Consider the following 57,671-nt stretch of genomic DNA (forward strand, 5'->3'; position numbering starts at 1 on the left):
ATAAATTAATGTAACCGTCTAATAATTTAACATTCTAACAATTCCTTCGTTATGCTTTGCATAGCCGTAAAATTTGTTTTGAATTGATGAATAAATCATCAATGACATTTAAAATAATCAAAAGGTTCCAGACAGTCTAAACACTGATAAGACGCCTTACACAAGGTAGATCCAAATCTGCTGATCTGCTTAGTATGTACAGAACCGCAACGTGGACATTTTTTCGGTTTCCCGATGTGATGTTCGTCTGCACCTTTTTCCGGAGGTGTAATTCCGTACACACGGAGCTTTTCTCTCGCTTCATCCGTTAACCAGTCTGTTGTCCAGATCGGAAACATTTTGGTTACTACTTTTGCATCCCATCCATTTTCCTTCATCATTTTGATAATGTCCTCCTCAATAGTAAACATGGCAGGACAGGCAGAATAGGTAGGTGTAATGACCACTTCGCAGGTATTTTCTCCTGTGACTTGTGCATCTCTTACAATTCCTAACTCCACGATATCAATGACCGGAATTTCCGGATCGGGAATTGTTTTTAATAAATCTAAAAGCTGATTCATATTTTATTTTTTATCAGAATCAAGAATTACTTTCATTGCATTCTGATAATCCAAATTATCTGTTATTCCGTTGTGATACTGATCTTTTAATACAATCAGGCTATCCTCTTTTTTAAAGTTATTTTTAAGTTTTAAAGAGGCATTATAATTAATAACCTCATCTTTATCACCGTGAAAAATAACAACTGGTGATTTAACGGTTTTTAAATATTTACCAGTCTCAAAATTATATTTCAGTAAAAACTTGGGAAGAAATGAGAATTTCTGGCTCATTTCATCTTCTATACTGTAATAAGGTGCCTGTAAAATCAATAATCTTGCGTGATGCATGGATGCTAATTTTGCAGCTAATCCTGATCCTACAGAATATCCTAAAATAATAATTTTGTTTTCCGGATATCTTTTCAATAGCTCTTTGTAAGCACTTTCAACATCCGAAAAAATCTGATCTTTGCTACTAATTTTGTCTTCACTCTTTCCATAACCCCTATAATCGAGTATCATCGTATCATAATTCATACTTCGATAAAACTGAGCTACTTCTCCCCAGCCTTTTATAGACCCGCCGTTTCCGTGAAGATAAAAGATAACTCCTTTTGAATTTTGAGCTTTAAATAAAACAGAACTTAAATACTTGCCATCCTTTGCCTTGATTTTCATTTCTTCAAAATCACCATCAAATTTAAATTTGTAATTCTCTGGTAATTTTTCAGGATAAAAAATAATTTTCTCCTGATAGAAGTAGATTCCAACACATAGTATCACATATGCCGCAAGAAAAAAAGCCAATATCCCCAGAAGCATCTTCTTCATAGCTTACTACCAGGTACACCCAGGATATGCTCTCTGCATATACTGAAGTTCACAAAGAATATATCCGAAATACTCTGTATGATATCCTGTTCTTGATTTTGGCTGCATGAAAGCATTTTCCGGATATTCTAAACCAAAATCTGCAAAATCTTTCTTGGTAATGGCAATAAATTCTTCGTAAAGAGCATCTGCATTGGGAGCAATATTCAAAGCAACCAGATCGTCTTCTCCTTCTGTTTTAGCAAAAAGACCTTTTGTATATTCCCAGATATCTCCAATAGCCTTTACCAAACGTTCACGGCTTTCTACTGTTCCCTGGGTGAAAATTTTCATCCATGAAGCAGTGTGAGTATAGTGGTATCTTACTTCTTTTAAAGATTTTTGTGCAATTGCAGAAAGTTCTTCATTAGCGGAGTTTGATAATGCCTCATACATCAGTTTCTGATATACAGACAATACGTATACTTTAAGAATAGTCTGTGCGTAATCTTCATTAGGAAGTTCTACCCAATGAGCATTCACGTATTCATGCTCATATCTTAAAAATGCAATATCATCTTCACTTTTTCCGTTGTCAATCACTCTTGAAGCATAAACATAAAAGTTGTTAGCCTGACCAAGTTCATCCAACGCAATATTTGTCAATGCAATATCTTCCTCTAAGTAAGGACCTTCACCACACCATGCAGACAAACGCTGTCCCATAATGAAACTGTCGTCTGCTAGTTTTAATAAATAATTATATAATGGGTTCATTGTTTAATAAATTTAAAGACTGATGGATGATAGATGGATAGAAAATAGACAAGTAAACCTTAAGGTCTTTTATCTATCTGTCTATGATCTTAAATGTCTTATTTTAATTACATATTTTTCACGTCATTAGGAATATCGTAGAAAGTTGGATGACGGTAAAGTTTATCATCAGCCGGATCGAAGAATGCTTCTTTATCCACCCCTTCTGAAGTCACAATATATTTACTTGGAACTACCCAAACAGAAGTTCCTTCTTTTCTTCTTGTATAAACGTCTCTTGCATTCTGCAAAGCCATTTCTGCTGTTGGCGCCTGTACAACTCCAACATGTTTATGAGATAATCCCGGTTTAGTTTGAATAAACACTTCCCATATATCTAAATTTGCCATATTTAAAATTAATTTAACAATGTATCAGTGTACCAGTTTAACAATGAGATGCTTCGGCAAGCTCAGCATGACAATGATTGTTACATTTTTACATTGGTATATTGTTACATTATTATATTACTTCTTTTTGTTGTTTTTCTGCAAAAGCTGCCGCTGCTTCTTTTACCCAAGAATTTTCTCTTTGCGCTTTTCGTTTTGTTTCGATACGCTTTTTGTTGCAAGGTCCATTTCCTTTTAAAATTTCCATGAATTCATCCCAGGGAAGTTCTCCGAAATCATAATGCTGTCTTTCCTCATTCCATTTTAAATCTTTATCCGGAATGGTTAATCCTAAGAATTCAGCCTGAGAAACAGTAACGTCTATAAATCTCTGACGAAGGTTATCGTTACTTTCTCTTTTTACTCTGTAGTTCATAGAGATTTTAGAGTTTGGCGAGCTGTCATCGTTAGGTCCGAACATCATTAGAGCCGGCCACCAGAAACGATTTAATGAAGCCTGAGCCATTTCTTTCTGTTGTTTTGTACCACGGCACAATGCCATCAGAATTTCGTAGCCTTGTCTTTGGTGAAAAGATTCTTCTTTACAGATTTTCACCATTGCTCTTGAATAAGGACCATAAGAATTCCCCATCAGCATTACCTGGTTCATAATGGCGGCACCATCAACTAACCAACCGATTGCACCAATATCTGCCCAGCTTAAGGTAGGATAGTTGAAAATACTTGAATATTTTGCTTTTCCTTCCAGCATATCATCATAAGTAGCGTCTCTGTCTGCTCTGATGCTTCCGTCTCCTAAAGTTTCAGTGGCAGAATAAAGATATAGGCCGTGACCTGCTTCATCCTGAACTTTTGCTAAAAGAGCCATTTTTCTTCTCAATGAAGGCGCTCTGGAAATCCAGTTCGCTTCCGGCAGCATTCCTACAATTTCAGAATGAGCGTGCTGTGAAATCTGACGAACCAATAATTTTCTGTAATCATCTGGCATTACATCTTTTGGTTCTACTTTATTTTCTTCGTGAACGTATTGAACAAATTTTTCTAAGTCCATCTTTTTTGAATTTGAAAATTAAATAATTTGAGAGTTTGAGAATTGGGCAATTTAAATATGTTAATGACATTTTCAAATTAGCACATTTTCTCATTTTCAAATTGTCTTAAACATCATAATTAAGCATCACCACATTGGTTGTAGGGTGACATTGGCAAGTAAGAACGAAGCCTCTGGCTACTTCTTCTTCGGTAAGTGCATAGTTTTTCTCCATAAAAACTTCTCCTTCCAAAACCTGCGCCTTACACGTACAGCAAACGCCTCCTTTACATGCGAAAGGAACCGGAAGCTGATCTTTCAATGCTTTATCTAAGATACTCTCTTTTTTAGAATTAAGGTGGAACGAATATTCATCATCATCAATGATTACCGTTACCATACTTTCAATATTGGCAATTGCCTTGAATTCATCACTCATTTCCTCCGTATTTTCTTCATCCGGAGCAGTGAAATATTCAAATAAAACCTGGATAGCAGGTACTTTTTTATCTTTCTTCAGATAGTCTGCAATTCCCTTAATCATTTCCGAAGGTCCGCAAATGAAATAGGTTGCATCTTTTACATCGATATCTGTATATCTTTCAAACAGTAAATCTAATTTTTCAGGAGAAATTCTTCCTTCAAAAATTGGGTCTTCATGTTTTTCACGGCTTACTAAATAAACAACTTTCAATCTACCATTAAAAGATTCCACCAATTTATCGATTTCACCTTTCTTCATCACATGATTCATGCTTCTGTTGCTGTAGAACAAATATGCATTTGAATTCGGTTCCTGATAAAGGCTTTCTTTAATATTGGATAGAACAGGAGAAATACCGCTTCCTGCAGCCAGACCAACATAAGTTTTTACGTTCGTCGGGTGATATGAAGTATTGAAACCACCCATCGGAGGCATTACTTCCAGCACTTCATCCATGTGAAGATGTTCATTGAAATACCCTGATACTTTTCCGCCTTCAAGCAATTTTACCAATACTTCCAGCGTATTGCCTTTTTCACTTGGAGCGTTGCAGATAGAGTAAGAACGTCTTTCTTCATTTCCGTTGATCATCATTCGGAAATTCAGATACTGCCCTTGTTTGAATCTGAACTTATCTTTCAGTTCTTCAGGGATTTCTACCGCTACATTCACTGCTTCGGAAGTATCTTTCTGAACTTTAACTGTTTTAAGTTTATAAAATGAATTCATTATTTTTTTAGTATTCTATTAATTTTTCCACCTTCGCACTTCGGCAGGCTGTCCTGAGCGTGAACTTTTACTTTCGTAGTAATTCCTACCCTCTTTTTTATTTCGTTTTCTATGTTTTTTCCAAAGTTCCCGACAAAATTAAAATAATCATCGGTATTTGATTCTATTTTTTGAGATTTTACCAATTCATCATCTATTTCAACATCAATATCCAAAGCGATACACATATGTTCTTTCTCTACAGGAGTCAAATAGTAATTAGGAACCACTCCCCTTACATAAGAAAAAGCTTCTTCAATCTGACTTGGATATACATTTACTCCTCTTACAATCAGCATATCATCTGCTCTGCCAACAATGGGCTTCATTTTCACCATTGTTCTTTTGGCATTTTCATCGTAGTAAAGACTTGTAATATCATTCGTCCAATAACGTAAAAGCGGCATTGCTTTTTTGGTTAAAGTGGTAATCACCAATACGCCTTCTTCTCCGAAAGGAACAGGCTGCTTGGTAATCGGATCTAAAATTTCAGGATAGAAATGATCTTCCCAGATATAAGCCCCTCCTTTCTCTTCAAAATCTTCCATGGAAACTCCCGGACCGATAATTTCACTTAAACCATAAATATTGGTTGCATGTACACCTAATTTTTCTTCAATATGACCTCTTATAATCTCCGTCCATGGCTCTGAACCTAGCACTGCATATTTAAGACTGATTTCTTCTGCAGAAATTCCTCTTTTTGCAAACTCATCCGCAATTGTTAAAGCGTATGAAGGTGAGCAGCAAATCACTTCTGGTTTAAAATCAACAATCAGATCTACCTGTCTTGCCGTCATCCCTCCTGAAATAGGAAGAACACTCATTCCTAACTTTTCTGCACCGTAATGGAGTCCTAATCCTCCTGTGAAAATTCCATAACCATACGCATTATGCAATTGCATTCCCGGTCTTGCGCCTGCTGCATGTAAAGATCTCGCCACTACTTCACTGAAAAGATCTACATCTTCTTTGGTATATCCTACCACAGTCGGTTTTCCCGTAGTTCCACTTGAGCAGTGAATTCGCTGAAGCTCATTTTTCGGAACGGTAAATAACCCGAACGGATAATTATCTCTTAAATCCTGTTTGTAAGTAATAGGAAGTTTAGCGATATCCTCAATCGACCTTATATCCTGTGGAGATATTTGTAATTCATCAAATTTCTTTTTATAAAATTCCGACTTCTCTCCCAAATAGCTGATCAGGCTGATCAACCGGTCGGATTGAAGCTGTCTCAACTGACCCAGCTCCAGATATTCAACTGAAAAATCCATAAAACTAACTAACATTTGTTAGGTGTAAATTTAAAAAGATTTTGGAAGCTGGCAAAATTTTTATGACTTTTGTCATATTTTGAATGATTCTAAATAAGAAAGGTAGTTAAAATTATGCCCTATGTCATTCTGAGCGGAACGAAGTGTAGAGAAGAATCTTTTAAAAATCTAACAATCTGTCACGAGATTCTTCCTTCGTCAGAAATCGAAGATTCGACGTAGTCAATGACAAGCGATCTGGTATTATTTCTGGTTTCCCAGCAGACCAAAAAGAATTTTATCTCTTATTTCATCAGTAATTGCATCTGTAGAATCACTGCTTCTTTTGAACCAGAAATAGGAATTATTTAAGGTATGAAGGATAAATCGAGTGGTGAACGATGGTGATTTCAGCTCCCAGTTTTCAGCTTTGTAGATCTCGGAAATCAATTCTTCAACTTCCTGTTGGTAGTTTTTTCTTAATTCTACAAATTCGGGAAGTTTTTCTTCAAGATGTCTCCATTCATTAGAATAAATATGAGTAACATCGCGGTTTTTAAGAACGACAGATAAGTGCTTATCCAATAGGAGATTCAGTTTTTCCCTTGGGGCAATATCTGTATTTTTCACTTCCTGAAGCTCATCGAAAAACTCCTGAGCAATGCCAAAACAAATCCATTCCAGAATTTCTTCCTTTGAACGGATGTGTGCATACAATGATGCTGCCTTGATATTGAGTTTCGTAGCCAGATCTCTTACAGAACTTCCCATATACCCTTTCTCTTTGAAAAGTTCTACTGCTACGTCTAATATTTTTCTCTGTTTTTCTTTTAGTTCCATTTGGTAAAATGCAAAAGTAATTATTCTGAATTAAACTGGTCATTTTTTGATCATAAAAAGAAAAAATACCCTTCCCGTTCAGTCTAAATCTTTAGCTATTTTGCCCTACTGTGACTTTTTGTTCATGGATTTCAAAGAAATAATTACGAAATCGGAAATTTTGTCAAGTTAAATTTCCGTTAAAAATACAATATCCGGAAAATTTGTCCTATTTTTTTGTAAATTTAATAATTGAACAGTTTTTGCGATATAGCCATCGAATAAATGATTAAATAATTGATGGCATTAAGAAACTGAGCCTCAGAATTTGGTTTCTTGATGTTTTTTAAAACTAAACTTTCAACGAATCATTACCAAAAATATATAAAATATGAACTTAAACCAATATACTGTAAAATCACAGGAAGCCATCCAGGCAGCACAACAGGTTGCTATGGAACTGGGCAACCAAAGTATTGAACCTCAACATCTCCTTGAAGGTATCTTTCAGGTGGATGAAAATATATCGCCTTTCCTACTAAAAAAATCTGAAGCAGATGCCAATTTGGTAAGAGAGCGCAACCGTGAAAATTTAGAGAAACTTCCCAAAGTACAGGGAGGAAACATTTATCTTTCACAATCAGCTAACAAAGTATTGCTGGATGCACCCAATATTGCCAAGAAAATGGGTGATGAATATGTAACGATTGAGCATTTATGGTTATCTCTTTTGGAAACCAGTTCAGAAGTTTCCAAAATGCTGAAAGATATGGGCGTGACCAAAAATCTACTGGAAGGCGCTATCAAAGAATTAAGAAAAGGAAGCAAAGCTACTTCTGCAAGTTCGGAAGAAACTTATCAGTCCTTAAATAAATATGCTAAAAACTTTAACGAGTTAGCAGCAGAAGGGAAACTGGATCCTGTCATCGGGCGTGATGAAGAAATCAGAAGGGTTTTACAGATCCTTTCCAGAAGAACCAAAAACAACCCTATCCTTATCGGGGAGCCGGGTGTAGGTAAAACAGCCATTGCTGAAGGAATTGCTCACAGAATCATCAGTGGTGACGTTCCTGAAAACCTGATGGATAAAACGTTATTTTCATTGGATATGGGAGCTTTGATCGCCGGAGCCAAATATAAAGGTGAATTTGAAGAACGTTTAAAATCCGTCGTAAATGAAGTGATCAAATCTGACGGACAGATTATTCTTTTCATTGATGAAATCCACACGTTGGTTGGAGCCGGAGGTGGTGAAGGAGCAATGGATGCAGCGAATATCCTGAAACCTGCTTTGGCAAGAGGAGAATTAAGAGCGATTGGAGCCACTACACTGAACGAATATCAAAAGTATTTTGAAAAAGACAAAGCGTTGGAAAGACGTTTCCAGAAAGTAATGGTGGAAGAACCGGATACTGAATCTGCAATCTCTATTCTTCGTGGAATTAAAGATAAATATGAGGCTCACCATAAGGTAAGAATCAAAGATGAGGCGATTATTGCTGCAGTAGAAATGTCTCAAAGATATATTTCAGACCGTTTTTTACCGGACAAAGCGATTGACCTTATAGATGAAGCTTCTGCAAAACTGAGAATGGAAATCAATTCCAAACCGGAAGAGCTGGATGTTCTGGACAGAAGACTTATGCAGCTGGAAATTGAGCTGGCAGCCATCTCAAGAGAAGGTAATCAGACAAAAATTGATCATCTGAAAGAAGATATTGCTAAAATTTCTGAACAAAGAAATGAGATCAATGCCAAATGGCTGAAAGAAAAACAGAAAAGTGAAGATCTTACCCAGATCAAAAAAGATATTGAATCTCTGAAACACGAAGCAGAAAGAGCTTCCAGAGCCGGAGATTATGCAAAAGTAGCGGAGATCCAATATGGAAAACTTCGTGAAAAAGAAGAAGAGCTCAGCAAAATGGAACTGGAAATGCAGAATCATCAGAATGAGCTGATCAAAGAAGAGGTTACCGCAGAAAATATTTCTGAAGTGATCGGTAAATGGACAGGCATTCCTGTAACCAAATTATTACAGTCCGAAAGAGAAAAATTACTGAATCTTGAATCTGAACTGCACCACAGAGTGGTAGGACAGGATGAAGCGATTCAGGCGGTTGCCGATGCCATCAGAAGAAACAGAGCCGGATTGAGCGATGACAAAAAGCCTATCGGATCTTTCTTATTCCTGGGAACAACCGGAGTGGGTAAAACAGAGCTGGCAAAAGCATTAGCAGAATTCTTATTTGATGATGAAAACAATATGACGAGAATTGATATGAGTGAATATCAGGAACGTCACAGTGTTTCAAGATTGGTAGGAGCGCCTCCGGGATATGTAGGATATGATGAAGGCGGACAATTGACTGAAGCGGTTAGAAGAAGACCTTATTCTGTTGTGCTTTTAGACGAAATTGAAAAAGCGCATCCAGATGTCTTCAATACATTACTTCAGGTTCTGGATGATGGACGTCTGACAGATAATAAAGGAAGAGTGGTGAATTTCAAGAATTCAATCATCATTATGACCTCGAATTTAGGTTCACACCTAATTCAGGAGAATTTTGAAAACCTTACTGAAGAAAATCAGGATGAAATTGTAGACAAAACTAAAGATGAAGTTTTTGATCTTTTGAAACAGACTCTGCGTCCGGAATTCCTGAACAGAATTGACGAGATTGTACTATTCCAGCCTTTAAGAAAAAAAGAAATCGGAAAAATCGTACAGTATCAGTTGAGAGGATTCAATGAAATGTTATCTAAAAGAAACATTATTATGACTTTCACTCAGGATGCAGTAGATTATCTGATGAATAAAGGATATGATCCTGCCTTCGGGGCAAGACCATTGAAAAGAGTGATCCAACAGGAGGTATTAAACAAACTTTCCAAAGAAATTCTTGCAGGAAATGTAAACGATGGAGACAGAATCACTCTGGATTATTTCGTAGAAACAGGTTTAGTTTTCAGACCTACCGAACAATAAAATAGTTTTTTTTCATATACATTATTTTTGTGAATAAGTGCTGTAGAACAATCTGCAGCACTTATTTTTTTAATCATTTATTTAATTTATCCTTTTTAAGTGAAATATATTTATATTTACTATTCTAATAACTTAAACAAAAACAACATGAAAAAGTTAAAAAGAAATGAATTAAAAAAAATTGATGGAGGAATTGAACCGTTTCCAATTGCATGTGGTGAGGACTGGAGCTGTCCTCAAGGTCTGTGCTGTACATCTGGACTTGTCTGCAGAGATTGGAAAAAATATCCATGTATTTAAAGAACAAGCGGAGAAATGTACTTTCTCCGTTTTTTGTAGGGTGAATTCTCCTTTGAACAGTATCTAAATTAATATACTTTACATACAATCCGTAAAAACACGGTAAAAATAACAGTGTAATTCCCTATTTACGTATACATTTTCTAGCATATTTTTTCCGAGATTTGCATATTAATTGAGTTTTACCGTAAACCACTAAGCTATGAATACAGAATCAAACAATCCATTACAACCTGGAATAATGTCAAACAGCCTTATCCAGGCATTGATTGACAATTATCGTCAAAACCACCTAAACGCTATTAATACAGCTTTAGGAATAGATGATGCTCATTCCATCTGGTTTGATCTTCCAAAACTAAAAAACTTTATTGCAAAAATTGAAGAAGAAGCTGCAAAAGTAAATCCTGATACCTCTGCAGAGGATCTGGGAATCAGATTTTATTATGCCACTTACCCGAAGCAGGAAAACTGGTCTGTGATGGACTCTCATCCTGTTCCAGTAGAATATGCCGGAAGACATACTTTAGTAATGATACCAACTGTGAAAAAGACCAATGAAACAGGAGAACTTATTAATTTTGATTTTAATCCATTCCAAGCCAATGGAGAAAATTCAAATTTAGCATTAAACGCACGAAATTTTACTCCGTCTGGTAATGTTAATGGCGATGGAGGACCTTATGGTGATGACACTGGCCTTGGAGAAAACAATGGACAGCTCACGCCTCCTAAAGCTCCAACAGGAGAAATATATTAACAATTAATTTTATAAATACATGACAGATTTCCAAGAATTTGCAAGCAAAAGTATGCTATGGGCAGAGGGACTTGCCGCTTTTGTTGGCATTTTATATTACAAGCGTATAAGAAAAGAGTATTGGAAATTTTTTGTGTTTTTCTTAATTTTCATCTTTATCAGTGAATCATATGGCAGATGGGGAAAATTTGCCTATTTTTCTAAAGCTTATTTTTATAATTATTTCTTAATGCCTGCCCAGTTTATATTTTTTTACTGGTTATATGCTGTTAAATCCTTAGGAAAGCCAAAGCTTTTTTACGGACTATCCCTCTTATATCTTCTTTCATTTATTCCCAATGAATTGTATTTCTCTGGGAATAAAATTGTATTTGCCTTTAACTATACTTTTGGATGTCTTATCTTAATGCTTTTGGTAGTTATGGAATATTACAAGCAAATTAATTCTCAAGATATTCTTCACTTTAATAAAAACAGAATGTTTTATATTAATTTGGGAATAACACTTTCTTATATAGGAACACTACCTTTCATGGCATTTTATTCTATCTTGTTAAATTATATGGAAATCTGGAATATTTATTTTAGTTATTTTCTAATGTCAGGTGTAGTGATGTATATTTTATTTGCAAGTTCATTCATATGGGGAAAACAGAGCTCTTAATAGTTATTATTCTATTTAATATACTTTTTGTAATGTTTGTAACGGCGGTATTAATCTATATCAGAAGTTACAAACAACGCAAAAAGGAACATTTGAATGAAATTGAAAGAAAAAATGAGCTTCATCAAAGAGAGCTTCTATCTACCCAACTTGAAATTCAGCAAGCTACCATGCAGCAGATCGGGAGGGAGCTGCACGATAACATAGGTCAAAAACTTACCCTCGTTAGTTTGTATGTACAGCAAATGCTTTATGAAAACAAAGTTTCCGAAGCCAGCGAAAGAATTGATCAGGTTTCCCAGATCATCAATCAGTCTCTGCAGGACCTCAGAAGTCTGTCTAAAACATTAACGGATGACAATATCAATCAAAAGGAAATTGTAACGCTGATCCAGGAGGAGGTAGACAATACCAATTCCTTTAAAAAGTGCAATGTCAATTTTGAACATAGTTTTAAACAGCTGGATTTAGGATTTGTTCATAAAAATATGCTGCTCAGAATCACACAGGAGTTCATTCAGAACAGTATAAAACATTCCCGCTGCAAAAATATTTTCATCAGCCTGAATACTTCTGAGGACATCCTTTGGGAGCTTGATATTCGTGATGATGGGATCGGATTTGATGCCTCACAGATCAAATCCAACGGGATAGGTCTCACCAACATGAAAAACAGAGCTGAAATCATAGGAGCCAGTTTTCACATGGAAAGCCATGAAAATACAGGGACCCAACTCAATATTATCTTAAAAAAACAGTCATGAAAAAATCTATTGTAATTGTTGACGACCATATACTTATTGCGAAAGCACTGGAAGGAATCATTGGTAATTTTAACGAATTTGAAGTCATCTATGTAGCCGAAAACGGGAAAGATTTTATCCAAAAACTTGAAGAAGGTAACCCTGTTCCGGATATTATTCTTTTAGATATCAGTATGCCCATTATGGATGGCTTTGAAACGGCAGTCTGGCTTACAAAAAATCATCCCGATATTAAAGTGATGGCTCTCAGTATGCAGGGCGATGACAACAGTGTGATTAAGATGATCAAAAGCGGAGCAAAAGGTTATCTCTTAAAAAACACTCATCCAAGAGATCTGGAAACAGCACTTACCCGATTAAACAGTGACGGCTTCTTTTACCCGGACTGGGCTTCAAAAATTATCTTCTCTAATCTTAACAAGGAAACTGAGACAGAAATCGCCGTAAGAATTTCTGACAGGGAGAAAGAATTCCTGAAATATACAGTCACAGAGCTAAGTTATAAAGAAATTGCGGACAGAATGTGCTGCAGCCCAAGAACAGTAGAAAGCTATCGTGATCAGCTTTGTGACAAACTGGATTTAAAGACCCGTGTAGGGCTGGCAGTCTTTGCAATCAAAAATGGTTTCGCAAACTAATTTTATATTTAAAAAATTCATTAAAAAATAAATTAAAACGAAATACTTTCGTAAAAAAACAACACAGCAACAAAACACATCATTATATTTTTAAAAATTGATTAAAATTCAAAACAAATCGAAGGATATTGAATTAAAATCAACTAAAATTTAAAATCCATGATAATTCCGTAATTAATTTACGGAATTATTTGCATATTAATTTCAAATAATATAATTTCACATCCTCAACCAAATTATGACAATATGAAAAAACTATTATTCGGAGCTCTTATGCTCGGGTTAATGACAGCTTGTAACAATGACAACATTCAAAACCAAAATGAAACACAGGCTGAACCAGAAACTTCTTCACTAGCCTCCAAAAGAATTTGTCCATCCGAGGAAATGAGACAAGAGGCGTTACAAAAAGATCCTGCACTCAGACAAAAGGTAGAAGAAATTGAAGCTAATGCAAAAAAATTCGCCAACAATCTTGCTTTAGGAAAAGTTCTTGCAGATGGAACCGTTGAAATTCCGGTGGTTGTAAATGTAGTTTATAAAACAGCTGCGCAGAATGTATCTGATGCAAAAATTGCAGACCAGATTGCGATTTTAAACGCCGACTACGGCGGAACAAACAATGATGCCTCAAAAATTCCCGCAGAATTTCAGGGGGTAAAAGCTGGTGATGTAAAAGTAAGATTCAAACTGGTAAATACCTTCAGAAAAACGACTACTAAAACATCATGGACTAAAGCAGACCGTACAAATAACACCATGAAAAAAGCCTCTACAGGAGGTATTGATGCTACTAATCCTACAAACTATTTAAACATCTGGATCGTTGGATATATGCCGGATCCATTAGGTGACATTCTTGGATATGCCACTTTCCCGGAAGATGCCGGTACCTGGAAAGATGGTGTCGTAATTGCAGCTCCTTATATGGGGAAAACAGGAGATTCTTCAGCATTCAATCTCGGAAGAACTGCCACTCATGAGGTAGGACATTATCTGGGGCTTAGACACATATGGGGTGATACCAATTGTGGTGATGACTTAATTGCAGATACCCCTACCCAAACAACATCTAACAGTGGAAACCCAACCTACCCTCTTTATAATACCTGCTATGGTGTAAAAAGATCTGTAATGTTTATGAATTATATGGATTATTCTAATGACAGTTCTCTATATATGTTTACAACAGGACAAAAAACAAAAATGCAGTCTGTAACATCATCTACTGGTGCAAGATCCGGATTAAGAGTTTATTAAAATTAAATCTTTTAAAATATTTAAAGCCTATCTCAAAATTTGAGATAGGCTTTTTAATTAATGGAAACTACAATTTAATTTTAACGTAAAAATATCCTACAAAAAACTAAAACAATAAATAATTCACATTAACAATAAGATTAATTGCGGAAGAAAAATATTTTTTGGAAGTTTATTAAAAATCAACATATTACAATTAACATTAAAATAAAATACATTATCACGGAAAAATATACCAATTTCACAAATCGAATGCACGTTGGCTTCAAATAATTATAATTTCACATCCACAACCAAATTATATTATAACGATATGAAAGAACTATTATTCGGAGCTCTTATGCTCTGGCTATTGACTGCATGTAACAATGAGAACATTTCTAACCAAAATGAGGCACAGACTGAATCAGAAACTTCTTCACTAACCTCCAAAAGAATTTGTCCATCAGAGGAAATGAGACAAGAGGCTTTACAAAAAAATCCTGCACTGAGGCAGAAAGTAGAAGAAATTGAAGCTAATGCAAAAAGATTTTCCAACAATCTTGCTTTAGGGAAGGTCCTTGCAGACGGAGTTGTTGAAATTCCAGTAGTTGTAAATGTAGTTTATAAAACTGCAGACGAGAATGTATCTGATGCCAGAATTGCAGAACAAATTGCTGTTTTAAATGCTGACTTTGGAGGAACCAACAGTGATATTTCACAAATACCTGCTGAATTTAAGGGTGTAAAAGCCTGTGACGTAAAAATAAAATTCAAATTGGTTAATACCATAAGAAAAACAACCACAAAAATATCATGGGATAAAGCAGACCAAGACAAGGACACCATGAAAAAAGACTCTACAGGAGGAATTAATGCTACCGACCCTACAAAGTATCTCAACATCTGGGTAGTGGGAAGTATGCCAAATCCTAGAGGAAAGATTCTTGGATATGCTACCTTCCCAGAGGATGCAGGCACATGGAAAGATGGTGTAGTAATTGCCGCCCATTGTTTTGGAAAAACTGGAGCTTCTGCGCCATTTAACCTGGGAAGAACTGCAACACACGAAGTAGGACATTATCTAAATCTTCTACACCTTTGGGGATCAACTGATGCTGGCTGCCAGACAGATTACTGTGATGACACTCCAGTATCTCCCGGCTCTAACGGAGGAAATCCCATCTATCCTCTCAACAGGATTTGTGACGGTATAAGCCGCTCCCAGATGTTTATGAATTATATGGATTATGTTCATGACAAATCTATGTTTATGTTCTCTGCGAACCAAAAAACAAGAATGCAGGCTGTAGTAGCTGCAGGCGGACCAAGAGCTGGATTAAGATAATTCCCAACTTCATTCAGAATAATAAAATAATAAATAGTCTATCTCAATTTTTGGGATAGATTTTTATTAGTGGAGATTACAATTGACCTAAAGAAAATATTTTAAAAAACCACAATTCAATTTTAACATAAAAATATACTACAAATTATTATAAATACAAAATAATTTACATTAAAAACACACTCACCCGTGAAATAAAAAACCAAACATCTAAAATTGATTAAAATTCAAAACAAATTAATTAAACTTAAATTAAACACACGCAAACCAATGAAAATATATTAATTTCGTAAATATTTTTCAAATTAGTTGCATATTAATTTTTAATAATATAATTTCACAACCTCAACCAAATTATATTATAACGATATGAAAAAATTCCTATTTGGAGCCCTAATTCTGGGCCTTATGTCGGCATGCAACACCGACAACTTAACCAATCAAAACGAAACACCTCCCGATCAGGCACCTACTACAGGAAGTGCTCTTAAAAGAAGCTGTCCTTCTGAAGTATTGAGAGCTCAAATGTTACAAAAAAATCCTGCACTACGATTAAAAGCAGAAGAGATTGAAGCACGTACTCAAAACTTTGCTGAGAATCTTAAACTTGGAAAAGTTCTGGCAGACGGAACTGTTGAAATCCCAGTTGTTTTTAACGTAATCTATAACACTTCTGCTCAAAATGTTTCTGACGCAAGAATTGCAGAACAGATCGCAGTACTGAATGCCGATTATGGTGCCACGAATTCTGACATCAATAAAATTCCTTCAGCATTTCAACCTGTAGCTGCAGGTGACGTAAAAATACGTTTCAAACTGGTAGCTACCAACCGTAAGCAAAATTCAAAAACAGGCTGGAGATCTGATCTTGAGCAAATGAAAAAAGCAAGCACAGGAGGTATTGACGCGACTGATGTAAATAAAAATATGAATATCTGGGTGGTGAATTCGATCCTTGATGAAAATAACCAGGCAGGAACTCTTGGTTATGCCTATTATCCTGAAAATGCAGGACAATGGTATGATGGTCTTGTAATCGGATATCAGTATATCGGAAAAACCGGGGCTTCTGCACCATTCAATTTAGGAAGAACAGTCACTCACGAAGTAGGACACTACCTAAATTTACCTCACCTTTGGGGATCATCTGATGCAGGATGCCAGACAGATTACTCTAATGATACTCCTACCTCTCCTGGCCCTAACTACGGAAATCCTACCTATCCTCTAAACAGAGTTTGCGGAGGTGTAAGCCGTTCTCAGATGTTCATGAATTATATGGATTATGTGGATGACAAATCTATGGTTATGTTCTCTGCCAACCAAAAAACAAGAATGCAGGCAGTAGTAGCTGCAGCAGGACCAAGAGCAGGATTAAGATAATTAACAACTTCATTCAGAATATTATAAAAATCTTAAAATAGTCTATCTCAATATTTGGGATAGATTTTTTTTATACTTTTACATGATTTAATTTCGCACCACTACTACGATGAAAAAAATAGCACTAGCATCAGGAATACTATTGCACTTATACTGTATTAAAGCACAGGATACGATCCAGATTAAAACACAGGATACGATCTCAACCAGAAATCTTAAAGATGATCTCGCGATCATCAATTCCGGTTATAGCATTCAGGAGAAGACTCCTTTTTTCAAAAAACCATGGGTAAAAAAATCTATAGCTCCTGCTATTCTTTTTACAGCCGCCGCCGCAACGTGGGGAGAAAAAGAGAATATTCGTGAGGTAAGAAACCGGTATCTGCCCAATTTCAAAATGAAATATGATGATTATCTTCAGTATGCTCCTGCAGCCGCTGTTTATGGATTAAAGCTGGCAGGTGTAAAAGGTAGAAACAATCTGGGAAGAGCTACTTTATCTTACGGTACCAGTTTAGCCATCATGGCAATTTTAGTCAATTCTATAAAGTATACAGCCAAAGTGGAGCGTCCGGATGGCTCCAAGAACAATTCTTTCCCATCAGGGCATGCTGCCATGGCTTTCACCAATGCCAGCTTTCTACACAAGGAATATGGAATGGTAAACCCAACCTACAGTATTGCAGGATATGGATCTGCTACCCTTACCGGACTTGGACGGAATTTAAATAACAGACACTGGGTTCCGGACATACTTGCTGGAGCTGGGATTGGGATTATTTCTACAGAACTCGGATATTTCTTTATTGATAAAATTTATAAAAACAAAGGAGATAACTTAAGTCTCTTATCCAGAATACAAGGAAATGATTATCCCTCTTTTCTTGCTCTAAAAATGGGGACCGCATTAGGTACCACCAACTTTCTGAAGGAATCTGAGCTGGATGACAAAAAGCAAATCGGTTTTGAAGGTGGATTGGAAGGCGCCTATTTCTTTTCGAAAAAATGGGGTGTAGGTGCAGATGTGTCCTTCAGCAGCTTTCCTATTAAATCTCAAAGAATAACCTTTGATGACGACCAGAATTTTGGGGATCATGAACTCAAAACACAATCCCTGGGATTTCTTTCTGCAGGTATCGGACCCTATTTTTCCCATGACTTTTCTGATAAATGGCAGCTTATGCTAAAAGTAACAGGAGGTTATGCGGCAACTGCCAGCGGAAAAGTTTTCGTAAAAGGAAGCGATATAGACGCTCCTAACCACGAGCTTCAAATAGCCAGATACAAACCGAAACCAGCTTTCCGCTGGAATACCGGAGCTTCTATGACTTATAAATTCAATCCGGGATTAGGTCTTACTTTCTATACAGATTACAATCAAATCAATTCTACCATCCGCTATTACTTCAGTGACGAGATTAAGGATGGTGATGAGCTGGATCAGGAACTTAACAATATGATTGCTAAGGAAAAAATCAGTTATATTACATTAGGATTAAGATTAACTGCCTATTTTTAAAAATACAAAAGCCTTCAGAATCTGAAGGCTTTTACTTTTATAAGGTTTTACGGTTATCATCCGGAGTATAATCCATAAACAGGTCTCCATCTAGCTGTACCGCTTTCACTTTCTTCTTAATAGGAATAACAAGGTCCGTCAGTTTCTGATCTTTTTCCCAAACTGAAGGTGAGAAATGCAGTTTCTCTGTAGTTCCGTCTTCATAAGCTAATATAGCGTCAAACGGAATCGCAAATCCACCTACATTAGCAACGTTTACAGTAAGCATATCATTCATTTGAGATGCTCCTGTTACTTTTAAATCAATATAATTATTAGTATAAAACCAATTCTGGAAGAACCAGTTCAGATTTTTGCCTGAGCCTGTATTCATAGAATTGAAATAATCCCATGGAACCGGATGCTTCCCATTCCAGTTGTCCATATAATGATGTAATGCTTTTTTGAACAGTTCGTCTCCTAAATAATCTTTCAGAGCCAGATAAGACAAAGATGCTTTCACATAAGAATTGTTTCCATATCCGGCACCGCTCACCTGTGTACTCATTGTAATCACTGGCTGATCCTGTTCTGTAGAGGCATCAGTGATCCATTTTTTAACGCGGAAGTTTTTATAAAATTCCTTAGCTGCAGCTTCTCCGTTTTCATCAATTCCTATAAGATATTCCAGCGTGGTTGCCCAGCCTTCATCCATAAATGCATATCTCGTCTCATTGATTCCCATATAAAAAGGGAAATAGGTATGGGCAATTTCGTGATCTGCAGTCAATCTTGCATCCTGAAGATCATCAGGAATACTGGTGTCATTGATCATCATTGGGTATTCCATATCTGCATATCCCTGAATAGCTGTCATTACATTATAAGGATATTCTACGCCCGGCCAGTTTTTTGAGAACCAATCCAGGTTATAATGCATCCAGTCTACATAGTGTTCAAAATCTTTCGCTCCGTTTTTATATCCAGACTGAACGCTGGCTCTTTTTGTTTTTAACTGAACACTTGCCGCATCCCAAACATAGTGATTGCTCATGGCAAAGCAGAAATCTGTGATGTGGGAGGCTTTAAATTTCCAAACATTCCACTTGTTCTGCTGTGTAACTTTTCCGGACTTCATTTCCTGTTCTGTAGCAATGTGCATTACTTTATCGCTTTTTAATGAAGCTTTATATCTTTTCAAATATTCAGGCTGAAGGACAGCTTCCGGGTTCAGGAAATCTCCGGTAGCCCAGACTACATAATTTTTAGGTGCAGAGATGGCAAAACTATAATCATTGAAGTCATTGTAGAATTCCTGTCTGTCTGAGTGCTGAAGCATATCCCATCCGTTGTAATCATCATACACAGAAATTCTCGGAAAAGAATATGCTACATAGAATGTTTCCGGATCAATTTGCCCTTCTCTTCCACTCTGTACAGATAATGGGTACTCCCACTCTATTTTAATCTCAGCTTTTGATTTGGATTTTAAAGCTGTTTTTAATTTTACTTTTTCCACAGTACTCCAGTCATCACAGTTGATATCATATCTATCACCGTTTACAATGAAAGATTTAATCTTCAATCCTGATGACAGAAAATCTTTAGATACAAAACCTGATCTTGGCGATTGCGGTTTATGAAGGTTATTTACAAACCGTATAGCCAGTTCATCCAGATTATCCGGACTATTATTGGTATAGACAATTGTTTCTTTTCCGGAAACCGTTTTTGTAGTGGCATCCACTTTCACATCTACATTATATACTCCTTTGTTCTGCCAGTAGTTTTTACCTGGTGCTCCAGAGATATCACGCGTTCCTCTTTCATAAGCTTTTTTGATATTCCTCGGCATATACAGTTCCTGTGCAGATAATTGCAGCAAGGAAACAACCACCAGCATTCCGGAAAAAATTTTCTTCATAGCGATCTTTTTAAAGATAGGTATCAAAAATAGCGAAAATGTGACATCAGTAGATCATTTCTTTTGTAATAATATTTTATTGTAATGGGTTTTCTATCATATTATTCTACAGTCTATCCTGTTCCGCAGTTTTTTTGATCGTTTTTGCATTTTTCACAGATTGATTTCCAAAATTGAATTTCAACGAAAAAGTAAAACCCTGGGCATCCGTATAATCAAGAAAATAATTATCCTGATTTGCATATTTCGTACTCACTTTCTGACCTGTAGTTCTGAAAATATCGGTAAAAATGAGACTGGCATCCAGCTTTTTATTAAAGAACTTTCTGTTCATTACAAAATAGGCTGACCAGAGAGAGGAAATCCTAAACGTTCCCTGTATTCCCGGAGAATAGTAACGGTGTCCCATTTCCATTTTCCAATCGTTGTTTTTATCAAGGGTAAAACTTGTGGAAATATTGGAAGCCCAGTTCCAGACTTTATTTTTATACAGCATTCCGTCTGTTCCTTTGAAGTAATTTTCATTGTGTTCAAGATTTTCAGATAAGATCACATTCCACCATGGCTTGACCTGAAAGTTTTTATACAAGTTTAATCCGAAAGCTTCTCCTTTCTCGATATTGGTAAAATAATAAATCAGGCTATTGGTACTCGGTTCCTGATAAGAGATTTCCATGGAAGGATACATTTCTTTTCTGTAATACAAATCCAGATTCCAGTCTTTCCAGGAATAGGTAAGATTGAGATTGTGGGTAATGGTTGCTTTTAATTTCGGATCTCCCTGATAATAGGAAAAGAGGTTATAGTAAGATTTTGCCGGATTCAGCCATGAATAGGAAGGTCTGCTGATTCTTTTTCCATAAGAGAATCCAAATTCCTGCTTATTTTCTGTAGTATATTGTGCATAAAAAGTGGGGAAAAATTTCCAGTAATTACTTTTATTCAATTCATAAGGTTCTGAAACGATTCCTTCAAGATCTGTCATTTCTGCACGGAGTCCTCCTTTGAAGCTCCATTTTCCTATATTATATGCTAATGAAGAATACAGGGCGAAATTGTGTTCTTTATAATCAAAAATACTGCTCTTTTCCGGTCGGTATTGTAGTATTCCATTCTCATTGTCTGAGAAATCCAGTTTACTGTTTGTCTTTACAAAACTATACTTCGCTCCGGATTCCAGTTCCAGTTTATCCCCTTTCCACTGATAATCAAACTGAGTGGAATATAACTGGACATCCGCATTATTCTGAGTAAGAAAATTATCTTCTTTTGGAGGCTGCCCTGCAAAATTAAGATAGGTGATCACATTTTGGTATTTATCAGCATTATTTCCGGTAAAATAATTAACCCAGGAAAGACTGCTTTTCTTATTGAATTTCCGGTCAATCTGAAAACTCACAGAGTTGTTGATGGAACGCGAACGGTGATCATTGATTGTGGTATAATTAGACTCTGCAATATCCTGCTGATTATAGATGAGTGTAGGAACATTATAGATTCCGAAGGATTTTGGGGAGAAAAACCCTGAATAGTTGAGGCTTAAGTTGGTCAAGCTGTCCAACTCATATTCCACATTAAAATTCAGGGTATTTTGGTTATTGTTCTTATCCTTCCTATTCATTGTACTTACCCATCGGGTTTGGCTTTCCGGATAATTTACATAATCTGTTCCTTCCCGGTAGTACGTCCCCAGCCCTCTATAATAGCTTCCCATAACGGAAAGTTTATTTTTTTTATAATATTGAGAAAGACCAAAAACACCTTTTGCATATTGTGTCTGCACATATTTGGATGATAGAATTCCTCGGTAGCCTTCAATTTTATTCTTTTTCAGAACAATATTTAGTACTGCGCTTCCTGAGGCTTCATATTTTGCAGGCGGATTGGTAATCACTTCTACTGATTTCACCTCATCTCCCTGTGTATTTTCAAGAAGATTTTTAAGCTCATCCCCTGTCAGCATTACTTTTTTATCATTAATAGTCACCAGAATTCCGGTACTTCCCTTTACGCTCAACACACTATTATTTACAGTAACATTTGGTGTATTCTTTAGGATCTCCCAGGCATTGAGTGATGAAATATTGCTGTTTTCCACATTAAATTCCAAGCGGTCAACTTTTCTTTTCACCAAAGGTTTGCGTTTCGTCATCACAACTCCTTCTATTTCCTGAGACTCTTTTTTAAGAATGATATTTAATGGTTCTGGTTTATTCAAATTCAGTTTTTTTTCAAATAAAGAATATCCCTGATTTTTAATAACCAGCTTTACCTCCTGCTCTGCAATATCCTCCAAAATAAATTTTCCGCTATCATCTGTTTTTAATTCTTTGATTAATTCATTTTGAGCATTATACACTTCCACTTTCACTGATGAAAGCTTTTCATTTTCGTTGTTCATAACTGTACCTTCAGTTTTATGCTGCTGGGCAAAAATCAAGACTGGGAAACACAGAAGAAAAAGAATTTTATACATGACTATTTTTTTTATCCTTTTAAACAAAATCACTATTCTGTTCTATGGGTACAAAATTCTATATTGAAAGAGAAAAATTCAGTTAATGATGGGTTAATGATAGGTTAATGTCTTTTCCTTTAAAATAATTACCCCTGAATTTGGAAATTCAGGGGTAAAATCAATAACGTATATTCTTATGGATAAGGAATTACTTTATCCAGTTCTATCGGGTTATAATATTTTTTGATGTTGATCTGCGTTTGTTTAGTTAAACCTGCAAACTCTTCTTTACTTTTGATTTGCTGTCCATTAATGCGTACATTCCAGTCCGGCTGAAATTCGGTTCTCATTCTGGCATAAGGATCATTATAAAACTCAAGATTCAGTTTCACCCACTTTTTAAAGTCTATAGCAATAGGCACCAATGAATAATGTTTTTCGAGAAAGCCTTTTGTGTCGTATGTTTTGGGGAGATTACTATTTCGGGAGAAAGAATAAATAAAATCTTTCTTATCATCTTCTACGTACAGAACCAACCCTGGCAACCCTCTAAATTTATAAGGCCCTTCAGGAATATTAATATCCGGAGTAAACCAGGCTATCCAGTTTCTTCCTCCAAATATGGCAGTCGCTTTTTGTAAGTTATAATTATTGATCTTTTTTGTATCACGCTCTATTTTCCACTGAATATTATCCTCCGTTTCGAAAACATAATAATAAGGCATCATCATGATCTGAACAAAGTTTTTATTTTTATTAGAATTTCTTTTTCGCAGAATGGTTTGTCCGGATTGGCTTGTATGCTGAGAAGACATTCCTCCATGAAGAATATTCAGAGAATCGTTTGCTAAAAATTCAAATTCATAAAACTTTACTTCCTCCGGATTGATGTCCAGCACCATATCTTCTTTATCATACTCTGTCCCGTTAGGTTCAATTCTGTATTGAAGTTCATATATAAAACGATGCGTTTGGGCATTGATGATTATCCCAAGTAACAGAATAAGAAGAATGAATCTCTTTTTCATGAGTTAAATAGTTTTTTATTTTATAAAAATACCAAAAATCACACTAATCATCAGGTTAATAAAAGGTTAATGATAAAAATATTATTTCAGTAAAATGGTAAAGCTTTATCTTTGTTTCGATGATCACCAAGAGTAAAATTCTGATTTCGGTTTTTGCCGCCTTGTTCCTACTTTTACTGGGAATCCAGGTATATTTTATGTATAAAACCTATCAGGTAAAAGAAAGGGACATCTACAGATCCGTGAATGACGGGCTTACCAACTATACTGATAATCTTGAAGACATCCAGGAAGCCAAGGAAAGGAATGATGATTCTCTTCAGGAAATCATTATACAATATCATAATAAGGAGATCAGCAAAAAGGATTTTCTTCACTATTTCATAGAAAACAGGAAATCTGCCAGAGAAAGACTGATACATTATATTGACAGCCGTTACCAGAAAGACGGTTATGAAATTTCGGCAAGAATACGATATCTTTCTATTGTTCATCTTCCGGACAGCACAAAAGTAATCACTGAACCTATTGTCATTTTTGAAACACCGGATGTTATTAAAAATCCGCGCATTGCCAGTAATGGAAGCTGGGAAACTTCAACTACCAAAAGAGATGATACGGATAAAGGCCACGTTGAAAAAAAGAATACTTTTCTTGTTAAAACCCAGACCGATTTTGAGATCAAAAATATAAAAAGCATTGTTTTCAAAGAGCTTACTTTATTGATTATTTGCTGTGTAATTCTTCTCTCGGGAGTTCTTCTGCTTTATATTTTCACCATTAGAAATCTGATCCAGCAGCAGAAGCAGGTAGAAGTTCTCCACACTATTGTGGATAACATTTCGCATGAGTTTAAAACCCCGATCGCTACTTTAAAAATAGCTTCAAAAGCATTAAAAAAAGAATTTAATCCGGAAACACTTCCTCTCATTGACAGGCAGATTTCACGTCTTGAAAGTCTGATGTTTCAGCTTCATAAGGATGAAATGCCGGATAAAATGATCGCCGTACAACCTGAAGACTGGAACTTTTTCATTCATGATCTTTCGATTACTTATCCAGGCATTGATTTTAACCTTGAAAATACAGTTTCACAAAAGCTTCCTTTTGATAAAAATCTGATGGAAACGGTCATTAAAAATCTATGTGAAAACAGCGTGAAATATGGAGCATCTGTTGTTACAATACATCTTCACAACAGTTCTCAACAATTGGAAATCAAAGTTTCTGACAACGGTCAGGGCATGGAAGCCAAAGAACTGAATACCATTTTTGAAAAATTCTACAGAATACAGAATAATAATATTCACAACAGCAAAGGTCTTGGACTGGGACTTTATTTCGTGAAGAAAATCATTACAAATTATAGCGGAAAAATAGAGGTTTCCAGTCAGCTCAATACAGGCAGTACTTTTAAAATATCAATTCCTTATGAAAACTAAAATCCTTCTGGCAGAAGATGATCCGGATTTCGGAATGATTCTTAAGCAGTATCTTGAATTGGAAGATTTTGAAGTCAGTTGGTTTCAGAATCCGGAAGATATTATACCATTGGTTCAGGTTGATTTTCCTTTTCAGATAGGAATTCTGGATGTGATGATGCCTAATATTGATGGTTTTTCACTGGCGAAAATGATCATTAAGGAAAAAAAGGATTTCCCATTGTTATTTTTAACAGCCAAAAATCAAAAAATTGACCGTCTCACCGGACTGAAAATAGGGGCAGACGATTATATTTCCAAACCCTGCGATCCTGAAGAACTTGTTTTACGAATTAAAAATATTCTGAAGAGAACACTTCCTGCCGTTACGGAAAGCCAAATAAAAATCGGAGAGTTTTCACTTGACACCACTAAACTTCTGTTGTCCCATCCCAATGGAAATAACCGATTAACCATACGGGAACAGGAACTTTTGCTGTATCTTCTGAAGCACAACCGATCTATCATCACAAGGGATAATATTCTGGATAATCTTTGGGAAACCAATGATTATTTTACAGGAAGAAGTCTTGATGTGTTTATCAGCAGGCTTCGTAAGTATTTCAATAGTGATCCCAAAATAAAAATCCAATCCCTGAGAGGAATTGGATTTGAAGTCGATTTTCCAACCAACTGATCTTTTTATAGAGAAAGATTCACGATCACCGGAAAATGATCTGACGGATACAAAAGATTTTCTCTTCTATCATTGATGTGTCTGTGAGATCTTATCTTAAAGCCTTTTGTAAAAATATAATCAATTCTGTCTTTCGGAACTTCATTCACATTGAAACCTGTAAAAGTTCCTACCGGCCCGTAATGTTTGGTTTCTGAATGATAGAAAGTATCTTTCATATTTTGGGAAAGAATTTTAATGGGCTCTGAATCATCTGTGAGGTTAAAATCTCCACTTAGTGCCACCGGAAGATTCTTAGGATTCAGTTCTTTAATTTTTTTCAGGATCAGTTCAGAAGATTTTACTCTCGCTACATTTCCTACATGATCAAAGTGAAGATTCATTGCAAGGAATTCTTTCTTCGATTTTTTATCTTTGAATACAGCATAGGTACAAATTCTGTTCAGTGCAGCATCCCAGCCTTTTGAAGGCTTTTCAGGAGTTTCAGACAGCCAGAATGTTCCAGATTTCACGACTTCAAGTTTATTTGTATCATAAAATATAGCAGAAAATTCACCTTGTTCCTTACCATCATCTCTTCCTACCCCAATATAGTCATAGTTCTTTAATCCTGCTTTAATATCTTTCATCTGTTCAGGAAGTGCTTCCTGTACTCCAAAATAATCCGGGTGATAATAGGTCAATAAATCTGTAACATCCGGCTTTCTCTTTGGCCAGGCATTGTCTTTATCGGACTCTACATTCAGTCTGATATTAAAACTCATTACGGTAAGGTCCTGTGAAAATCCTAATGCAAAAAGCATCAGAAACACTATTGAAAATCTGAAATTCATATCTTATTTTATCAGTAAGAGACAAAAATAAAACTTCTCTGTGACAGAAAAGCTTTATTGATGTGATTATATTGTTAAATTATCTTTTTCTTCTTCTATAGATATAAAATATTCCTGAAATTCGGACTCCGAAATGGGAGTGTTACTTTCAAGCTTTACAACACCTATGGTTTTGTAATGGGAAGCTAGTTTTATGCCTTTACTTTTGAGAAGAGCTTCCAGCTTTTTAATGTTTATATCTTTTTTTAAAACTGCGAGATAGGTGATCATATGTATATCTGTATTAAACCGTTTCCTATATCTCTGTATTTTATGCCTTCAATAGGCCTTGCTTTGTTTTCAATGAGTTCCCAGATCTCTTTTGCTGATTTATTCGGAAACTGTTCCATATACAAAGCGGCAAGTCCGGAAACATGCGGTGCGGCCATGCTTGTACCGCTCATGCTGTAATATAAATTATTTTTATTCTTTGCATTTTTAGGATAGGAACTGATAATGTCTACTCCGGGAGCACAGACATTGATATTTCCTCCAGTAGATGGATTGATCCCTGCATTTGAGAATCTGGCAATCTTCATCTGGGCATCCATAGCTCCGATCGCCATAATAGATTTTGAATTGGCCGGCATTGAAACCGGTTGCGGAATCTGCGGTCTGTTGCTGTCATTACCTGCTGCCGCTATAATAAGACAGTTATTCTCCAGCGCTCTTTCTCCAATCGTTTCGAAGAGAACGGAAGGTTGATCATCCAATTTTACGGGAGAAGCCAGTGAAAGAGACAGTATTCTGAATTTTTTCGTAATGGCCCAGTCAATGGCATCAATCACACTGCTGGTAGTTCCTCTTCCGTTGTCTGCGAGTACTTTTGCTATTTTCAGATTGCAGTCTTTGGCAATTCCATAACGTCGGCCTGTATCACTTCTGGTATTTCCTGTAGCAACCCCGGCACAGTGTGTACCATGTCCGTTGGGATCCCTATTCCAGTCCTGACCATCGATGAAAGATTTTCCTTCAATTTCTTTAGTGGAAAAATCAGGATGAGAGGTCTCAAGTCCGGTATCCAGGATGCAGATATCAATCCCTTTTCCAGTGTAATTAGAATTTTCCAGCCCGATAGCTTTTAATCCCCATTCCATTTCGATAAATGATTTTTGAGGTAAAGGTTTGGTGGTGATGTATTGTTCAAGTTCTGAGATTTTTTCTGCGAGTCCGGCTGACTGTTTTTTAAGTTCATTAATAAGCTGTAATTCATCTGCAGGGAAAAATTCTCTTTCTTTTTCATAATAAATGATAGAATTCGATTCATCCTTCACGGCGCTTTTCAATTGATCTTCATCCATATTTTCAACCACAAGAACTCCCAGATTTTTGTAAAGCACACCGTTATCCTGATCAATGATTTCATAGGAACGGTTTTCTTTGGACAGCAATTCTGAAGAAGTAATATTCACTTCCAGCTCTTTCTCTATTTTTTTGAGCGAATTTTTCTGCTGATCCTGCAGCAGAACAATGTATCTTCCGGTTTCCATAATGATCTTTTTTTTAAATTAATTTCAGAAATACTTTTTCCAGCACAAGAAAAATATCTTCCGGAATAATAGAAAGTCTTAGTTTTTTGTTAATTCCGGATATGGCTGCATTCTGCTCAACAAGTGTATTCCAAAAGGTTTCAATTTTGGGAACAGAATTCATTTCTTCCAGTTTTTCATCATTCAAAATTCCGTTTTGGTATAATGAGACAATGACTCCTGAGATAAGTTCTTCCGCATCATCGAGCTTTTTATTTTCCTTAGCATAAATTTCCATCAGAATTCCATACATACTTTCTATCCCATTGAAAGAAAACCCTCCGAGAAGTTCTCGTCTTCCAGAGACTATTTTTTCCATTTTTATAGGATTAAAACCTCTTTTCACAGTAGCAATCATATTCATCACTTTCAAAACTTCAGATTCCTGGCTGGTGTTTCCTTTTGTATGGAAATATTCCAGAACTTCGTTGAGAAAAGCATCAAAACGGGCATCAAAGTCAAATGATTTCGACAGATATAAAGCCTGAACTTCATTGAAATGTTCCAGAAGTTCTTTGATTTTCTGTACCGTAAAGTGAATAAGTTCCTGCATTACTCAAAAGTTATCTGTTCTATTTCGTTGCCGTCTTTATCTTTGTAAGACACAATCCTGATTCCTTCTTCCTCCATTTCCACATGAAGGTTGATGAATAATTTGTCTTTATCTTCCGCTGCGCTGGTATTGGGATCTATGTAAATATTGTTCAGTTTGGCATTCACCAGTGTATATTTATTCATTAAAACCTTTGAAAAAATATCTTTCAGCTCATCGGTTTCTTCTTCGGTGGTTCCGTCCTGAGGTCTGAATATTCCTGAATTAAGAAGCTGAACTTTTGTTCTGAGATCCAGCTTAAGAACTTCATTAGCAGGAAGCTTCCCGAATTTCTGATCATTTTTTTCCAGTTTACTGAATAAGGTTTTAAACTCTTCAGTCTGAATCTGTTTTATACTAATCTGAGGAATATTCATCCTTTTTTCTTTGTTTACCAGACGGATTCTCTCATTCAGTTCTGTTACAAACTGATTCTGATCCAGTTTAAAATTATATTTAGACGCAGAATCTATATCTGTAATTTTGATCGGGATATCCATTTTCACGCTGGGCAGGGCATATCTTGGTACCTTAAAATATTTAAGGTATTCATGACGGGCATATTCTTTGGCAATAAGAACTGCATTTTCGTCTGCTTTTTTACGAGCCTGAATTATCTCATTGTTGAGATAATCCAGGTAATCTGATAGTTTTATCATCTTTCGTAAAATGTTTTTATTGTGAAAGAAGTCCAAGAACTTTTTCAAGTCCTGCAGGCATTTCGTCATTGGTTGCACGTACTTTTACCCCAAGAGAATATTCTTTTTCCACTTTAATTCCTGTGCTGGAAGTTCTTTTATAAGACACATCCACTTTGAATTTCACAGGCCCCCATCCTCCGGACACTCCTGCATTGATGCCAAATTCGTCACTTACATCTTTGGTATATGTAGAATTAAGCTTAACGTTAAAATCTACTTCACAGGTTTCAATTCTAAAGCTTGGAACGTTTAACAATGCGATGAAAGGAACGGAAAGTTCTACCGGATCCGGAATTGTTTTAGGGTTACTGTTGCTTACTGGCTGATCCGGGTCAAAATCCGGGTTCGGAATATTTTTGGTGTATTTGAATTCTGCCATTCTCAGTTTCTTCGCGCTATTCGGGTTGTTAGGATCCGTAAGCTCAAAACCTACTTCATTGATGAAATTAACAGTGGCGATAGAGGCATTAGACTGAGCTTTTACACAAGCATCCAAAGGTCCGCCAATAATGGTAGCGAAATCAATACTTCCCAATTCTGCTGCAAAATCTGCACTGGCAGCGTCTGAAGTTTTGAAGATCTCTTCATCAGCAGCCATTTTACCGGCAATAAGCTTCATGATCTCTGAAGAAGCTCCGGAAAATGATTTTTCCCACTTCGCATCATAATTCTTTTTGAAATCTTCTACAATGTTCTGTAGTTCTTTATTAGTCAGTGTGTTTAATTCTGAAATCTCGATTCCTGATACTTTTTCATACACTGCCGGAGTAAGCACTTTTTCTACTCCTGACAAAAGGTCGATTAACTCATTTTTTGTTTTCTTAGCGTGGCTTGCTTCAAGCACTGATTTTAATGTTTCCATGTTGTTTTGTTTTTAAATTAATATGGTAAGACAAAATTATATGACTGACCACCCAAACATTGAAGGGAAACAACTCTACTTACCCCGGAAAAACACCCTAAAATAAAAAGCCTGAACTTACGATGGTAAGCTCAGGCTTTTGTGATGTATATTGCGGATGTTTATTTTATATAAACGCAAAGATGATATGAATTCTTCTTATTCTAAAGTAGGCTAAGAACGCAATAAGTTGCTGATGAAGCTATATGGCCATGCGTTCGCTTAGAAAAAATCAATTTCATTGATTCCATCCTTTGCTCTCTTAAAAATATTACAGTATACAAATGAAAGCTTTGCGTTAAATTTAAATAGATCCAACATTTTTATGACGGTTTACGGCTATTGTTTTCCAAATTGACATCAGGAACAACAGAATTCGGATCTATCTTCACCTCATCAATTTCCTTGTTAGAATCTATTTTGAATGTCCATTCTGTATTTCTTTTCCAAACTTCAACAGGAATACTCACCGTTTGTGCTGTTCCATCTTTGAATTTCAGCTGAACTGTTGTAGGCATTGGCAGCTGGCCAATATTTTCAACGGTAATCTGAACTCCGTTTTTAAAGTTTCCGTTGACGTATTGTACATTTTTAACAGCCTGATCAATTTTCCATTTGTTAAAGAACCATCCTCTCCAGAACCAGTTCAGTTCTTCACCTGAAACATTTTCCATCGTATGGAAGAAATCCCATGGTGTAGGATGTTTGAAAGCCCAACGATCTATATATGTTCTGAATGCTTTGTCAAATTTTTCAGGTCCAAGGATTGTTTCCCTTAAAACATCCAATCCTGTTCCCGGCTTATAGTAAGCCAGAGCTCCAATACTTCTTTCTTTCATATTATCCGGTCCTACCATCACAGGCTCCAGGCTGTCGGTCAACAGATACGTTCCAGATCTTGCCAGATTTGGTTTACGATAATATTCACCTTTATTGAAAGCTTCTGTTGAAAGCCCGTTGATAAATGTATTGAACCCTTCATCCATCCATGCAAATAGCCTTTCATTAGATCCTACGATCATTGGGAACCAATTGTGTCCAAACTCGTGATCTGTAACGCCCCACAGATCTTCTCCTTTGGAATCCATATGACAGAATACAATTCCCGGATATTCCATTCCGCCTTCATTTCCTGCTACATTGGTGGCTGCCGGATAGGTATATTCATACCATTTTTTTGAATAATGCTCTATAGCAGCTTTGGTGTATTCTGTAGACCTTCCCCATGCTTTTTCGCCCGCACTTTCTGCCGGATAAGCCGAAATAGCCAAAGATTTCTTTCCACTAGGAAGATTAATTTTTGCTGCATCTAAAATAAACCCGGCAGAAGATGCCCATGCAAAATCTCTGGCTTGTGTAATTTTAAATTTCCATGTTTTTGTACCGGAAGCTTTATTTTTACCGATTTCAGATTCAGGACGAATCATTACTGTTTTATCGCTGTTTCTTGCCTGATTCCATCTGTTGATTTCTTCTTTGCTGTATACTTCCTTTTCATTCAGAAGTTCTCCGGATGCCACTACATAATGATTAGCCGGAACGGTAATATTGGCTGTAATATTTCCATATTCCAAATAAAACTCCGAAGCCCCAAGGTACGGAAGAGTATTCCATCCCAGAACGTCATCATATACACACATTCTTGGATACCATTGCGCCATAGTAAATATCTTACCGTTTTTGGTATCCTGAATTCCCATTCTGTCTGAGCCATACTCTGGAGAGATAAATGTGTATTCAATTTCTATTTTAGCAACACCCCCATTCGCTTTTAATTCTTTTGGCAGATCAATCTGCATTCTTGTATCGGTAATGGTGTATTTTACTTCATTTTTTCCGTCAAGTCTGACTGATTTAATTTTATATCCGCCATTAAATTCTTCACCATGAGCTCCATTTCGGCTTCCCGAAAGCGGAACGACTCCATTCCCTCTGGAATCTTTCGCAAAAAGATTCTGATCCAGCTGCAGCCAAAGAAAGCCTAATTTATCAGGACTGTTGTTTGTGTACGTAATTTCTGCTGTACCTGTAATTTCTTTTCTATCTTCATTCAGGCTGACATTCAAATGGTAATCTGCCGAATTCTGCCAATAAGCATGCCCCGGCTGTCCGCTTGCAGAACGGGTTGCTGTACCTGTCTGCGGATAGAAAAACGGCTTAAATGCTTCTACATAATCATATTTTGGGTTTTCCTGCGCGTATACAGATCCTGAAAACAGGATCACTGCAAGGGTGGAAACAAGGGTTGGAAGTTTATAATTCATTTGAAAAATATTATTTACTGTATAGGTAAAAAAAACTCCCGGATTTGTTACACATCCGGGAGCTTTTTTAATATAAGTTTAATTTAATTTGATTTTTTTGCTTTAATCATTGCTTCTAAAGCATCCCACATTTCTTGAGGAATTGCTTCAAGCATGTTAAATTCTCCTGCTCCCTGAAGCCATTCTCCTCCATCAATCGTTACTACTTCTCCATTCATATACGCTGAATAATCGGAAACCAGATAAGCAGCAAGATTCGCAAGCTCCTGATGTTCTCCTACTCTTCTCAACGGAACTTTTTTCTTCATATCAAATTTCTCCTGAAGATCTCCCGGAAGAAGTCTGTCCCAAGCTCCTTTTGTAGGGAAAGGTCCTGGAGCAATAGCATTGAAACGAATTCCGTATTTAGCCCATTCTACAGCCAATGATCTTGTCATCGCCAGAACTCCTGCTTTTGCACAGGCTGATGGTACTACGTAAGCAGAACCTGTCCATGCGTAGGTTGTTACAATATTCAGGACAGTTCCTGGTGTTTTAGAATCAATCCAGTGCTTTCCTACCGAAAGGGTACAATTTTTTGTTCCTTTTAAAACGATATCCAGGATAGAATCAAATGCGGAGTGAGTCAGTTTTTCTGTTGGAGAAATAAAGTTTCCGGCAGCGTTATTCAATAAGATATCAATCTTTCCAAATTCTTTCAGTGCCGCTTCTTTCAGTGCTTCCACCTCATCCCAGTTTCTTACATCACAAGCTACACAAAGTACTTTACCTCCTGTCTCATCTTCCAGTTCCTTAGCTGTTGCCTGCAGTTTCTCCAGATTTCTGGAAGTAATCACTACTTTGGCGCCCAGTTCAAGAAAGTATTTAGTCATCGCTTTTCCAAGACCGCTTCCGCCTCCTGTTACAATTGCTACTTTATCTTTTAGTGCACCTTCGCGCAGCATAGGTTGTGTATATAGACTCATAAATTATTTTTTCTTAAAAATAATAAATATTGAAATGTAATCCCTTAAAATAGATTGATAAATAATGCTACAAATAATTATTCTCAATCTGTTTTTTTTAAATAATAGATTATTTTTAAATAAAATAGCCTGACAATTACTTATCAGGCCGTTTTTATCTTTTAAAAAAGTAATAGATTAAGAAGCTACTACTCCTTTGAATGAAAGTGTTTTAGGAGTTTTGCTGTCACTTGTAGTAACATTTACCGTTTTCATGAAAGGACCAGCTGCTGCTGCATTATAACTAGCTTCTACAAATCCTTTTTTCCCGGGCTGGATAGGAGTTTTCGTGTAATCTGCTGTAGTACATCCGCATGAAGGTGCTACATTCTGAATAATGATTGGTTTTGAACTTGTATTAGTGAATTCAAATCTGATTAATTTTGGTTTTCCCTGAGGAATATTTCCTACATCAATAGATTCTGATTTCCATTTAATAGCATCAGCAACCATTTTAACAATAGATGGAGCGTCTGCAGTAATTACATTAGCATAAAAAGGAGAGAATGCCAACACTGCCAAAAGAGCTGTAATTTTTAGTTTTTTCATGAGTATAAATTTTAATATTATTATATTTCGATATGACAAATGTAAAGCAGACCGTGATTACAACTTGTTAACCGCTGTCAAACATTTGTTAACGAGTTGTTAATAATAAAAGATAAATAGATATTTTTGGATAATATTGTTTCAGGAAATGAAAATAAAAAGACTCAATATTATAATAACCCTGGGGTTTGTTGCTATTATCGGAATTTTAATAGCACAGCTGATGTGGACCCGCCAGGCTTATAATCTTGAAGATAAAAAATTTAATCAGAAGGTCAATATTGCCTTAATGGAAGTTGCAGAAAAACTTTCCGGAGGAAAGACCTCTTATACAGAAAATCCCGTACAGAATATTGCCAATGACTATTATGTAGTCAATATCAACAATGAATTCCATCCTGTAGTTCTGGAATATTATCTGAAGACAGAATTTACCCGCTTCCAGATCAATACAGATTATGTATACGCACTATACAACTGCCACAGTGATAAAATGGTGTACGGAAAATATATGACCTCACATCAGGAAAGCCCCAGCAATAAGGTAATCAATTTCCCGAAACATAAAAATCTGATCTATTACTTTTCCATCCGTTTTCCGGATAAAACAACTTATCTGATCAGTTCGTTAAGATTCTGGTATCTTCTTACGTTCGCCCTTATCATCATCCTTCTAGTGTATGTGTATTCTATTTATACGATCATTCAGCAGAAGAAATTTTCAGAGCTGCAGCGTGATTTCATCAATAATATGACGCATGAGTTTAAAACTCCTTTATCCTCAATACTTTTAGCTTCAGAAGCACTTAATAAACAGGAAATGGTACAGGAAAATTCTAAACTGCAGACGTATACTTCCATTATCATCAACCAAAGTCACAAGCTCAATAATCATATCGAAAAAATCCTGAATATTGCTAAGAACGATGCTGCCGGATTGTCATTAAAACCTCAAAAAATTCTGCTGCTTCCTTTTATTCAAGAAATCGCAGATAACATACAGCAAAAGAACAAAGACCTTAGCATCGAAATTGATATTGAAAACAGCACTTCCGTGATGGCTGATGAATTTCACTTTACCAATATCATTTACAATCTTTTGGATAACTCCATCAAGTATTGCGAAACGCAGCCTGTGATTAAAATTTCGGCCCATAAAGATTCAAAAGGCTTATATTTAAAGTTTAAAGACAACGGAATGGGAATTCCCGCTAAAAATATTCCTCATATTTTTGAAAAATTTTATCGGGTACATACCAAAAGAAGTGAAGAGGTGAATGGTTTTGGGTTGGGATTATTTTATGTGAAAAAAGTAGTTCAGCAGCACCACTGGAAAATTTCTGTAGAGAATAATGAAGACAAAGGAATTACCACAACGCTCTTCTTTCCGTTTTCAAATTAATCAAGTATAAGTATGGAGAAATCTAAAATTTTATATGCCGAAGATGACAAAACAATAGCTTTTCTGGTGGAAGACAGTCTGGAAAGTTATTATGATATCAGCTGTTATTCTGATGGTGAATCTGCATTGGAGGCATTTAACAGTCAGGATTTCGATATTTGTCTGCTGGATATTATGATGCCCGGCATGAATGGATTTGAAGTAGCACAACGAATTCGTAGTAAAAATTCTGAAATTCCGATTATTTTCATCTCTGCAAAGGCTTTAAAAGAAGACAGGATTAAAGGTCTTAAAATAGGAGCTGATGATTATCTGGTAAAGCCTTTCAGTATTGAAGAGCTGATGCTTAAAATTGAAGTTTTTCTGAAACGCACTAAGAAAACAGATACTTTCCCTCTAAAATATAAAGTCGGGAAATATGATTTTGATCCTAAAAATTATACGCTTCAAGGCTTAGAAAACAGTATAACTCTTACTCAAAGAGAATCTGATCTGCTTTTATTTTTTATCCGCCACAAGAATCTAGTGGTCAAACGACAGGAAATCCTGAAGGCGATTTGGGGTGATGATGACTATTTTATGGGGCGAAGTCTTGATGTATTTATTTCCCGATTGCGAAAAGTATTGGCCGAAGAACAGAATGTTTTAATAGAAAACCTGCACGGAATAGGTTTCCGCTTTTCTGAAAAAGAATAAATAGTTTTCAAACTAATCCAAAACACAACAGCAAATGATGATTTTAATTAATTTTAAACTTTGAAAATTTCCTATTAATGAAAAATCACAGATCTACTGTTTTTCTATTTCTTTTATGTGTAACTGCACAATTTAAGGCTCAAAAATTTGAAAAATTAATACAATATGTCAACCCTCTGATCGGAACTGAAAAGATGGGACATACCTATCCGGGAGCGACTGTTCCTTTTGGTGCGGTACAGCTAAGCCCTGAAACAGACTCTATTTCTTATGAACTTAATGGAAAATACAATGGTGAGGTTTATAAATACTGCGCCGGCTACCGTTATGAAGATAGAACGATTGTTGGTTTCAGTTCTACTCATTTCAGTGGAACAGGACACTCTGATCTGGGAGATTTTCTGGTGATGCCGACCGTAGGAAAACTTCAGTTGAACCCTGGAACTGCCTCCAACCCGGAAAGTGGTTACAGAAGTAGATTTTCACACCAAAATGAAACGGCAGAAGCTGGATATTATAAGGTAAAACTGGATGATCATAATATTCTCGCAGAGCTTACTGCAACGCCAAGAGTGGGAATTCACCGCTATACTTTCCCAAAGTCTGACCAGGCTCACATTATTCTGGATTTGATGGCCGGCATTTACAATTATGACGGAAAAAATGTCTGGACATACGTTCGTGTAGAAAACGGAAATACCATTACAGGCTATCGTCAGACCAATGGCTGGGCAAGAACCAGAACGGTTTATTTTGCGATGAAGTTTTCAAAACCTTTCAAATCTTATGGTCAGAAAAACTATGATGAGAAACAGGTTTACAAAGGGTTTTGGAGAAAGTTTGATCAAAATCAGAATTTCCCGGAAATCGCAGGTAAGAACCTGAAAATGTTTTTTGATTTTGATACCAATGAAAATGAAGCAATCGAAGTAAAATTGGCTATTTCTCCGGTAAGCCAGACCAATGCTCTGGAAAATCTGGAAAAAGAAGCCGGAAATATAAATTTTGATCAGGCTAAAACTCAGGCTCAGAACAACTGGAATAAAGAATTAAATAAAATTGTTATCAAAGGTTCTGATACAGAAAAAACTAATTTCTATACAGCAATGTATCATAGCTTCATTAATCCAACCACTTATATGGATGTCAATGGAGAATACAAAGGTCTTGATCAAAATGTTCATAAGGCAGATGGATTTACCAATTATACTACCTTTTCTCTATGGGATACTTATCGTACGCTGCATCCTTTCTTTAATATCATCCAACCTAAGCGAAATGGTGATATGGTAAAATCAATGATGGCTCATTATAATCAGTTTTCGATGAAAATGCTTCCTATCTGGTCACATTATGCGAATGATAACTGGTGTATGAGTGGTTATCACAGTGTAAGTGTGGTTGCTGATGCTATTATTAAAGGAAATTATGCGGGTGATCCCGAAGAAGCCTTAAAAGCATGTATAGAAACCGCTAACAAAAGAAATTATGAAGGTATAGGACAATATATTGACCTTGGATACATTCCGGCTGAGAAAAACGGAACTTCAGTTTCCAATACATTAGAATATGCCTATGATGACTGGGCTATTGCTCAACTGGCAAAACATCTGAACAAAACAGAAATCTACAATCAGTTTATCAAGAGATCTGAAAACTGGAAAAATAATTTTGACAAAACGATCGGGTTTATGCGCCCGCGTCTGGCAGATGGAAGCTTTAAAAAGGACTTTGATGTGCTAAGCACCCACGGGCAAGGTTTTATTGAAGGAAACTCATGGAACTACAGTTTTTTTGTTCCGCAAAACCCTGATGAATTGATCAACTTGATGGGCGGAAAGAAGAAATTTGCTTCAAAACTTGATGAACTGTTCACGATGCATTTACCGGATGAATTCTTTGCAGATACTGAAGATATTACCCGGGAAGGAATTATTGGTGGATATGTTCACGGAAATGAACCTGCTCACCATGTTGTTTATTTTTATAACTGGGCTGGGCAGCCTTGGAAAGCACAGGCACAAATCCGCCGTATTCTGGAAATGCAGTATAAAGCGACACCAGACGGACTGGGAGGAAATGATGATGCCGGGCAAATGAGTGCATGGTATATTTTAAGTTCATTAGGGTTTTATCCTGTAGCACCAGGTTCGGAAGATTATTCTATCGGAAGCCCAGCCATTGATAACGCTGTCTTAAATCTGGAAAATGGAAAAACTTTTGAAATTGAAGCCATCAATCAAAGTCCTAAAAATGTATATGTTCAGAAAGTTCTTTTGAATGGAAAGGAGATTAAGAATTTTACGTTGAAGCATTCTGAGATTATGAATGGTGGAAAACTTACTTTTTATATGGGAAGTAAAGCGAAGAAGTAAAAAGTGACTAAATCCAATGGAAGGTTTAAATCAAAAAGAGCGGGCTAAAGCCCGCTCTTTTTGATTTATCGTAATAATCTCTTATTAATCTCTCGCTTCAAAAAGCAATCTCTCTCCAAATTTCCCTTCCGTAATGTTACCATTGTCATACACCAAATGTCCATTAACAAAAGTATGGATAACTTTAGAGTGGAAATTCATTCCTTCTAATGGGCTCCAACCGCATTTGTACAGTAAATTATCTTTGGAAACCGTCCAGTTTTCATTTAAATCAACTAAAACCAAATCTGCTTTATATCCTTCTCTCACATACCCTCTTTTTTCAACTTTGAAAAGAATTGCCGGATTATGACACATCTTTTCAACAATTTTCTCAAGAGATATTTTACCGTTTTTATAGTTTTCAAGCATCACTACCAGTGAATGCTGTACCAAAGGTGCTCCTGAAGGACATTTTGTATACACATTGTTCTTTTCCTCTGCAGTATGTGGAGCATGGTCTGTAGCTATCACATCTATTCTGTCATCCAACAGTGCTTCCCAAAGGGCATCTTTATCCGTTTGAGTCTTTACAGCAGGATTCCATTTGATAAGATTTCCTCTCGTTTCGTAATCTTCGTTGGTAAAAGTAAGGTGGTGAACACATACCTCAGCAGTAATCATTTTATCTTGTAAAGGAATGTCATTTCTGAAAAGTTCCATTTCTTTTGCTGTGGAAAGGTGGAAAACGTGAAGTCTCGCACCAGTTTTTTTTGCAAGCTCAATAGCTTTGGAAGAAGACTTATAACATGCTTCTTCACTTCTGATCAAATGATGGAATTTTACAGGAATATCATCACCGTATTCATCCACATATTTTTGAGTATTGGCTCTGATGGTAGCTTCATCTTCACAGTGAACAGCAATCAGCATTTTGGTATTGCTGAAAATATTTTCCAGCGTTTCCGGATTGTCTACCAGCATATTTCCAGTAGATGAGCCTAGGAATAATTTGATCCCGGGAACATTTCTTGGATTTGTTTTTAAAACTTCTTCCAGATTATCATTGGTTCCTCCCATCATAAAACCATAGTTGGCATACGCTTTTTGGGACGCAATCTCATATTTATCTGCTAATAATTCTTGGGTAACAGCGTTGGGAACGGTATTAGGCTGGTCAATAAAACTGGTAATTCCCCCAGCAATTGCAGCTTTTGATTCACTTTCAATATCTCCTTTATGGGTAAGTCCAGGATCACGGAAGTGCACCTGATCATCAATCACTCCCGGAAGAAGGTATTTTCCTGATCCGTCAATGATCTGATCCGCATCTTCAGAAATATCGGCAGCTATTTTAGATATTAAATCATTTTCTATTAGGATATCGCTTTCAACAACTTTTCCTTCGTTGACGATATTTACGTTTTTTATAAGAACTTTCATTTCAATTTATTTCCACACAAAATTAAGATTTTAAGTTTTAATTAGCTCCAAAATCACCAAACGAATACTTAAAGTTTTACATTTGTAAAAAATTTCGACTTTGTACAAAAAACTATTAGGGCAGACAATCATCTATGGAGCGGGAGCTATAGCACCCAGAATTATTTTATTTATCCTAAATCCACTTTTGATCTATAAGATTCCCAATGAAGGTTTTGCAATTTTCACACAGCTTTATGCGTGGATTTCATTTGTGAATATTATTCTTTCTTTTGGTTTTGAAACAGCATATTTCAGATTTTCTGCAGAAGATGGTAATGAAAAAAGAACCTTCAATACTTCATTCTGGTTTTTGTTTTCAACGTCCACGGTTTTTCTTGCATTATGTTATTTGCTCAATCAGCCCATTGCAGATTATTTAGGATATCATGATAACCCGGAATATATCAGATGGTTTGCTTTAATTGCCTTTTTCGACAATTTATTGGTAATTCCTTTTGCGTGGCTGCGTTTTCATAATAAACCTATCAAATATTCTGCAGTAAGAGTTATTCAGGCAATATTTCAGGCCGTTTTTACAGCCGCTCTATTCTTCTGGATTCCGGAAAGCATATCAAGAAGTATTGGTTTGGATCAGAATGTAGATTACCCGTTCTTCAGTAATCTGGCAGGAAGTGCACTAGGAGTTTTATTATTATTACCTATCATATTAAAAGTAAGATTTCAGTTCGTAACATCATTGTTTTCACGTATGATCAAATATTCCTTCCCACTAATGCTTGCAGGTCTGGCTTTTATGGTGAATGAAAATTTTGATAAATCCATCCAGAGAAACTATATTTCAGACGAACAGGCAGGAGCTTATGGCGGTTGTTATAAACTGGCTGTACTGATGACATTATTTGTAACCGCTTACAGGATGGGTATTGAGCCTTTCTTTTTTAAACAAATGGATAAAGGCGATGCCAAGAAAACCTACGCTAAAGTAGCTGAATATTTCGCCTTTTTTGCCTGTGCTGTAGCTTTAGGAATTATTGCCAATATCTCATGGCTGAAAGCTGTCTTTATTCCGAACAAATCTTATTGGATTGCTATAGACATTATCCCGATCATTGTTATTGCCAATCTTTGTTTCGGGATCTATTATAACTTTTCAACCTGGTACAAAGTAACAGACAGAACGGGTGTGGGAACTATCATTTCATGGCTTGGAGCAGGAATCAATATTGGACTTAACCTTTTAGCGTTAACCTATTACAAGAGCATGATTGGTTCTGCATGGGCTACATTCGGAGCTTATATTATCATGATGATTGTCTCTTATCTGTTGGGACAGAAATACTATCCTATTCCTTACAGAATGAGGAAAATGTCTTTTTTCCTGATCCTTCTGGGAGTCTTCAGCTTTATTATAGTAAAATATCTAGATTATAACATTATAACAAGTAATTTACTATTTTTGGCCTTTACCGGAATTTTGATTTATTCTGAAAAAGATATGATTTTATCGAGAATCAGAAAGAATTAAACTTTGGTCTTTATTTTGATAATAAACAAAACCTATCGTCAATTTAAACAAATATTTAAAAGATAATAATCATAACCTAACAAAGGTTTTAATTATTATCTTTAACCTAAATATAAAAAACAACTAATAAAAACATCTTTTATATAATTTATGAAAATTATTGTTCCTATGGCTGGACGTGGTTCCAGATTACGTCCTCATACATTAACAGTTCCAAAACCTCTTATTCCTATTGCAGGAAAACCTATTGTACAGAGATTGGTAGAAGATATTGCTAAAGTGGCAGGAGAAAACATTGAAGAAGTAGCTTTTATCATCGGAGATTTTGGTCCTGAGATTGAAAAATCTCTGATTCAGATTGCTGAAAAACTGGGAGCAAAAGGAAGTATATATTACCAGAACGATCCTCTTGGAACTGCCCATGCTATCAAATGCGCAGAGCAGTCTATGCAGGGAGATGTTGTGATTGCATTTGCAGATACTCTTTTCCGTGCAGACTTCCAATTAGACAAAAATTCAGATGGGGTCATCTGGGTGAAAAGTGTAGAAGATCCATCTGCTTTCGGAGTAGTAAAATTAGATAACTACGGTTTCATCACAGATTTTGTTGAAAAACCTAAAACTTTTGTTTCAGATCTTGCTATTATTGGGATTTATTACTTCAACAGCGCTGAAAAGCTAATGGAAGAAATCAATTATATCATGGACAATGATATTAAAAACGGTGGCGAATACCAATTGACAACAGCTTTAGAGAATCTTAGAGCAAAAGGAGCTAAGTTTACACTGGGGAAAGTGAATGACTGGATGGACTGCGGTAACAAGAATGCTACAGTAGAAACCAACAGCAAAATTCTTGAATATGAGAGAGAGGAAATGAAGAACTTTCCTGCTTCTGCTGTGATTGAAAACTCTCTGATCATTCAGCCGTGCTTTATTGGTGAAAATGTAAAAATTTCCAATTCCAAAGTAGGACCTGGAGTTTCATTAGGAAACAATACCACTGTTGTGAATTCCAATATTGAAAACTCTCTGATTCAGGAAAACACCAAAATCAATCATGGAAACCTTTCTAACTCTATGATCGGAAATTCTGCACAGTATTTCGGAGTTGCCAGAGAAATTTCCTTAGGAGACTACTCTGTTTTGGATTTTCTTTCTAAATAAGAATAGAAATTATTTAACTTAAACAAGATATCACCAGGCCACACAAAAGATTTTGTGTGGTTTGGCGTTAATATTGCACCGTATTTTTTTAATTTAAAGATAAATACATGAAAAACTGGATCCCGTTTCTTTTATTACTTCTTGCCTTATCATCCTGTAAGACCCGTACTACTGCTCAAAATGATACGGATCATAAACTCGACAGCATCAATACTACAAAAGACAATGGAAATCCAAAAGATGTGAATGAACCTGTAAAAGATAAGCTCACCTTTTACGAGCATGTATTGGTTCCGCCAAAATTTGAGCAAATTAAAATCGACAGCAAAGTACGGGTAGAAACAGGAAGTTATGTACCTACCCTGGATGCTACCATCTATATTGAAAACGATACAAAGGTTTGGATGAATCTCAGGGCTTTGTTCATCAACGCTGCCAGAGGTATTGCCACTCCTGAAGGGATCAAAGGACAGGACAAGATCAATAAAACATATATAGATTCCGACTTTGATTATTTGAATAATTTACTGAATGTTAATTTCATTGATTATAAATCTTTGGAAAAAATCTTGCTCGGAAGAACGTTTGTAAAAATCAACGACAGACAATTTAATCTGACCCAGAATGCACAAGGTTTCAAAATGGAATCCAGCATCAATCAGAAAATTGTAACAGATGAAAAAAACAGAGAATATAAAATTGCTCTCCAATATGACACCAATTATGATTTATTGAGTGTCAATTTAAAAGATATTTTATCTTCAGATGAGCTTGATATTTCTTACAGTGACTGGAATGAATACGAAGGAATCCGCCTTCCAAAAAATGTTAAAATAATTATAAAAGGCTCAAAATCTAGTCAAATTTTAATGGAAAATACGAAATTTGACTTTTCGAGGATGGAAACACCTTATTCTGTACCATCCAGTTATAAGAAAATTGAGATTAAATGATTAAAAAATTTAGCTTTTTAATAGGTGTTTTGATGTTCGGACTGCACCAGGGACAGCAGACCAAAGAACAGCTGCAGAAGCAGAATGCCGAACTTAAAAAACAAATTGCACAAATAAATTCCGATTTAGCCAAAACCAGAAGTGAATCTAAGCTTTCCGTAGCCTATCTTTCTAATGTGAACCAAAAATTGGTTTTAAGAGAGAAGGTGTATAACAATACGCAGAAAGAAAAAAGATTCATTGAAGATGACATCTATTTACGTCAGCTGGAAATCAACCGTCAGAATAAAGAATTGGCTGTTTTGAGAAAAAACTATGCTGAGGTTTTGGTGAATGCTTATAAAAATAAAGGAGTACAGAACAAAGTAACTTTTATTCTTTCTGCCAAGAATTTAGGAGAAGCCATACGTAGAGTACAATATCTGAAACAATATTCAGATTATCAGGATAAAAAAGCAGCTGAAATTACCGATGCTGCCAATCTGATCAAGAAAACTATCGCACAAAAACAAAACTCTGTAAAAGCAAAAGCAAACCTTCTGGTAAACCAACAGAAGGATCTAGCCACGATTAATGCTGAAAGATCCCAAAAAGAGCAATTAGTAGCCGACTTTAAGAAAAATGAATCTAAGCTGACTGCTGAGCTTAAGCAAAAACAAGTTCAGTCTAAAGCATTGGAAGGACAGATCAGAGCCATCATTGCTGAGGAAATCAGAATTGCTAAAGCAGAGGAAGAAGCGAGAAGAAAAGCCGAAGCAGAAAAAATTCGTTTAGCAAAATTAGCCGCTGAAAGAGAAAAAGCAAGAATTGAAGCTGAAGCCAAGGCAAGAGCAGAAGCCCTTGAAAGAGAAAGAAGACTTGCTGAAGCTGAAGCTAAAAAAGCTGCTGAACTTGCTGCTAGAAGAGCTGAAGAAGAAAGAAAACGTAGTGAAGATGCTGCCAAAGCAGAAGCTAACGCCAGAGATGAAGCCAGAAGAGTGGCTGCTAAAAAAGCCGCAGACGAAGCCAATGCAAGAGCTAAAGATGCTGCGGATAAACTGGCTGCTGCAAGAGCCGCAGAAGCAGCGCTTGCCAAGAGAAAAGAAGAAGATAAAAAAGCAGCTGAAACAAAAGCTATGACTAGCTACGGAGTTTCCACCGCTACTGGAAACAGCTTTGCAGATAACAGAGGAAGACTTGGGTATCCTGCAGACAGAGCCGGACAAATTACGCACCGTTTCGGAAGACAGCAACACCCGGTTTTCAAAAATATATCTGAAGACAATACCGGTATTAAAATTTCCGTACCTTCAGGTACACGTGCCAAATCGGTATACCCGGGAACTGTATCTTCGGTAGTAGCCAGCAGTGACGGTACAAAAACCGTTATTATTAAACACGGAGGATACTTTACTATTTATTCCAACTTATCCAATGCTAATGTTTCCAAAGGACAGCAGGTTTCATCCGGAACTCCGATAGGTACAATAGCTCAGGATTTTGACGGCGCTTATACGCTTGATTTCCAAGTATGGAATGGAAGTACACCAGTTGATCCATTAGGTTGGATTTCATATTAAAAAAAGTGTAACTTTGCAAAAATTTTAAGAGATGAATACACTAACTATACTTGCCTTATCTTGGCAACACATCCTTATCGTAGCAATACTTTTGGTATTACTTTTTGGAGGAAAGAAAATTCCGGAATTAATGAGAGGAGTTGGTTCTGGAATCAAAGAATTTAAAGATGCGGTGAAAGAAGAAGATAAGCCAGGTGCTGAAAAAAAATCTTCTGATAATAATAATTCTTCAAGCAACTAAAATTCCTTAGAATTAATGAAATTTACTGAGACTGCATGGAAAGTCTTCAATCAGGCTATTGAAGACTATCACGTGTCTGATGACGTTAACACTCTAATTAATAACTCGTTCGAAAAAGACAGTTTGGAACGGATTTTGTATGCAAAGAACTGGATTGATACCGTTCAATGGCATCTGGAAGATATAATTAGAGATGAAAATATTGATCCGGCTGAAGCTCTTCAACTCAAGAGAACAATAGACACCTCCAATCAGAAAAGAACTGATCTGGTAGAATATATTGATGGCTGGTTCCTTAATAAGTTTGAAAATATAACTCCTAAACCTGAAGCAAAAATAAATACGGAAACTCCCGCTTGGGCAGTAGACAGGCTATCAATTCTTGCATTAAAGGTTTATCATATGTCGTTAGAAGCTAATAGAGAATCTGCTTCTGAAGAACACAGAAACAACTGCCAGGCTAAGCTGGATGTTCTGCTTACTCAGAAAGAGGATCTGTCAACTTCTATAGATCAGTTGCTTACTGATATTGAAAACGGTAATGTTAAGATGAAAGTATACAAACAAATGAAAATGTATAACGATGAAAGTCTTAACCCAATCCTTTATCAAAAAGGGCAACAGAAATGAAACGACTAATTTTTCTTGGAGTACTTATCATATTAACATCTTCCTGCGCAACGGAAAAGCTTAACCTTTCTCCGTTGTCAAATAATTTTTATAGTGATACCAAAGGTTCTGATTCCGATAGAGGCTCAAAGAAGAATTTTAATATCAATATTAAAGAGAATATAAATGCTTCTGAAATTTCAAATATGATCTCTACTTTTCCCAAGTTTAAAAACAACGGATTGAATGATGAGGTTACAAGCTTGAAATACAGCCTTCAGAATTATTTATATGCCATTGATGCCAATAACTTTACGGGAAAGAGCAGAGCCCTTAAAAGCTTTGAAAAATCTTACAAAAAAATTCAAAAGCTAAGGCAGAATCTTGACAGAGATGACGATGAAGTTCTCAACAGATATCTGGTTCGTTTAAAAACCAATATTTCTGTTATTGAAGACGCTTTGCCAGGAAGTTAAAAAAACAATTTGAACTATCAATGATTAAAATTCAGGCGGAAGCCAATGTTCCAACAGAACACGGTACTTTCCGAATGATAGCTTTCTCCGAAAACGTCAACGACTGGATGCCACATATGGCCATTGTTGCAGAAAATACAGATTTCTCAAAACCAGTGAATGTTCGTTTCCATTCAGAATGTATTACCGGAGAAGTTTTCCATTCAAAAAAATGTGAATGCGGCCAGCAATTAGATGCCGCAATGAAATATATCCATGAAAACGGTGGTATTATCATCTATCTTCGTCAGGAAGGAAGAAACATCGGGATCATCAACAAGCTAAAGGCTTATTCCCTACAGGAAAAAGGTTTGGACACCGTACAGGCCAATCTTGAACTGGGACTTCCTGCAGATGACAGAAACTTTGGCGTAGCCATTGAAATCCTTAATCTACTTGATGTAAAAGATATCAACCTTCTGACCAATAATCCTGAAAAGGTAAAATATGTTGTTGACAGCAATATTCACCTTAATTCCAGAGTACCGCTACAGATTCCTGCCAACGAAATAAGCAAGGGATATCTGCAAACAAAAAAAGATTTCTTTGGACATCTACTGGATGACAATGATAACTAAATAAAACAAAAGCTTCAGAAATTCTGAAGCTTTTTTATTTTTAGACAACTTATAGCTCAATCGAGATTCCAGGATTACGGGGTTTATATTGATTTTAATACTGCTATTCTCCCCCTGAATCATTATTATTTTAGGCTTTCAGATATAAATCAAAAGCCCCGGAAGATATTCTCCCGGGACTTTTTTAATTATAAAAAACTGAAAAGATATTTCTTAGTATTTGGTTGTAATCTTAGACTCGTTAATATTGTAATATTTAATTACGCTGTTATAGTCTGAATAATCAACCGCGGCAGCAACAGCAGCAGCACTTTTAGATGTACCTGTTTTTGCAGGAACTATCACTACTCTGAATTTTTTGTTTGTATAATACCCTGGATTATTATCTAAATTAACTCCATTGGTAGATCTTACGTCAATACCTATATCAACCTTACTGAAGTCATATGAATACTCCACTTTATCAGCACCGTTGTTAGGGTATTCTGTATAGGTAAGCAATTTCCATATCGGTGAACCATTAGTAGTAAGACCTGTCTGTAAATAGATAAGTACTACATCAGATTCCAATAAGGGACTTTTAAAAGCATCATCAAAATGATATGTAAAGCTGTCTTTCTTATTGAATTTCGGAATAATATCATATGCTGTAGAATAGGTATCATTATCCTGACCTTTTACTACAACATCATCTTTATTATCACAACTATATGCTAAAAAGCCTATCCCGGCAAGTAGTATAAATGGAAGTATTTTTTTCATTTCTTATTAAAGTTTAGTTATTATTTATATTGCGTATTCAAATCATATACCAAAAATCTCAAAAACTTTGTTTTCCTCATTTTTTTAATCGTATTTTTGTTCTTATTCAAAAAGTCATGAAGAAATTATTATATACTTCACTCTTTATTGTCGCATTGATAAGTCCTAAGGTGAATGCCCAGTATCAGCCAAAAAATGCTTCTAAGGAAGATCTAAAAAAGGCTCAGCAATGGGTTGATAAAACTTATAAAAACCTTTCTCAGGATGAAAAACTAGGACAGCTTTTTATTGTTGCACTTTATACCAATAAAGGAGAAGAGTATATCAGCCAGGTAAGAAATATTGTTACAGCGGATAAAATAGGCGGGCTGATTCTGATGCAGGATGATGCAGGAAGAGAAATCAATCTGGTGAATGAATTTCAGCAAAAATCTAAAATCCCTTTAATGATTGGGATGGATGCAGAATGGGGATTGTACCAGAGGATTGCTACAGCACACAAATTTCCATGGGCAATGACATTGGGCGCTATTCAGGATAAAAATCTGGTGTATCAAATGGCAGCAAAAATTGCTGATGACTGTCACAGAATGGGGATCAACTGGGATTTCGCTCCTGTTGTGGATGTGAATACCAATCCTAATAACCCTATTATTGGAAACAGAAGTTTTGGTTCTGAGGTGAATAATGTAATTAGCTCTGCCCTATCCTACTCTAATGGTCTTCAGGATAACAATATTTTAGCAGCAATCAAACATTTTCCGGGACATGGAGACACCAGCACAGACTCACACCTTGATCTTCCTGTAGTTTCTCACTCGATAGATAGGCTTAATACAGTAGAATTGGCTCCATTTAAAGCATTGATGAATAAAGGAATCGGTGGTGTAATGGTTGCCCACTTATATGTTCCAAGTTTGGAATCAGGAAAAGGAATTCCGGCTTCTGTTTCTAAAAATATCATTACAGGATTACTGAAAGATAAACTAGGCTATAAAGGTTTAATCATTACCGATGCTTTAAATATGGGCGCTGTAGCCAATAAATATAAGCCGGGTGAACTGGATGCCATGGCATTCAAAGCAGGAAATGATATTATGCTTTTCTCCCAAGGTGTTTCTGAGGGGAAAAAACTAATTCAGAAAGCCATTGATAAAGGGGAGATTCCACAATCCAGAGTAGAGGAAAGTGTGAAAAAAATTCTTTTGACTAAGTATTTCCTTGGATTAACTCAGTACACTCCAAAAAACCCTGAAAACATCAATGCTGATCTGAATAATAATTCTCATACTACTTTGGTCCAAAATCTTTATTCCAATGCATTGACTTTGCTAAAGGATGAAAAGAAATTACTGCCTCTTACAGGAAAACATATCTATTATGTTGCCCTTGAAGAAGCTCCTTATCAGACTTTCGCGAACAGATTGGGTAATAATATAATCATTAAAAAGGCTGGAGAAATTAATACTATTCCAACCGGATCAACAGTAATTGTAGGTTTCCACAAGGATAATTCAACCGCTTATAAACCTTATAAAATCTCAGCTGAATCAAAGAAAGTACTTTCTGATCTTACTAAAAATCAAAATGTAATTCTGAATGTATTCGGAAGTGCTTATGCATTAAAAGATGTTGATATCTCAAAAGTTTCAACAGTACTTGTTTCTTATGAAAACAATGATGATTCAATGAATGCTGCTGCGGATGCTTTAAATGGAAAAACAAAAATATGGGGCAAACTTCCGGTACTGGTCAACGATCAGCTAAAACCAGGAATGGGTATGGAGCTCAATGCAGCTTCCTCAGCCAACACCAAATAATACAACATCAAAACAACAATAATCTAATGAAAATAGGCATACTTTGCTATCCAACATACGGAGGAAGCGGAATTGTAGCAACAGAATTAGGGATGTCTCTCGCCAATAAAGGATATGAAGTGCATTTCATCAGTTCTGCACTTCCCGCAAGATTAGACATCACCAACCCGAATATTTTCTTCCACAGGGTAAATGTTCAGACCTATCCTCTTTTCCAGTATCAGCCTTATGATATTGCATTGAGTTCGATGATCTACAGGGTTGTGAATCTTTATAAACTGGATCTTCTTCATGCCCATTATGCCATTCCTTACGCATATGCGGCTTTTACCGCAAAGCAGATGCTTCAGGAAGACAATAATGATATTCCTTTGGTCACTACATTACACGGTACAGATATTACCCTTGTAGGGCAGCACCCAAGTTATAAACATGCGGTGGAGTTTTCCATCAACAAGTCTGATGCGATTACTTCTGTTTCTGAAAGTCTGAAAAAAGATACTCTTCAGTTTTTCAACATCAAAAAAGAAATTCAGGTGATTACCAATTTTATTGATAACTCTGAATTTGATGACTGTTCTGAGTGCCAGAGAACACAGTTTGCCAATCCTGATGAAAAGATCCTGATCCACGTATCCAATCTTCGTCCGGTAAAACGTGTAGACGAAGTTCTTCAGATCTTTAAGAATGTGGAGAAAAAAGTTAAATCCAAACTGATCATCATTGGTGAAGGTCCGGATATGGAAAAAGTGAATCAGTTTTTGGAAGAAAATCCCGATCTTATTTCAAAAATACGTTTATTAGGAAAGGTGAATGATCTTTATAAAATCTTACAGCTTTCTGATGTATTTCTTCTTCCTTCGGAGCAGGAAAGTTTCGGTTTGGCAGCTTTGGAAGCCATGGCAGCTTATACTCCGGTAATCAGTTCCAATGCAGGAGGAATTCCTGAAGTAAACATTCAGGGAGAAACAGGATACCTTGCTGAAATCGGAAATGTAGAAGCCATGAGCAACTATACCATCAAATTGTTGAGCAATGATGAACTTTTAGCCAAAATGAAGCAAAATGCGAAAGATCAAGCTATAAAATTCGATTTGAAAAACATTCTTCCTATCTATGAGAAAATGTATAGAACAACCATAGAAAATTTTAATAAGGAGCTGACGAAAGTATAATATTTCTATTATATTTATCGTCACACTTATGACGGAAAAACTACTTCAATATCTTTGGAACTATAAGGTTTTCAAACATTTTGACTTCAAGGATATTGAAGGAAATTCCGTTGAGATCATCCATTTTGGAAAATGGAATAAAAATGCCGGCCCTGATTTTTTGGATGCTAAAATAAAAATCAACGGTTTACTCCTCGCAGGAAATATAGAACTGCATATCCGCTCTTCAGACTGGATCTTTCACAATCATTCCCAGGATCCTAATTATCAGAATATCATCCTGCATGCTGTCTTTTTGCACAATACAGAAATCCATGAGCTCACCGGAAAAAATGTTCCAACTTTGGAGCTGAAGGATTATATTGATGAAAATATCTTCCGGAAATATGAAAAACTTGTTGAAGAAGAAGAATTTATCGCCTGTGAAAATTTATTTGATACGGAAAAAATCCCGATCAATTTTCATGAAGAAAATATTCTGAAAAAACTGGATGAAAAATCTTCAGAGTTTGAACATAGTTTAATTCATTATAAAAATAATTTTGAAGCCGTTTTATTTCACAGCTTTGCCTATTCATTCGGATTAAAAGTAAATGCTCATATTTTCCGACAGATTGCTGAAAGTGTAGATTACAGTGTCATTAATAAAATTCGCCAGAACCCTATTCAGCTTGAAGCTTTACTATTTGGAATATCAGGCTGGCTTGGTGATCCTCAGGATGAATCTATGAAAATATGGAAGAGAGAATTTGAATTTATTAAAGCTAAATTTTCTATTTCAGATCTTACCTTTCATCCCAAATTTTTAAGGTTAAGACCTCCCAATTTCCCAACCATCCGGCTTTCTCAATTGGCAGATCTTTATAAACATCAGAATTTATTTTCAAAAATCATGGAAGCCCAAAATGCAGATCAGTTATATAACATCTTGAGTTCTATAAAAGCTTCTGAATATTGGGATTCTCATTTTAATTTTGGAAGTATTTCCAAAGTACACCCTAAAACATTGAGCAAAGAGTTTATTGATCTTCTTATTCTAAATACAGTTCTTCCTTTAAAATACGCTTATCACAGATATCATCACGAAGAAATTGCAGAAGAAATTATTGAGCTGTACAAATCTATTTCTGCTGAGAAAAACGTCATCATTACAGGTTGGAAAAAGCTGGGACTGGATGTTAACAATGCATTGGAAAGCCAAAGTTTGATCTATCATCATAAAACCAATTGTGAAACTAAAAACTGTCTGGCATGTGGCATTGGATTTAAACTTTTAAAAGGATAATTGTACTTTAAAGTCTACATCACGCAAAAACCTTTATCAAAAAAATTCCTTACCTTGCAGTATTGGATTTAAACTTTTAAATAACAATCTGAAAATGTTGAGTAATATCCGTCATAAAATGGAAAGACAATGGTTTGGTGTTCTGACAAGAATGGGGGCTAAACTGGGAATTCCTGTATCTAAACTGAGAATTTTCTTCATCTACTCCACTTTCGCTACAGCCGGTTTCTTCTTTCTTATCTACTTGGGATTGGCATTTACGCTTTGGATTAAAGATATTTTCATCACCAGAAGACCTAGTGTCTTTGATTTATAAATTATGGAATTTTTACCGATTACTTCAGCTGAAGATCATAGAGTTCAGGAAATCTATGCTTCTTATACCATTACTTTTCCTGTAGATGAGCAAAGAGATAAAGAACAGTTTGAGGGCTTATTTTCAAATCCTTATGTAAAATTCATGTCTGTAGTACATGAATCTGAAGCTATTGGTTATCTCATTCTGTGGGAGTTGAGTTCTTTTGTTTTTGTAGAACATTTTGAAGTCTTTGAAATATTCAGAAGTAAAAAGTTCGGATCTCATATTATGAATCACTTATCAGAAAGTTATCCTAATATTATTTTAGAGATTGAACCTGCAGAGCTGAGTGAAGATGCATCAAGACGTTATTCTTTTTATCAGAGAAATAATTTTAGTCTGATAGATACCACTCATGTACAGCCAAGCTATGGAGAAGGAAAAAAATCCTTGAATTTATGGCTGCTTGCTAACTACATTCCCGAAAATGTGGAGGAAGCGAAAAAAGAGATTCACAATATTATTTATCGTTAAAATATAAAACGCCGGAATTGTTTTCCGGCGTTTTTCTTTTCTATTTTTAATTAATTTACTTCATATTCCAGTTTGATTGTGATACTGGCTTCTTTTTCCTTGGAAGAGGTATTAAAAGTTCCTCCATAGGAATAATCTTCGTTAGAATTGGGGGCAGTAATCTGAATAACACCCATTGTTGCTTTTTTTAGATTCCCCAATTTGCTTCCAGAGTTTTCAGCAATTTTTTCAGCACGTTCTTTAGCATCTTTTGTTGCACTGGCAATCATTTCCTGTTTTACAGTGGCCAGTTTAGTGTAAAAATAAGCTGGTGAAGAAGAAGTGAATTCAATTCCACGATTGATAATTTCTGTAATATTTCTGGAAAGGTTTTCTATTTTTCCTACTTCTTTACTTTCAATAGAAACTTTTTGGGTAAGATTATATCCAGAGAATTCTCCTTGTACATAATTTCCGTTTGAATCATTATAACTTCGGAATTGCTTTTGAATATCTACGGAAGAAAATACAATCTCTTTCTGTTGTATTCCTTTTGAAAGCAAATAATCGTTGATCACTTTTCTGTCTGTTGCCAATTCATCATAGGCAGATTTCAGATCAGCATTATTTTTGGAAAAACTTCCGGACCAGGTAATCAAATCCGAAGTAAATTGCTTTATTCCAAGCCCTGTAACGGAGATTGTATTTTCAGATTTGTTTCTGTTTTTAATAGCATTTCCTAAAAAGCCGAGGCCGATTACGAAACCTAGCGCCGCTATGGCTACTGCAAAAATGTTTTTGTTCATAAAATTTGTGAATTGAGTTGTTGTTACAATAAAGATTGTATCAATTTTTATTCCAATATTTTAAGATTTTTTTAACATTTCAAAATAGAAATCTGAAAGCTTAGAAATTATTTTTGATTCTGTTTCAACCTTTCTATAAAAAGAGGAACTGTTTCTTCCAATCTCAGCATGACACCCGAAAGGTTTTTTGCTTTTACATAAGTTCGTACCTGAGGTTTTGCTAAGAATGAAAACTGAATAAATTCTGAAATCCTATCTGCGGGAATCCCTGCCTTAACAAAATAATCATCATCGATCCTATCCCGAACCCAGAGAATATGCTCCTGAAGATCATCATATTTATATTGTCTTTTCTGTCTTCTCGCTTTACCGCTTATCAGATCATACACGCCCTGAACATTCAGGTTTCCTAAAAGTATAGGCAAAAGAACACTTTTCACTTCTGCCGGTTTTTCTCTCATCTTTCCTACCGGTTGCGGAAGTCCTACAGCATCTCTTACCTGCTCTCCCTTATCTACTTTAGCTACAATCCTCGAATCTGCCTCCAGATCTCCGGTAAGTTTTTTCACTATCTTAACTTCACCTACATCTTTCGGAATCATATAAAGAGTAATAAACAACGGTGAATTAACACCATTGGTAAGAACTTTTCTTGATATTCTGTTGAAATCTTCTTTTACAAATCTCAGTTCATCATTAGGGTTAGCATTAATAGAAAATATTCCTTCTGCATCTGAGTATACTTTTTTGTCAGTAGACATATTGATAACGATTACTTTACTTAGGTTTCCACCAGTTTCATCTACTATTCGCCCTGTAACAGTCTGCTGGGAGAAAATAAAAGTGCTACACAGCATCATAAGAAAAAGAACTATTTTTCTCCACCATAGTGTTTCCATATTTTTTGTGAAATCATTCAATTAAAAAAAGTTATTCTTTACTTCCTTCCAGTTTATTCGTTTTACTATATTCTGCGAATGCTACTTTAAGCTCATATTCTACATCACTTATCTGAAAATCTTTTCTAAATCTTTTCGCCAGTGAACGTGTTTTTTCTGCATAGAGAAGAAAACTATCAATCTGTTCTTCATCCATCCCATATTTTTTCAGAAAGCCCAGATTGATCTGATCTTTTACTCTTTTCAGGAAATCCTGAGTTTCATTATAATTAGCTTTGGTAATTTTAGGTTTTGTTGCTTTATTTACCAAACCAACTACAGCACTCAATACTCCAAGTACATTTACCTGTCCTGCATTAAAATCATGTCCTGTAAAAGTTTTTGATATGGCATTATTGGGCAAAGGCTGATAAAGAGGACTTTTCATATAATTCTCTAAATCAGATTTTAATGACTGAATTTTTCTTGATTCATTCAAATGCTGATTATCTTTTGCAAGATTTCCTGTAGGTTTATATTTTATTTTTACCTCAGGAATCTGAATCTCCATTTTTTTCAGAATAATATTCAACGGAGAATTAAAGTCATCTCCCGTAATTTTTTTATCAATGCGATAATATCCTTCTTTAACGAATCTGATCTCATCATTTTCTTTTGCTTCGATCTCAAATTTCCCGGACATATCACTTAAGAGACTTTTACCGCTTGAAATATTAACAACAAGTGTGGGAGTTACATCCAGATCATTAGCCGTGATCACTCTGCCTGATATTTTTTGCTGAGCCCAAATTTCTGAAGCCATACAAAAAAGTACAAGAAAAATACATTTACTGATATTTTTTATTTCCATCTATCTTTGAGTTTGCGGAGCACGATAAGATGAAATTCTTGTCAGGACAAAACTCTGAAACCTGTTCAGATCTGCATCACTGCAGAATCCATATTTCAGGATTTTTTTTCTTTCGAAACCACCTGCAAAAACATAAAAAATAAAATGATCTATCAGAGGTTTTTCTATCTTAAGACTGGTAAAATACTCATCTCCAAGACTGGCTCTGATATATTTCATCAAATCAACATCATCCCATTTATTTTTCACCTTTCCTATCGAAAATCCCTGTCCTTTTGGCTGTACAAATTCCCCAGGTCTTGCAGCTAATATTCTTGGATCTGATTTCTGAGCAATATATTGATCTATCTCTTTAATCAGCTTTTCTACTTTTTTAGGCTTGTTATAAAGCTTTGAATCTATTTTCAGGTTTCCGGTAAGCCCTTGTTTCACTTCAACTTCAGGAATCAGAATAGTTTGGCGAACCAAACTTACATTCATCGGAGATTGTGTATTTTCCAAAGAAACTTTTCTTGCCAGACGTTCATATCCTGCTTTTACAAACCTTAATTCATCTCCCTGTTTTCCGGAAATCATGAAGTGTCCATCCCTGTTTGAAACTACTATTTCATCAGTTCGTATGTTGATTACATTTACATCTTGCATTTCAGTGCCATTTTCAGAGGTAATTCTACCAAATATATAGTTTTGGGCATGGGTATGGATAAAAATAATAAAGGATAAGAAAAAGAATAGTTTAAGTTTCACGGGCTATTTTTTATAAAGCAAAGCTAAAATTATTTTTAATTTATACCATAAGTTTAACCACAGTTAACGTGTTTTAATATTTCTTTTCACTTTTTGTCTTCCAAACTGTTAAATCGGATAATTAAATTGTTAAAAATTCTTTTAAATTTTAGCTAACTTGCAGTCTCAATTCTCTTTCAACAATGCAAAATTCTTACACAGTCATCAATGCTTCTGCCGGATCCGGGAAAACTTACGCTCTGGTACAAAGGCTTTTGATGATCTGTCTCCGCTATCCTAATCAACAGCAGTCGATCAGGAATATTCTCGCTCTGACTTTCACCAATAAGGCTGCAAACGAGATGAAGGAAAGAATTTTATCATGGCTGGGAAATTTCTCAGCAAAAGAGTATGCAGAGAATACCGATCTGAAAAATATTCAGAAAGCATTTGAAGAACAGGGTTTAAAAATTACCATTGATGAACTTCATCACCGTTCAAAAAAACTATTGGATTATGTTCTCCACAATTATTCTACACTAAATATTGGGACTATTGACCGTTTTAATTCAAGGCTGGTAAGAAGCTTTTCCTATGAATTGGGACTGGCGAAAAATTTCAATCTGGAAATTGAAGCAGAACCGTTTTTGATAGAAGCGGTTGATAAAATGCTGGATCAGATTGGTGAGAATGAAAATATTTCCAATTCTTTCATGGATTATGTAGATTACAGTCTTGAAAATAATGAAAGAATCAATCTTAATAAAAACCTTTACGATTCCGCCAAAGAATTTGTGAAGGACATTCATTATGAGCACCTGAAAAGTAACAAAAGCTTTGATGATGCCAATTATGAAAATATAAAGAATACACTCCGTAAAGAGATTGTACAGAATAAAAAACAGTCTGCAGAGCTTGCTGCCGGTTCTATTGAATTATTCAAATCAAGAAATATTGATATTGAAGATTTTGCCCAGGGTAAAAACGGAATTGGAGGATTCTTTACTAAAGTGATAGATTTTTATCAACAGAAAAGAGCCGGATTTCCTTTTCCTACGACTCAGGAAGAATCTGTTATCAATAATTATAGAAAG

The 57,671-nt window shown here is 35.8% G+C and carries 55 protein-coding genes (1 of these 55 only partly in view); 29 read left to right on the top strand and 26 right to left on the bottom strand.

Going from position 1 to position 57,671, the window contains the following annotated elements; genetic code table 11:
• Positions 1-98: 98 nt before the first annotated feature.
• The 8 genes from paaD to ACM6F9_RS21825 all read right to left on the bottom strand — a co-directional run bounded on the left by paaD (position 99) and on the right by ACM6F9_RS21825 (position 6,899).
• Positions 99-563: a 1,2-phenylacetyl-CoA epoxidase subunit PaaD gene (gene paaD / locus ACM6F9_RS21790; protein WP_414847601.1), complete on the bottom strand. Its 465-nt coding sequence runs from the start codon at positions 561-563 to the stop codon at positions 99-101.
• Between the two features lie 3 nt (positions 564-566).
• Positions 567-1,376, bottom strand: coding sequence for an alpha/beta hydrolase (locus ACM6F9_RS21795; protein ID WP_414847602.1), 810 nt, complete (start codon positions 1,374-1,376; stop codon positions 567-569).
• A gap of 6 nt (positions 1,377-1,382) precedes the next feature.
• A complete protein-coding gene (gene paaC / locus ACM6F9_RS21800; protein WP_414847603.1) occupies positions 1,383-2,132 on the bottom strand; it encodes a 1,2-phenylacetyl-CoA epoxidase subunit PaaC in 750 nt (249 codons plus the stop codon).
• 107 nt (positions 2,133-2,239) lie between these two features.
• Complete coding sequence (gene paaB, locus ACM6F9_RS21805; RefSeq protein WP_105703375.1) at positions 2,240-2,521, bottom strand: 1,2-phenylacetyl-CoA epoxidase subunit PaaB; 282 nt, start codon at positions 2,519-2,521, stop codon at positions 2,240-2,242.
• A gap of 112 nt (positions 2,522-2,633) precedes the next feature.
• Positions 2,634-3,572, bottom strand: coding sequence for a 1,2-phenylacetyl-CoA epoxidase subunit PaaA (paaA, locus tag ACM6F9_RS21810; protein ID WP_105684614.1), 939 nt, complete (start codon positions 3,570-3,572; stop codon positions 2,634-2,636).
• 106 nt (positions 3,573-3,678) lie between these two features.
• On the bottom strand, positions 3,679-4,764 hold the full coding sequence (locus tag ACM6F9_RS21815; RefSeq protein WP_414847604.1) for a 2Fe-2S iron-sulfur cluster-binding protein: 1,086 nt from the start codon (positions 4,762-4,764) through the stop codon (positions 3,679-3,681).
• Positions 4,764-6,080, bottom strand: a complete 1,317-nt coding sequence (locus ACM6F9_RS21820) for a phenylacetate--CoA ligase family protein (protein ID WP_414847605.1) — start codon at positions 6,078-6,080, stop codon at positions 4,764-4,766. Before ACM6F9_RS21820 ends, ACM6F9_RS21815 begins: the two co-directional genes overlap by 1 nt.
• 243 nt (positions 6,081-6,323) lie before the next feature.
• Positions 6,324-6,899, bottom strand: a complete 576-nt coding sequence (locus tag ACM6F9_RS21825; protein WP_414847606.1) for a TetR/AcrR family transcriptional regulator — start codon at positions 6,897-6,899, stop codon at positions 6,324-6,326.
• A 370-nt stretch (positions 6,900-7,269) separates the two neighbouring features.
• Here ACM6F9_RS21825 and clpB point away from each other — a divergent pair, with 370 nt between their 5' ends.
• The 10 genes from clpB (at position 7,270) to ACM6F9_RS21875 (ending at position 18,479) form a co-directional block, all read left to right on the top strand.
• Entirely contained in the window at positions 7,270-9,864 is a 2,595-nt protein-coding gene (clpB, locus tag ACM6F9_RS21830; protein WP_414847607.1) for an ATP-dependent chaperone ClpB, read from the top strand.
• A gap of 147 nt (positions 9,865-10,011) precedes the next feature.
• Positions 10,012-10,164 carry a hypothetical protein gene (locus tag ACM6F9_RS21835; RefSeq protein WP_164976812.1) on the top strand — a complete coding sequence of 51 codons (153 nt, stop codon included), beginning with the start codon at positions 10,012-10,014 and terminating at the stop codon, positions 10,162-10,164.
• A gap of 202 nt (positions 10,165-10,366) precedes the next feature.
• Positions 10,367-10,924 (top strand): hypothetical protein, encoded by a 558-nt coding sequence (locus ACM6F9_RS21840; RefSeq protein WP_414847608.1) that lies wholly within the window; start codon positions 10,367-10,369, stop codon positions 10,922-10,924.
• A gap of 19 nt (positions 10,925-10,943) precedes the next feature.
• Entirely contained in the window at positions 10,944-11,588 is a 645-nt protein-coding gene (locus tag ACM6F9_RS21845) for a hypothetical protein (RefSeq protein WP_414847609.1), read from the top strand.
• 32 nt (positions 11,589-11,620) lie between these two features.
• Positions 11,621-12,352 (top strand): sensor histidine kinase, encoded by a 732-nt coding sequence (locus tag ACM6F9_RS21850; protein ID WP_414847610.1) that lies wholly within the window; start codon positions 11,621-11,623, stop codon positions 12,350-12,352.
• Positions 12,349-12,990, top strand: a complete 642-nt coding sequence (locus tag ACM6F9_RS21855) for a response regulator (protein WP_414847611.1) — start codon at positions 12,349-12,351, stop codon at positions 12,988-12,990. The genes ACM6F9_RS21850 and ACM6F9_RS21855 overlap by 4 nt, the downstream gene beginning before the upstream one ends.
• A gap of 246 nt (positions 12,991-13,236) precedes the next feature.
• Positions 13,237-14,250 (top strand): zinc metalloprotease, encoded by a 1,014-nt coding sequence (locus ACM6F9_RS21860; RefSeq protein WP_414847612.1) that lies wholly within the window; start codon positions 13,237-13,239, stop codon positions 14,248-14,250.
• A gap of 313 nt (positions 14,251-14,563) precedes the next feature.
• Entirely contained in the window at positions 14,564-15,577 is a 1,014-nt protein-coding gene (locus ACM6F9_RS21865; protein ID WP_414847613.1) for a zinc metalloprotease, read from the top strand.
• A gap of 369 nt (positions 15,578-15,946) precedes the next feature.
• On the top strand, positions 15,947-16,960 hold the full coding sequence (locus ACM6F9_RS21870) for a zinc metalloprotease (RefSeq protein WP_414847614.1): 1,014 nt from the start codon (positions 15,947-15,949) through the stop codon (positions 16,958-16,960).
• Positions 16,961-17,069: 109 nt separating this feature from the next.
• Positions 17,070-18,479: a phosphatase PAP2 family protein gene (locus tag ACM6F9_RS21875; RefSeq protein WP_414847615.1), complete on the top strand. Its 1,410-nt coding sequence runs from the start codon at positions 17,070-17,072 to the stop codon at positions 18,477-18,479.
• Between the two features lie 37 nt (positions 18,480-18,516).
• Here ACM6F9_RS21875 and ACM6F9_RS21880 read toward each other — a convergent pair whose 3' ends face one another.
• The 3 genes from ACM6F9_RS21880 to ACM6F9_RS21890 form a co-directional block, all read right to left on the bottom strand.
• On the bottom strand, positions 18,517-20,382 hold the full coding sequence (locus ACM6F9_RS21880) for a M1 family metallopeptidase (protein WP_414847616.1): 1,866 nt from the start codon (positions 20,380-20,382) through the stop codon (positions 18,517-18,519).
• Positions 20,383-20,488: 106 nt separating this feature from the next.
• Entirely contained in the window at positions 20,489-22,858 is a 2,370-nt protein-coding gene (locus tag ACM6F9_RS21885; RefSeq protein ID WP_414847617.1) for an outer membrane beta-barrel protein, read from the bottom strand.
• Positions 22,859-23,034: 176 nt separating this feature from the next.
• Entirely contained in the window at positions 23,035-23,868 is an 834-nt protein-coding gene (locus tag ACM6F9_RS21890; protein WP_414847618.1) for a GLPGLI family protein, read from the bottom strand.
• A gap of 119 nt (positions 23,869-23,987) precedes the next feature.
• Between ACM6F9_RS21890 and ACM6F9_RS21895 the strand changes: the two genes are divergently transcribed.
• Both ACM6F9_RS21895 and ACM6F9_RS21900 read left to right on the top strand, forming a co-directional pair.
• The gene (locus ACM6F9_RS21895) at positions 23,988-25,310 is read left to right on the top strand and encodes a sensor histidine kinase (RefSeq protein WP_414847619.1); all 1,323 of its coding nucleotides are present in this window, start codon (positions 23,988-23,990) and stop codon (positions 25,308-25,310) included.
• Positions 25,300-25,986, top strand: a complete 687-nt coding sequence (locus ACM6F9_RS21900) for a response regulator transcription factor (RefSeq protein ID WP_414847620.1) — start codon at positions 25,300-25,302, stop codon at positions 25,984-25,986. Before ACM6F9_RS21895 ends, ACM6F9_RS21900 begins: the two co-directional genes overlap by 11 nt.
• Positions 25,987-25,991: 5 nt before the next feature.
• Here ACM6F9_RS21900 and ACM6F9_RS21905 read toward each other — a convergent pair whose 3' ends face one another.
• From ACM6F9_RS21905 to ACM6F9_RS21945, 9 genes are all read right to left on the bottom strand, one after another.
• A complete protein-coding gene (locus ACM6F9_RS21905; protein WP_414847621.1) occupies positions 25,992-26,819 on the bottom strand; it encodes an endonuclease/exonuclease/phosphatase family protein in 828 nt (275 codons plus the stop codon).
• A gap of 66 nt (positions 26,820-26,885) precedes the next feature.
• Positions 26,886-27,089, bottom strand: a complete 204-nt coding sequence (locus ACM6F9_RS21910) for a hypothetical protein (protein ID WP_414847622.1) — start codon at positions 27,087-27,089, stop codon at positions 26,886-26,888.
• A complete protein-coding gene (locus ACM6F9_RS21915) occupies positions 27,086-28,348 on the bottom strand; it encodes a S8 family peptidase (RefSeq protein WP_414847623.1) in 1,263 nt (420 codons plus the stop codon). The genes ACM6F9_RS21910 and ACM6F9_RS21915 overlap by 4 nt, the downstream gene beginning before the upstream one ends.
• A gap of 13 nt (positions 28,349-28,361) precedes the next feature.
• A complete protein-coding gene (locus ACM6F9_RS21920; RefSeq protein WP_414847624.1) occupies positions 28,362-28,940 on the bottom strand; it encodes a hypothetical protein in 579 nt (192 codons plus the stop codon).
• Positions 28,940-29,638, bottom strand: coding sequence for a hypothetical protein (locus ACM6F9_RS21925; RefSeq protein ID WP_414847625.1), 699 nt, complete (start codon positions 29,636-29,638; stop codon positions 28,940-28,942). Before ACM6F9_RS21925 ends, ACM6F9_RS21920 begins: the two co-directional genes overlap by 1 nt.
• A 16-nt stretch (positions 29,639-29,654) precedes the next feature.
• Entirely contained in the window at positions 29,655-30,542 is an 888-nt protein-coding gene (locus ACM6F9_RS21930) for a DUF2589 domain-containing protein (protein ID WP_414847626.1), read from the bottom strand.
• A 362-nt stretch (positions 30,543-30,904) separates the two neighbouring features.
• Positions 30,905-32,845 (bottom strand): M1 family metallopeptidase, encoded by a 1,941-nt coding sequence (locus tag ACM6F9_RS21935; protein WP_414847627.1) that lies wholly within the window; start codon positions 32,843-32,845, stop codon positions 30,905-30,907.
• An 83-nt stretch (positions 32,846-32,928) separates the two neighbouring features.
• Positions 32,929-33,810 carry an SDR family oxidoreductase gene (locus ACM6F9_RS21940; protein WP_414847628.1) on the bottom strand — a complete coding sequence of 294 codons (882 nt, stop codon included), beginning with the start codon at positions 33,808-33,810 and terminating at the stop codon, positions 32,929-32,931.
• Positions 33,811-33,987: 177 nt separating this feature from the next.
• On the bottom strand, positions 33,988-34,398 hold the full coding sequence (locus tag ACM6F9_RS21945) for a DUF1573 domain-containing protein (protein WP_414847629.1): 411 nt from the start codon (positions 34,396-34,398) through the stop codon (positions 33,988-33,990).
• A 148-nt stretch (positions 34,399-34,546) separates the two neighbouring features.
• On the opposite strand from ACM6F9_RS21945, the gene ACM6F9_RS21950 reads away from it, so the two are divergent.
• From ACM6F9_RS21950 to ACM6F9_RS21960, 3 genes are all read left to right on the top strand, one after another.
• On the top strand, positions 34,547-35,800 hold the full coding sequence (locus ACM6F9_RS21950) for a sensor histidine kinase (protein WP_414847630.1): 1,254 nt from the start codon (positions 34,547-34,549) through the stop codon (positions 35,798-35,800).
• 12 nt (positions 35,801-35,812) lie between these two features.
• Entirely contained in the window at positions 35,813-36,496 is a 684-nt protein-coding gene (locus ACM6F9_RS21955) for a response regulator transcription factor (protein WP_414847631.1), read from the top strand.
• 77 nt (positions 36,497-36,573) lie between these two features.
• Entirely contained in the window at positions 36,574-38,871 is a 2,298-nt protein-coding gene (locus ACM6F9_RS21960; protein WP_414847632.1) for a GH92 family glycosyl hydrolase, read from the top strand.
• 84 nt (positions 38,872-38,955) lie between these two features.
• On the opposite strand, the gene ACM6F9_RS21965 is transcribed toward ACM6F9_RS21960, so the two are convergent.
• Positions 38,956-40,293: a dihydroorotase gene (locus ACM6F9_RS21965; RefSeq protein WP_414847633.1), complete on the bottom strand. Its 1,338-nt coding sequence runs from the start codon at positions 40,291-40,293 to the stop codon at positions 38,956-38,958.
• Positions 40,294-40,393: 100 nt separating this feature from the next.
• On the opposite strand from ACM6F9_RS21965, the gene ACM6F9_RS21970 reads away from it, so the two are divergent.
• The 8 genes from ACM6F9_RS21970 to ribA all read left to right on the top strand — a co-directional run bounded on the left by ACM6F9_RS21970 (position 40,394) and on the right by ribA (position 47,443).
• Entirely contained in the window at positions 40,394-41,821 is a 1,428-nt protein-coding gene (locus ACM6F9_RS21970) for an oligosaccharide flippase family protein (protein WP_414847634.1), read from the top strand.
• 150 nt (positions 41,822-41,971) lie between these two features.
• Complete coding sequence (locus ACM6F9_RS21975; protein WP_414847635.1) at positions 41,972-42,988, top strand: sugar phosphate nucleotidyltransferase; 1,017 nt, start codon at positions 41,972-41,974, stop codon at positions 42,986-42,988.
• 107 nt (positions 42,989-43,095) lie between these two features.
• Positions 43,096-43,941 (top strand): DUF4292 domain-containing protein, encoded by an 846-nt coding sequence (locus tag ACM6F9_RS21980; RefSeq protein ID WP_414847636.1) that lies wholly within the window; start codon positions 43,096-43,098, stop codon positions 43,939-43,941.
• Positions 43,938-45,500 carry a peptidoglycan DD-metalloendopeptidase family protein gene (locus ACM6F9_RS21985; RefSeq protein ID WP_414847637.1) on the top strand — a complete coding sequence of 521 codons (1,563 nt, stop codon included), beginning with the start codon at positions 43,938-43,940 and terminating at the stop codon, positions 45,498-45,500. Before ACM6F9_RS21980 ends, ACM6F9_RS21985 begins: the two co-directional genes overlap by 4 nt.
• 31 nt (positions 45,501-45,531) lie before the next feature.
• Positions 45,532-45,741 carry a twin-arginine translocase TatA/TatE family subunit gene (gene tatA / locus ACM6F9_RS21990; protein WP_414847638.1) on the top strand — a complete coding sequence of 70 codons (210 nt, stop codon included), beginning with the start codon at positions 45,532-45,534 and terminating at the stop codon, positions 45,739-45,741.
• A 15-nt stretch (positions 45,742-45,756) separates the two neighbouring features.
• Positions 45,757-46,371 carry a DUF4254 domain-containing protein gene (locus ACM6F9_RS21995; RefSeq protein WP_414847639.1) on the top strand — a complete coding sequence of 205 codons (615 nt, stop codon included), beginning with the start codon at positions 45,757-45,759 and terminating at the stop codon, positions 46,369-46,371.
• Positions 46,368-46,826 carry a hypothetical protein gene (locus ACM6F9_RS22000; RefSeq protein ID WP_414847640.1) on the top strand — a complete coding sequence of 153 codons (459 nt, stop codon included), beginning with the start codon at positions 46,368-46,370 and terminating at the stop codon, positions 46,824-46,826. Before ACM6F9_RS21995 ends, ACM6F9_RS22000 begins: the two co-directional genes overlap by 4 nt.
• 20 nt (positions 46,827-46,846) lie before the next feature.
• Positions 46,847-47,443 (top strand): GTP cyclohydrolase II, encoded by a 597-nt coding sequence (ribA, locus tag ACM6F9_RS22005; RefSeq protein WP_105704305.1) that lies wholly within the window; start codon positions 46,847-46,849, stop codon positions 47,441-47,443.
• A gap of 213 nt (positions 47,444-47,656) precedes the next feature.
• Here the strand turns inward: ribA and ACM6F9_RS22010 are convergent, their stop codons facing one another.
• Positions 47,657-48,205, bottom strand: a complete 549-nt coding sequence (locus ACM6F9_RS22010; RefSeq protein WP_414847641.1) for a hypothetical protein — start codon at positions 48,203-48,205, stop codon at positions 47,657-47,659.
• A gap of 116 nt (positions 48,206-48,321) precedes the next feature.
• Here ACM6F9_RS22010 and ACM6F9_RS22015 point away from each other — a divergent pair, with 116 nt between their 5' ends.
• The 5 genes from ACM6F9_RS22015 (at position 48,322) to ACM6F9_RS22035 (ending at position 53,317) form a co-directional block, all read left to right on the top strand.
• Positions 48,322-50,025, top strand: a complete 1,704-nt coding sequence (locus tag ACM6F9_RS22015; protein ID WP_414847642.1) for a glycoside hydrolase family 3 protein — start codon at positions 48,322-48,324, stop codon at positions 50,023-50,025.
• 26 nt (positions 50,026-50,051) lie between these two features.
• Positions 50,052-51,200, top strand: coding sequence for an N-acetyl-alpha-D-glucosaminyl L-malate synthase BshA (gene bshA, locus ACM6F9_RS22020; protein ID WP_414847643.1), 1,149 nt, complete (start codon positions 50,052-50,054; stop codon positions 51,198-51,200).
• Between the two features lie 28 nt (positions 51,201-51,228).
• Positions 51,229-52,485, top strand: a complete 1,257-nt coding sequence (locus ACM6F9_RS22025; RefSeq protein ID WP_414847644.1) for a DUF2851 family protein — start codon at positions 51,229-51,231, stop codon at positions 52,483-52,485.
• A 94-nt stretch (positions 52,486-52,579) separates the two neighbouring features.
• On the top strand, positions 52,580-52,801 hold the full coding sequence (locus ACM6F9_RS22030; protein ID WP_414847645.1) for a PspC family transcriptional regulator: 222 nt from the start codon (positions 52,580-52,582) through the stop codon (positions 52,799-52,801).
• 3 nt (positions 52,802-52,804) lie between these two features.
• A complete protein-coding gene (locus ACM6F9_RS22035) occupies positions 52,805-53,317 on the top strand; it encodes a GNAT family N-acetyltransferase (protein ID WP_414847646.1) in 513 nt (170 codons plus the stop codon).
• Positions 53,318-53,367: 50 nt separating this feature from the next.
• Here ACM6F9_RS22035 and ACM6F9_RS22040 read toward each other — a convergent pair whose 3' ends face one another.
• The 4 genes from ACM6F9_RS22040 to ACM6F9_RS22055 form a co-directional block, all read right to left on the bottom strand.
• Complete coding sequence (locus tag ACM6F9_RS22040; RefSeq protein WP_105704296.1) at positions 53,368-54,102, bottom strand: SIMPL domain-containing protein; 735 nt, start codon at positions 54,100-54,102, stop codon at positions 53,368-53,370.
• A gap of 107 nt (positions 54,103-54,209) precedes the next feature.
• Positions 54,210-55,001 carry a carboxypeptidase-like regulatory domain-containing protein gene (locus ACM6F9_RS22045; RefSeq protein WP_414847647.1) on the bottom strand — a complete coding sequence of 264 codons (792 nt, stop codon included), beginning with the start codon at positions 54,999-55,001 and terminating at the stop codon, positions 54,210-54,212.
• Positions 55,002-55,032: 31 nt separating this feature from the next.
• Positions 55,033-55,803: a hypothetical protein gene (locus ACM6F9_RS22050; protein WP_414847648.1), complete on the bottom strand. Its 771-nt coding sequence runs from the start codon at positions 55,801-55,803 to the stop codon at positions 55,033-55,035.
• A 48-nt stretch (positions 55,804-55,851) separates the two neighbouring features.
• A complete protein-coding gene (locus ACM6F9_RS22055; RefSeq protein ID WP_414847649.1) occupies positions 55,852-56,598 on the bottom strand; it encodes a hypothetical protein in 747 nt (248 codons plus the stop codon).
• A 182-nt stretch (positions 56,599-56,780) separates the two neighbouring features.
• Between ACM6F9_RS22055 and ACM6F9_RS22060 the strand changes: the two genes are divergently transcribed.
• Positions 56,781-57,671, top strand: partial view of a UvrD-helicase domain-containing protein gene (locus ACM6F9_RS22060; RefSeq protein ID WP_414847650.1) — the beginning only. The gene runs 2,250 nt beyond the window's last position; only the first 891 of its 3,141 coding nucleotides appear in the window; it begins with the start codon at positions 56,781-56,783; its stop codon lies beyond the right edge, outside the window.

The sequence above is a fragment of the Chryseobacterium sp. IT-36CA2 genome, from assembly GCF_949767875.1.
GTDB lineage: Bacteria > Bacteroidota > Bacteroidia > Flavobacteriales > Weeksellaceae > Chryseobacterium.

Excerpts from the sequence above, each read along its gene's own strand:
- ACM6F9_RS22010 (WP_414847641.1), bottom strand. The coding sequence starts at position 48,205 with ATGAAAAAAATACTTCCATTTATACTACTTGCCGGGATAGGCTTTTTA.
- ACM6F9_RS21890 (WP_414847618.1), bottom strand. The coding sequence starts at position 23,868 with ATGAAAAAGAGATTCATTCTTCTTATTCTGTTACTTGGGATAATCATC.
- ACM6F9_RS21915 (WP_414847623.1), bottom strand. The coding sequence starts at position 28,348 with ATGGAAACCGGAAGATACATTGTTCTGCTGCAGGATCAGCAGAAAAAT.
- paaC (WP_414847603.1), bottom strand. The coding sequence starts at position 2,132 with ATGAACCCATTATATAATTATTTATTAAAACTAGCAGACGACAGTTTC.
- ACM6F9_RS21825 (WP_414847606.1), bottom strand. The coding sequence starts at position 6,899 with ATGGAACTAAAAGAAAAACAGAGAAAAATATTAGACGTAGCAGTAGAA.
- ACM6F9_RS21895 (WP_414847619.1), top strand. The coding sequence starts at position 23,988 with ATGATCACCAAGAGTAAAATTCTGATTTCGGTTTTTGCCGCCTTGTTC.
- ACM6F9_RS21950 (WP_414847630.1), top strand. The coding sequence starts at position 34,547 with ATGAAAATAAAAAGACTCAATATTATAATAACCCTGGGGTTTGTTGCT.
- ACM6F9_RS21870 (WP_414847614.1), top strand. The coding sequence starts at position 15,947 with ATGAAAAAATTCCTATTTGGAGCCCTAATTCTGGGCCTTATGTCGGCA.
- ACM6F9_RS22025 (WP_414847644.1), top strand. The coding sequence starts at position 51,229 with ATGACGGAAAAACTACTTCAATATCTTTGGAACTATAAGGTTTTCAAA.
- ACM6F9_RS21850 (WP_414847610.1), top strand. The coding sequence starts at position 11,621 with ATGTTTGTAACGGCGGTATTAATCTATATCAGAAGTTACAAACAACGC.
- ACM6F9_RS21885 (WP_414847617.1), bottom strand. The coding sequence starts at position 22,858 with ATGTATAAAATTCTTTTTCTTCTGTGTTTCCCAGTCTTGATTTTTGCC.
- ACM6F9_RS21875 (WP_414847615.1), top strand. The coding sequence starts at position 17,070 with ATGAAAAAAATAGCACTAGCATCAGGAATACTATTGCACTTATACTGT.
- ACM6F9_RS21935 (WP_414847627.1), bottom strand. The coding sequence starts at position 32,845 with ATGAATTATAAACTTCCAACCCTTGTTTCCACCCTTGCAGTGATCCTG.
- ACM6F9_RS21815 (WP_414847604.1), bottom strand. The coding sequence starts at position 4,764 with ATGAATTCATTTTATAAACTTAAAACAGTTAAAGTTCAGAAAGATACT.
- ACM6F9_RS21840 (WP_414847608.1), top strand. The coding sequence starts at position 10,367 with ATGAATACAGAATCAAACAATCCATTACAACCTGGAATAATGTCAAAC.
- ACM6F9_RS22030 (WP_414847645.1), top strand. The coding sequence starts at position 52,580 with ATGTTGAGTAATATCCGTCATAAAATGGAAAGACAATGGTTTGGTGTT.
- ACM6F9_RS21845 (WP_414847609.1), top strand. The coding sequence starts at position 10,944 with ATGACAGATTTCCAAGAATTTGCAAGCAAAAGTATGCTATGGGCAGAG.
- ACM6F9_RS22035 (WP_414847646.1), top strand. The coding sequence starts at position 52,805 with ATGGAATTTTTACCGATTACTTCAGCTGAAGATCATAGAGTTCAGGAA.
- ACM6F9_RS21880 (WP_414847616.1), bottom strand. The coding sequence starts at position 20,382 with ATGAAGAAAATTTTTTCCGGAATGCTGGTGGTTGTTTCCTTGCTGCAA.
- ACM6F9_RS21980 (WP_414847636.1), top strand. The coding sequence starts at position 43,096 with ATGAAAAACTGGATCCCGTTTCTTTTATTACTTCTTGCCTTATCATCC.
- paaD (WP_414847601.1), bottom strand. The coding sequence starts at position 563 with ATGAATCAGCTTTTAGATTTATTAAAAACAATTCCCGATCCGGAAATT.
- ACM6F9_RS22050 (WP_414847648.1), bottom strand. The coding sequence starts at position 55,803 with ATGGCTTCAGAAATTTGGGCTCAGCAAAAAATATCAGGCAGAGTGATC.
- ACM6F9_RS21910 (WP_414847622.1), bottom strand. The coding sequence starts at position 27,089 with ATGATCACCTATCTCGCAGTTTTAAAAAAAGATATAAACATTAAAAAG.
- ACM6F9_RS21925 (WP_414847625.1), bottom strand. The coding sequence starts at position 29,638 with ATGATAAAACTATCAGATTACCTGGATTATCTCAACAATGAGATAATT.
- ACM6F9_RS22040 (WP_105704296.1), bottom strand. The coding sequence starts at position 54,102 with ATGAACAAAAACATTTTTGCAGTAGCCATAGCGGCGCTAGGTTTCGTA.
- ACM6F9_RS21820 (WP_414847605.1), bottom strand. The coding sequence starts at position 6,080 with ATGGATTTTTCAGTTGAATATCTGGAGCTGGGTCAGTTGAGACAGCTT.
- ACM6F9_RS21965 (WP_414847633.1), bottom strand. The coding sequence starts at position 40,293 with ATGAAAGTTCTTATAAAAAACGTAAATATCGTCAACGAAGGAAAAGTT.
- ACM6F9_RS22015 (WP_414847642.1), top strand. The coding sequence starts at position 48,322 with ATGAAGAAATTATTATATACTTCACTCTTTATTGTCGCATTGATAAGT.
- ACM6F9_RS21985 (WP_414847637.1), top strand. The coding sequence starts at position 43,938 with ATGATTAAAAAATTTAGCTTTTTAATAGGTGTTTTGATGTTCGGACTG.
- ACM6F9_RS21995 (WP_414847639.1), top strand. The coding sequence starts at position 45,757 with ATGAAATTTACTGAGACTGCATGGAAAGTCTTCAATCAGGCTATTGAA.
- bshA (WP_414847643.1), top strand. The coding sequence starts at position 50,052 with ATGAAAATAGGCATACTTTGCTATCCAACATACGGAGGAAGCGGAATT.
- ACM6F9_RS21855 (WP_414847611.1), top strand. The coding sequence starts at position 12,349 with ATGAAAAAATCTATTGTAATTGTTGACGACCATATACTTATTGCGAAA.
- ACM6F9_RS21975 (WP_414847635.1), top strand. The coding sequence starts at position 41,972 with ATGAAAATTATTGTTCCTATGGCTGGACGTGGTTCCAGATTACGTCCT.
- ACM6F9_RS21955 (WP_414847631.1), top strand. The coding sequence starts at position 35,813 with ATGGAGAAATCTAAAATTTTATATGCCGAAGATGACAAAACAATAGCT.
- ACM6F9_RS21905 (WP_414847621.1), bottom strand. The coding sequence starts at position 26,819 with ATGAATTTCAGATTTTCAATAGTGTTTCTGATGCTTTTTGCATTAGGA.
- ACM6F9_RS21865 (WP_414847613.1), top strand. The coding sequence starts at position 14,564 with ATGAAAGAACTATTATTCGGAGCTCTTATGCTCTGGCTATTGACTGCA.
- ACM6F9_RS21960 (WP_414847632.1), top strand. The coding sequence starts at position 36,574 with ATGAAAAATCACAGATCTACTGTTTTTCTATTTCTTTTATGTGTAACT.
- paaA (WP_105684614.1), bottom strand. The coding sequence starts at position 3,572 with ATGGACTTAGAAAAATTTGTTCAATACGTTCACGAAGAAAATAAAGTA.
- clpB (WP_414847607.1), top strand. The coding sequence starts at position 7,270 with ATGAACTTAAACCAATATACTGTAAAATCACAGGAAGCCATCCAGGCA.
- ACM6F9_RS22000 (WP_414847640.1), top strand. The coding sequence starts at position 46,368 with ATGAAACGACTAATTTTTCTTGGAGTACTTATCATATTAACATCTTCC.
- ACM6F9_RS21945 (WP_414847629.1), bottom strand. The coding sequence starts at position 34,398 with ATGAAAAAACTAAAAATTACAGCTCTTTTGGCAGTGTTGGCATTCTCT.
- ACM6F9_RS21940 (WP_414847628.1), bottom strand. The coding sequence starts at position 33,810 with ATGAGTCTATATACACAACCTATGCTGCGCGAAGGTGCACTAAAAGAT.
- tatA (WP_414847638.1), top strand. The coding sequence starts at position 45,532 with ATGAATACACTAACTATACTTGCCTTATCTTGGCAACACATCCTTATC.
- ACM6F9_RS21835 (WP_164976812.1), top strand. The coding sequence starts at position 10,012 with ATGAAAAAGTTAAAAAGAAATGAATTAAAAAAAATTGATGGAGGAATT.
- paaB (WP_105703375.1), bottom strand. The coding sequence starts at position 2,521 with ATGGCAAATTTAGATATATGGGAAGTGTTTATTCAAACTAAACCGGGA.
- ACM6F9_RS21795 (WP_414847602.1), bottom strand. The coding sequence starts at position 1,376 with ATGAAGAAGATGCTTCTGGGGATATTGGCTTTTTTTCTTGCGGCATAT.
- ribA (WP_105704305.1), top strand. The coding sequence starts at position 46,847 with ATGATTAAAATTCAGGCGGAAGCCAATGTTCCAACAGAACACGGTACT.
- ACM6F9_RS21920 (WP_414847624.1), bottom strand. The coding sequence starts at position 28,940 with ATGCAGGAACTTATTCACTTTACGGTACAGAAAATCAAAGAACTTCTG.
- ACM6F9_RS21860 (WP_414847612.1), top strand. The coding sequence starts at position 13,237 with ATGAAAAAACTATTATTCGGAGCTCTTATGCTCGGGTTAATGACAGCT.
- ACM6F9_RS21930 (WP_414847626.1), bottom strand. The coding sequence starts at position 30,542 with ATGGAAACATTAAAATCAGTGCTTGAAGCAAGCCACGCTAAGAAAACA.
- ACM6F9_RS21900 (WP_414847620.1), top strand. The coding sequence starts at position 25,300 with ATGAAAACTAAAATCCTTCTGGCAGAAGATGATCCGGATTTCGGAATG.
- ACM6F9_RS22045 (WP_414847647.1), bottom strand. The coding sequence starts at position 55,001 with ATGGAAACACTATGGTGGAGAAAAATAGTTCTTTTTCTTATGATGCTG.